The organism is Micromonospora kangleipakensis (genome assembly GCF_004217615.1).
GTDB lineage: Bacteria > Actinomycetota > Actinomycetes > Mycobacteriales > Micromonosporaceae > Micromonospora > Micromonospora kangleipakensis.
This window is the reverse complement of the sequence record NZ_SHLD01000001.1, coordinates 5268597-5324336: the sequence shown is the minus strand read 5'-3', so window position 1 is coordinate 5324336 and position 55740 is coordinate 5268597. Positions and strand designations below refer to the sequence as shown.

The following is a 55740-nucleotide window of genomic DNA, read 5'->3' as shown; positions in this document are numbered from 1 at the left end:
GCTGGCCCTGCTGGAGGAGCTGGCCGGGGACCCGGCCGGCCCGCCGGCCTGCGCCCTGCACATCCGGCGGGCCCGCTACCTGGCCGCCGCCGGCCGCTCCGCCCCGGCGGAGGCGGAGTACCGCCGGGCGCTGGCGGCGGCCGACTGCACCGCGCGGGAGCGGGCTACCGCCGCCGCCCACCTGGCCGAGCTGCTGCTGCACCTCGGCCGGTACGCCGAGGCCGGCGAGCAGGCCCGGGAGGCGTTGCAGCTCGCCGCCACGGTCGAGGGCTCCACCTCGGAGGTGGTGCTGGCCAGCGCCGCGCTCGGCTTCAGCGAGGCCTTCCTGGAGGATCCCGACGCGGGGCTGGCGGTGATGCGGGAGGCGGTGGAGATCGCCGAGCGGTCCGGCCGGCCGGAGGACGTCGCCTGCGCGTACCTGCACCTGGCGGAGCTGCTGACCGGCCCGCTGAACATCCTCGAGGAGGGCGTGGTGGTGGCCCGCCGGGGCGCGGAGCGGGTCGCCGAGCTCGGGCTGGGCCGCACCTGGGAGACCCGGCTGCTGGCCATCGCCACCAACGGCCTGTTCCGGGTGGGGCAGTGGTCGGAGGCGGAGAAGGTGGTCGCCGCGGCGCTGCGGCACCGCCCGTCCGGCGCGGACGCGGTCGAGCTGCTGCTGGCCCGCTGCCGGCTCTCGGTCGGGTACGGCGACATCGAGGCGTCCGACCGGGACCTGGAGGCGGTGGCCACCGTGCTGGCCGGCGGCGGCGCCCGGCACGTGCTGCCGATGCTGATCCTGCGCGCCGGGCTGGCGATGTGGCAGGGGCGGCACGACCTGGCCCGGCAGGCCGTCCAACGTGGTCTGACCGAGAGCCGCTCCGACGACGTCATCGTGCTGGCCACGCTGGCCTGGCACGGCCTGCGGGCGGAGGCGGAGGCGCACGCCAGCCGCACCGTCGCCGTGGACGAGATGGCGGTCCGCCGGCTGCGCGAGGTGGTCGACCGGGTGGCCCGCAAGAGCGAGCACGCCGGCCGCCCGGTGCGCTACATCGTCGACGGCTTCCTCGCGCTCTGCGCGGCGGAGCTGAGCCGGCTCGACGGCCGGGGCGACCCGGAGCTGTGGGCCCGGTCGGCGGCCGAGTGGGACCGGCGGAACCACCCGTACCCGGCTGCGTACTCGCGGCTGCGGCAGGCCGAGGCGCTGCTGGCCCGGCGCAGCCGGGTGGCGACCGCCGGCAAGCTGCTGCGCCAGGCGTACCAGATGGCGCAGGGCCTCGGCGCGTTGCCGTTGAGCTCGGAGATCCGTACCCTGGCCGGCCGGGCCCGGGTGACGCTGGAGGAGCGCCCGGCACCCGCCGGTGGCCCGCCGGTGCCGGCCCCCCGCCGGCCCGCCGCGGCGCCTCCCACCGAGCCGACGGTCGACGAGCTGGCCGTGCTGACCGCCCGGGAACGGGAGGTGCTGGCCGCGGTCGCCGAGGGGCTGACCAACAAGGAGATCGGCCAGCGGCTGTTCATCAGCGAGCGGACCATCGGGGTACACGTCTCGCACATCTTCGACAAGCTCCAGGTGCGGACCCGGGTGCAGGCGAGCGCGATCTTCCTGCGCAACCGCGGCGAACAGTCGTAGGACCGGCCACCCGACATACGTCGTTCTACTGATCCCGCCGCCCGGCGCGGCTGGAAGGCTGTCCCACGTCACCGGCGGCACGGGGGTGACCGGCCACAGTGGAGGAGCGATGACCGAACCGGTCTGGGGTCCAGTGCACCAGGACATCGTCGGGCTGCTCGCCGACCACCCGGCCGACGTGCCGGCGGTCGTCGACCACCTGACGAAGCTGCAGGACATGCTGGTCCGGCTGCCGCCGCTGGAGGCGAGCTGTCCCCTCGCGGACTTCAACAAGCTCTACCTGACCATCACCACCAGCGTGCTGGACGGCCTCTACGACGACCGCTTCGCCGACCCGGCCTTCCTGGCCCGGCTGGACGTCGAGTTCGCCGCGCGCTACTTCGACGCGCTGCGGTTCTGGACGGAGTCCAGCCCGAGCACGCCGAAGGCCTGGGCCTGCCTGTTCGAACGGATGCGCGGCCCGGACGCCCGGCCGCTGCCGTCGGCCGCCGCCGGGGTGAACGCGCACATCAACTTCGACCTGCCGTTCGCGCTGGTGACCACCCTGGAGAGCCTGGAGTCCGAGCCGGTCGACGAGAGCGACCAGCACCGCGACTACCTGGAGATCAACAAGATCTTCGCCGAGCGGATCCCCGAGCTGCGCCGTGGCTACCTGGACCACTGGCAGCTCATGATCGACATGGTGAACGGCGACATCGACGACTGGTACCAGGGCGAACTGGTGGAGTACACCCGGAACGTCGCCTGGCGCAACGCGCAGAAGATCTGGCGCTGCCGGCACGATCCGGAGGCCCGCGAGTGTGAGCGGACGCGGTTGGACGACAACGCCGCGCTGCTCGGTCGGCTGCTGCTCTCGCCCCTCGGGGCGTTCCTGCAGTAGCCGGGACGGGGGGTCCCCGCGTTCCGCCCTCGCGGCGGGACGCGGGGACATCGTCGTCCCGGGGCCCGGTGCGAGGATGGGCGGATGACGGGGGTCGAGCTGCCGCTGAGGGGCAACGTCACCGCGGGGGTGGTCCGGGTCGGGGACACCGTCCGGCGGCCGGTCGGCCCGTGGACCGAGAGCGTCGACGCGCTGCTGCACCACCTGCACGAGGTCGGCTTCCCCGGCGCGCCGCGGCCGCTCGGCCGGGACGGCCGGGGCCGCCAGGTGCTGGAGTACGTCCCGGGGGAGCCCGGCGACCCCGCCGGCACGTACGCCCCGGCCGAGCTGGCGTCGATCGGGGCCCTCCTGGCGGAGCTGCACCGCGCCACGGCCGGTTTCGTTCCTCCGGCGGCGGCGGTGTGGCAGCGGGTCATCCCGCCCGACGGCGAGGAGCTGGTCTGCCACCACGACGCGGCGCCGTGGAACCTGGTCCGCTCGCCGCGCGGCTGGGTGCTGATCGACTGGGACGGCGCCGGGCCGGGCACCCGGTTGTGGGAGCTGGCGTACGCGGCGCAGAGCATGGCCGGGATGCGACCGGACCGGCCGGTGCGGGAGTCGGCGCGGCGGCTGCGGGTCTTCGTGGAAGGCTACGGCCTGACCGGGGCGGACCGTCCGGCGCTGGCCGGGCTGCTGGGCCGGCGCGCCCGGGCGATGTGCGACCTGCTCCAGCGGGGCGCCCGGGACGGCGTCCAGCCCTGGGCGCGCATCCACGCCGAGGACGGCGCCTACTGGCGGGACACGGCCGCCTACCTCGATGCGCACGTGGCGGCCTGGACCGCCGCGCTCTCCTGACGGGTCAGGGCCGCCGGGTCCGGCTGCGGTACGCCGCCGCGTCCGGGGCCCGGGGGGTGCGGGGCCGACCGGCCCGGGGGGTGTCGGCCGGCCCCGCGTCGCGCCGTCGGCCGGCCGGCCGGGGGAGCGGGCAGCGGGACGGTGTCGGCCGTCGCGCACCGGGTACGCCCGGTCCATGGCGAGCAGCGAACCGGGTCGACCCCCGACCGAACCGACCGGCGGATCCCGGCGCCAGTTCGGGTTCCGCTTCGACCCGCCGTTCCGGCTGCCCCTCGCCCTGCTCGGGGTCCGGCCCGGGACCGCCGTCGTCGAGGTGGACGCCGAGACGCTGACGGTCCGGTTCGGCCCGTGGCGACTGCGCACCGACCGGCGCAACGTCACCGGGGCGGAGCCGGGCGGGCCGTACCGGTGGTGGCGGGCGGTGGGGCCGCGCCTCTCGCTGGCCGACCGCGGCGTCACCTTCGGCACCGGCGCCACGGCGGGTGTCTGCGTCCGCTTCGCCAGTCCGGTCCCCGCCCTCGCGCCCGGCCGGTGGCTGCGCCACCCGGCGGTGACGGTGACCGTCGCCGACCCCGACGGGCTGCTCCGCGCCCTGCGCACCCCGGTGGCCGGCTGACCGGCGGGCCGCCGCCCGCGGCGGTACGATCCCTCGCGCCCTGATGATCTTCCTGGCTTGCCGGGTTCGGACGGGTGACGCCGTGGGTACCGCCTACGGTCGGGTCAGGGCCTGAAGGGGTGCAGATGTCGGACGGGCGGGACGGGGCGCAGCCCCGGCGTACGCGGGGGCGGCGCGACCAGACGCGGTCTGGCCCCGGGCGCGCGGCACGCGCGGGACGCGATCCGGAGCGCGGCGAGCGGGCCGGTCGTGGGCCGCTGGCCATCCCTGAGTGCGTGGAGACCCCGGTCCGGCCGGCCGAGCCGGCCAGCCGACTGAGCCGGTGGCTGTTCCAGCACCGGGTGCAGCCGGTCGGCCCGGAGGCCCGGGAGCCGGAGGCGAAGGCGCACCCCTGGTGGCAGGTGATGTGCCTGACCGGCGTGGACTACTTCTCCACCCTCTCCTACCTGCCCGGCATCGCCGCGTTGGCGGCCGGTGCGCTCTCCCCGCTGGCCACCCTGCTGATCGTGGCGCTGACCCTGTTCGGGATGCTGCCGATGTACCGGCGGGTGGCCCGGGAGAGCCCGCACGGGCAGGGCTCGGTGGCCATGCTGGAGCGGCTGCTGCCGTTCTGGCGGGGCAAGATCTTCGTGCTGGTGCTGCTCGGCTTCGTGGCCACCTCGTGGATCATCACGATCACGCTCTCCGCCGCCGACGCCACCGTGCACCTGCTGGAGAACCCGATCCTGCCGGCGTCCTTCCCGCACGGCGCCACGGCCGCGGTCGCGGTGACCGTGGTGCTGCTGCTCATCCTCGGCGGCGTCTTCCTGATGGGCTTCAGCGAGGCGGTGCAGGTCGCCATCCCGCTGGTGGCGGTCTTCCTCGGGCTCAACGCGGTGATCGTGGTCGTCGGGCTGGCCGAGGTGGCCGCCGACCCGGCGGTGCTCAGCGGCTGGACCAGCGCGCTCACCGCCCGGGGCACCGGCCTGGGCGACCTGGTCGGGCCGGCCGTGCTGGCGTTCCCGCTGCTGGTGCTGGGGCTCTCCGGCTTCGAGACCGGGGTCAGCATGATGCCGCTGGTCAAGGGCGGGGGCGCCGACCCGCGGCAGCGGCTCGAGGCGCGGATCCGGAACACCCGCAAGCTGCTCACCGCCGCGGCGCTGATCATGTCGGTCTACCTGATCGCGACCACCTTCGTCACCACCGTGCTGATCCCGGCGGAGCAGTTCCAGCCCGGCGGGGCGGCCAACGGGCGGGCGCTGGCGTTCCTTGCCCACGAGCACCTGGGCGAGGGGTTCGGCACCGTCTACGACATCAGCAGCGTGCTGATCCTCTGGTTCGCCGGCGCCTCGGCGATGGCCGGCCTGATCAACATCGTGCCCCGCTACCTGCCCTCCTACGGCATGGCGCCGGAGTGGGCCCGGGCGGTCCGGCCCGTGGTGCTCGTCTACACGCTGATCAGTATCGCCATCACCGTCGCGTTCCGGGCCGACGTCAACGCCCAGGCCGGCGCGTACGCGACCGGGATCCTGGCGATGATGGTCTCCGGCGCGATCGCGGTGACCATCTCCGCGTACCGGGCGCGGCACCCGTTCGCCGGGGGCGGCTTCACGGTGCTGACCCTGGTGCTGCTCTACGCCCTCGTCGAGAACGTGATCGAGAAGCCGGACGGCATCACCATCTCCGGCATGTTCATCGCCGGCATCATCGCCGTCTCGCTGATCTCCCGGGTCACCCGGACCACCGAGCTGCGGGCCGAGCGGATCGAGTTCGACGAGGCCGCCCGGCGGTTCATCGCCGACTCGCTGACCCACGACGGCCGGCTGCACCTGATCGCCAACAAGCGGCAGAGCGGCTCGGTGAAGGAGTACCGGGTCAAGGAGCGGGCGCAGCGCGCGATGAACCCGGTGCCCGGCGCGGCCGACGTGCTCTTCCTCGAGATCGACGTGGTCGACCCGTCCGAGTTCAGCCAGGTGCTGCGGGTGCACGGGGTGGAGGTCGACGGGTACCGGGTGCTGCGGGCCGGCAGCCCGGCCGTGCCGAACGCGATCGCGGCGGTCCTGCTGGCGCTGCGCGACGGCACCGGGGTCCGCCCGCACGCCCACTTCGAGTGGTCCGAGGGGAACCCGCTCGCGCACCTGCTGCGCTACCTGATCCTCGGCCGCGGCGACACCCCGCCGGTGGTCCGGGAGATCATCCGCAAGTCCGAACCCGACCCCATTCGCCGTCCCGGCATCCACGTCGGCGGCTGAGGCCCGCCCCGGGCCGCCGGCCTCCACCGCGGTCCGGCCGGCCCGCCGGTACGCGCACCCCGGCGTCGACCGGGCTGCGCCCGGCTACCGCGGCCCGGTTGGCCGCGGGGGCCGCAGCCGGACTCGGCCGGGTGGGCTCAGGCGAGGGCGCGCAGCCGGGCGTTGAGGTCGCCGGCGAAGAAGTCGAGGAAGCCGTCCGGGTCGGGGCCGGCGTTCTGCACCACGATGTGGTCGTAGCCCGCCTCGACGTAGACGCGCGCCCTCGCGACGTGCACCTCCGGGTCCGGGCCGACGGAGAACTGCTGGCGGACGTGGTGGTCCTCCAACCAGGAGGTGGCCGCGTCGAAGTTGACCGGGTTGGGCAGCTCACTCATCACCTTCCACCCGGTGATCGCCCACCGGCTGGTCTCCCGGGCCGCGCGGACCGCCTGCTCCTCGTCGGTGGCCCAGGCGATCGGCACCTCCGCGTAGCGCGGGCCCGGACCGCCGGCCTCCCGGTAGTGATCCACGATCGACGACTTCGGTTCGGTGGCGAAGAGGCCGCCGCCCAGCTCGGCGGCCATCGCGGCCGAGGCCCGGCCGCCGGCCGCCACCGCGATCACCGGCAACGGCTCCGGCAGGTCGGCGATGATCGCCGGGTGGTAGCGGACCGTCGGGCAGGTCACGCCGGTGGCGAGCCCGAGCGTGCTGGTCTTCGCGGCGATCGCGCCGAGCACGCTCCAGGTGAACGGGGAGTGCCCCTGCGTTTCCAGTGGTCGCTCATCTCCACGAAGTCGAAGCCGGCCTGTTCGGCGCGGACCGCCTGGCGGATGAGCTCCTGCGGTCCGAATGCCTCCGAGGCCAGCTTGTAGCCGATCTGCATCGCCGGATCTCCCGTTCCGTCCGCGGTGGATCCTGGCGGTTCCCGGCAGCCCGGTCGGCGAACTTCGACCAGGAACCCAGCCTCCTAGGACGCGCTACGGATGGTGACCCGACCGACCCGGGGCACGAAAGGGCCCGCGCCTCGGGGGAGCGGGCGCGGGCCGGAAGAGCGGGTTGGTTACTTGGACGGCTCAGGGAGCTTGCAGTCGACCTTGGGGTTGGCGCCGATGTAGTTCAGCGGGCCGGCCACGATGGTGACCAGGATGGTGCCCGCCTCCGCGCAGTTGGTGTCGTCGTTGCTGTAGTAGCCGCGCTGACCGGCCGCGATCGCGCCGATGATCAGCCAGATGACGACCAGGACGCCGAGTATCGAGGTGCCGCGCATGGGTTGCCTCCAGGGGTGTGTGGTGGATTCGAGGTGTCACCCCTGTACCCAATCCGCGCTTTCGGCTAACGGTGGCCGGGACCGGGCGGACGGCCGTTTACGACCATGCCCGGACGAGTCGGCTCAGTGCGGCGGTTTCGGGTCCTCCGGGGGGCGGCCCCGGCTGCGCAGGTAGTCGGCGACGGCCACCCCGGCGAGCACCAGCATGGCCCCGGTCGCGGCGACCAGCGGCGGCGTGAAGAGCACGCCCGGGGCAACGGTGAGCAGCGCCAGCAGCCCGCCGGGACGGGACAGCGAGACCCTGCTGAACACCTCGTATTCGAAGAATGCCCGGCCCACCAGGAACAGCGCCGGCCCGCCCAGGATGACCGCCATCCAGGCCGGCGGCGTCCGTCCGGTCGGCTCGTGCAGCACCAGGTCGAAGCCGGCCGCGGTGGTCACCACCCCGGCCACCATCAGCAGATGCGTGTACGGGGCGGTGTTCAGGAAGCGGCTCGGCTGCTTCGAGCTGGAGATGGCGTGCGGCAGCAGCTCCCCGGACTTGTGCACGTAGATCCGCCACAGCAGCAGGCTGGTGCCGAAGGCGACCGCGAAGGCGCCGATGTTCTCCGCCTCCGAGTGGTAGAGGCTGAACATGGTGCCGGTGGTCAGGATGGCGTCGCCCAGGGCGATGATGAAGAACTGCTGGTAGCGCTCGGAAAGATGTTCCGCCGCGACGTTGCGCTGGGAGTCCGGCACCGCGCCGAGGCCGGGCACCGGGTAGGAGAGCCGGAAGCCGAGGTAGTCGATGGCCAGCGCCAACGCCCAGAGCGCCTCCCGGGCTCGGCCTTCGACGAGCCCGCCGGCGATCCACGGCACGGCGGAGACGGCGAACCAGATGAAGATCCGCGCCGCCCGCCGCTGGGTCTGCCGGTGGTGCCGGACCGCCGGCATCAGGAACAGGCCACGACCGAGATGGATCGCCACGTACGTCCCGGCGAAGACCAGCCCTCGTCTGCCGAACGCCTCCGGGATGGCGGTGGTCATCAGCAGCGCCCCGAACATCACCGCGGTGACCAACAGCTTGATCTCGGTGCGCTCGGGGTCGTACATGTCGGTGACCAGGGTGGTGATCGCCCAGGTCCACCAGAGCGCCATCAGGATGAGCAGGGCTTGCAGGGCGCGTTCCCAGCTGAGATCGACGACCATGCCGCGCGAGACGAGCGCCAGCGCGACGATGTAGACCAGGTCGAAGAAGAGCTCGAGCAGCGTCACCCGGCGGGGTGACTCCGGGTCGCGTACCGGGGGCCGGTCCCGTTTCCCGGGCTGGTCCGGCGTGGCGGCGGGCACGGGCTGCTCCTGCGGTCCGGGATCGGCGCGACGGGCCGGCGGTCCTCACCGACGGTAGCGACGACCACTGGGTCGCGTGTCCGTTTCGGGTGATCGGTCCGGTCCGGCCGAGGGAGCGTCGTGGCCGGAAACCGTTTGCGAGGGGGCGGGCGCGCGGGGACGCTGGCCGGGATGACGCCACTGGACGCCGCCCCGCCGCCCCGGGTTCCGTCGATCGACGTGGCGCTGGTGCGCCGGCTGATCGCCACGCAGTTCCCGCGCTGGGCCGACCTTCCGGTCCGACCGGTCGCGGTCGGTGGCTGGGACAACCGCACCTTCCACCTCGGCGACGCGATGACCGTGCGGCTGCCCAGCGCCGCGGGGTACGTGCCGCAGGTCGACAAGGAGCACCGCTGGCTGCCGGTCCTCGCGCCGCGGTTGCCGCTGACCGTGCCGACCCCGCTGGCCCGGGGCGAGCCCGGTGAGGGTTATCCGTTCCCCTGGGCGGTCCACCGCTGGATCGACGGGGAGACCGCGCGCGTCGACCGGATCGGCGACCTGACCGCCTTCGCCCGCACGCTGGCCGACTTCCTGGCCGCCCTGCCCCGGCCCGAGCCCGCGGCCGGTCCGCCGGCCGGGGCGCACAGTAGCTTCCGGGGTGCGTCGCTGATGACGTACGACGCGGAGACCCGGCGGGCGATCGAGGCGCTCGGCGACCGGATCCCGGTCGGCACGGTCACCGAGATCTGGGCGACCGCCCTGCGCTCCACCTGGTCCGGCCCGCCGGTGTGGTTCCACGGTGACGTCGCGTGGGGCAACCTGCTGGTGCGGGGTGGGCGGCTGGCGGCCGTCATCGACTTCGGCTGCTGCGGGGTGGGCGACCCGGCCTGCGACCTGGCGGTCGCCTGGACGCTGCTGTCCGGCCCGAGCCGATCGGCGTTCCGCGCCGCGCTCGCCGTCGACGACGGGATGTGGGCTCGCGGGCGGGGTTGGGTGCTGTGGAAGGGCCTGATCACGCTCGACAATCCGGACCCGGTGCGCGCGGCGGAGGCGAGTCACATGCTCGACGCGGTCTGCACCGAGTACGCGGAGTCCGTCGCCCGGTGACCCCGGGCCGGTGGCGACGACGGATCGTCACCACCGGCCCGGGACGGTACTCAGGCGTCCTCGCCGGTCCCGGCCGGGAGCGCCCGGTCGGCCTCGGCGCCGGCGCCGGCCAGCACCCGGGCCTGCTGCGGCCAGGTGGCCAGGCTGGAGGCGGCGCGCAGGCCGGCGGCGCGGATGGTCTCCCGCAGCGCCGCCTCGTCCAGGTCGCCGAGCTGACGGTAGGTGCGGATCCCCGCGGTCTGCAGGGCGGCGGCCAGCTTCGGCCCAATGCCCTGGATCCGCCGGAAGTCGTCCGTGGTCTCCGCCGGGGCGGTGCCGTTCGTCGCCACGACGGCGGCCGGCTCCGGCTGGGTCGGCGTGGTCACGGCGTCCGACGTGAAGCCGTGCTCCGCGGCGGCCCGGGGCGCCGGGACGGCGACCGGCGCGGCGTCGACCTCGACCGGCTCGGTAGCGGTAACGGCCTCGACCTCGGCCGGCGCGGCCTCGGTGGCCTCGGCCCGCTCGGTGTCGGTGTCGGCCGACGGCAGGGTGCTGGCGTTGGCGGCCAGGGTGGCGGCGGCCGGGGGAGCGTCGTACTCGGCCGCGGCCGGCTCCTCGGTGACCGCGGCGGGCGGGGGAACGTCGTCCACGACGGCCGCCGGCCGCTCGTGGTCGACGGTGGCGGTGGCCGGGGCGCTGACCTCGGCGGCTGGCGCCACCGGGTCACCCTCCACGATGGGCGCCGTCGGGCTGGCGGCCGCCTGGCGGCCGCGCAGCACCCACCCGCCCGCGAGGCCCACCAGCAGGGCCAGGATCAGGATCAGCCATTGCCCGAAAGTCGACGGCACGGCAAACCTCCCTCTTATGTACGTGAACGACAGTCGTGAGAAAAACCGGGGGCAGCTTCGCACACGTACGTCGTGGACGACAGGGAGGTGGGCGGCTTGCGTCCCTGCTGGGACACGCCGTGCCGCCGGGTGGTGGCGGGATGACCGAGCGTGTGCCGTCGGAGGCGGAGGGGCGTCCCGGACCGCGGTGCCGTGCGGGTCCGGGACGCCGGTCTCAGCCCACCGGGTCCGACGCCGGCGCGACGGCGGCGTCCCAGGTGTAGAAGCAGCCGGCGATGGCGTCCCGAGGGGAGCCCCAGGTCGGCAGGTACGGCGACGTGTGCGCGGAGAGGCGCTCGTTGACCTGCCGGTACAGCGGGTGGTTGCGCACGCCGGCCACCACGTCCGGGTCGACGTCCACGGTCTCCATCAGGTGCACGCACAGGTCGTGCAGGCAGTACAGCGACCGGTGCCGGACACCGGTGAGGCCGGGCAGCTCCGTCGCGTCGGACTCGGCGAAGATCTGTGCGACCCGGCCCTCCGCCCCTGGGACGATGCGGCTGACGATCAGCAGACGACTCATCGGGACCCCTCTCGCCGGTGGTGCCCCTGATCCAGCCCGAGGACGTCGGACACCGTGTCGGGCCACCATGCCCGGCGGCTGTCACCTCCCCGTCACGTCGCGAGACCGGGCGGTGACGCCGGGGCGGGGCGAGGGCGGGCGGGTGGCGTGCCGGATCGGGGCGAGGGTCTCGTCGAGCAGCGCGCCCATCGCCGGGGAGGGCTCCAGGCGCAGCTCTCGCAGCAGCAGGTCGCGGTAGACGTAGAAGGCGTGCACCGCCTCGAAGGCGTTCCCCTCGGCCAGGTGGATCCGGACGACCAGGCGGTGCGGGGTCTCGCGGAGCGGCTCGGCGGCCATCGCCTCCAGCGCCGCCTCCAGCGCCTCGCCGTGCCGGCCCGCCGCGAGATGGTTGCAGGCGAGCTGTTCGAGCATGTGCAGCCGGAGCTGGCGCAGCCGTTCGCGTTCCAGCAGGACCCAGTCGTCGTACCAGCCGGGGAGGAGGTCGTGGCGGCCGGCGACGCGGACGGCGTCCGGCACCTCCCCGTCGCGGACCCGGGCCGCGACGTCGACCAGTTCGTCGGTGTCGAGGTGGACGGTCGGGTCGAGCCGGACGGTGTCCCCGTCGGTCAGCAGCGGACAGCACGGGTCCTGGCGCAGCCGCCACAGCGCGGTACGCAGTGACGACAGTGCCCGCTCCTCGGACGTCTCCGGCCAGAGCAGCCCGGCCAGGTGGCTGCGCGTCGCGGCCGGCCGCAGGCCGATCAGCGCGATGACCCGTTGCAGCCCCCGGGGCACCACCACCGGCACGTCGTCGTGCAGCAGCCGGAAACCGCCGAGCAGCTGTAACGACACCCGCGGCGCGGGTCCGGCGCCGGCCGTCGGCATTTCGGAATGACCGGTCACCGGCGCACCCCCCGACCCGGAATCCTCGTCCCGACCGTCCTTGTTGCCCTGGTGCGCGGCTGCCCGCGACGCCGGTGTCGGAACGGCTCGCGGCGGCGGCGTCGGATATCGGCGCCGTCCGGGCTGGCCAAGACGGAGATTATCAATCACGATTACACTGAGTCAACCTATTCGTCGTTAATGTGACCCTCCAGTACGGTCAGTAACAACAGCTCTGAACTGCGAATATTTATCGCTATGCGACGGGAGCCGCAAGCGGGCGCATAGCCCGTGCACAGTTTGCGTCAACGCAGCGTCACGACTTGTCTACGCGGGGCGCTGGCAGTGCGTGACGCCGCGGTGACGTCCCCAGCGGGATCGTGTCGGCAGTCGTCCGGCCGCACCGGAACTCGCCCGAGGGGGAGACGCTTCATGGACCGTTCGCTCATCGTCGCGAAGGTGGTGCCCACCGCCGAGGACCAGGTCGCCGAGATCTTCGCCGAGTCCGACGCGACGGAGCTGCCGCATCTGGTCGGCGTCCGGCACCGCTCGCTGTACCGGCTGCACGACCTCTACGTCCACCTGCTGGAGACGGAGCTGCCGGGCGAGGGGGCGGTGGAGGACGCCCGCGGGCATCCCGAGTTCGTCCGGGTCAGCGCGCGGTTGCGGCCGTTCATCTCGCCATACCTGCCGGACTGGCGGTCACCCCGGGACGCGATGGCCCACTGCTTCTACCGGTACGACGCGCCCGGGCGGCGGCCGTGACCACCACCGCGCCGCGCGACGAGCAGCTCTGGTCCCGCTGCGCCGGCTGCGCCTCGCTGCTGTACCGCAAACGGCTGCGCCGCAACCTCGACGTCTGCCCGGAGTGCGGCACGCACTCCCGACTGGACGCCCCGGCGCGGGTGACGCAGCTGGTCGACCGGGACTCGTTCGCCGCGCTGCCCGACCGGGCGGTGCAGGTGGACCCGATCGGCTTCGTCGACGCGCTGCCGTACCCGCACCGGCTGACCGCCGCCCGCGCCGGCACCGGACTGGACGAGGCGGTGGTCTGCGGCACCGCCGCCGTCGGCGGGCACCGGATCGCGCTGGCGGTGATGGACTTCCGCTTCCTCGGCGGCAGCCTCGGCTGCGCGGTCGGCGAGCTGATCACCCGGACCGCCGAGCGGGCCCTCGCGGACGAGGTGCCCCTGGTGCTGATCACCGCCTCCGGCGGGGCCCGGATGCAGGAGGGCGCGCTGTCGCTGATGCAGATGGCCACGGTCAGCCAGGCCGTCGCCGGGCTGCGCGAGGCGGGGCTGCTCACGGTCAGTGTGATCACCGATCCGACGTACGGCGGGGTGGCGGCCTCGTTCGCGACCAACACCGACGTGGTGCTCGCGGAGAGCGGCGCGCGGATGGGCTTCGCCGGGCCGCGGGTGATCCGGCAGGTCACCGGCGCCGCGCTGCCGGAGGGCTTCCAGACGGCCGAGTTCCTGCTGCGGCACGGGCAGGTCGACATGGTGGTGCCCCGGCACGCGCTGCGCGGGCGGCTGACCGCGCTGCTCGCCGCCGCCCGGGAGGGCCGCGGGATCCGCCGGCGCCCGCCCGTACCCCGGCAGGAGCCGACGCCGCGACCACCGGCGCCGGCCGGCGGGCCGTCCCCGGAGACGGCGGACGGCTCCGGGCGGGACGCCTGGGAGACCGTGCGCACGGCCCGCAACCCGGGCCGGCCCACCACCCTGGACTACCTGGAGAGCGCCTTCGACGGCTTCGTCGAACTGCACGGCGACCGGCTCGGGGCGGACTGCCCGGCGATCGTCGGTGGGCTGGCCCGGCTCGACGGCCGACCAGTGATGGTGATCGGTCACCAGAAGGGACACACCACCGGCGAGCTGGTGGCCCGCAACTTCGGCATGGCCAGCCCGGCCGGGCACCGCAAGGCGCTGCGGCTGATGCGGCTGGCCGCCCGGCTCGGCCTGCCCGTGGTGACCCTGGTGGACACCCCGGGGGCGGACCCGGGGGTGGGCGCGGAGGAGCAGGGCCAGGCGGCGTCGATCGCCGAGAACATCCTGGCGCTCAGCGTGCTGCCCACCCCGGTCGTCGCGGTGGTCACCGGGGAGGGCGGCAGCGGCGGCGCGCTGGCGCTGGCCGTCGCCGACCGGGTGCTGATGCTCGAACACGCCGTCTACTCGGTGATCAGCCCGGAGGGCTGTGCCGCGATCCTCTGGCCGGACAGCTCCGCCGCGCCGCAGGCCGCCCGCGCGCTCCGGCTCACCGCGCCGGACCTGTGCCGGCTCGGCGTGGTCGACGAGGTGGTGCCCGAGCCGGCGCCCGCCGCCGACCACGACCCGGCGGGCGCCGCCGAGCTGCTGGCCCGGTCGGTGGCGGCGAACCTCGCCCCGCTGCTCGATGTGCCACCGGCCACCCTGGTCCGCCGTCGGCGGCAACGCTTCCGCCGGTTCGGCGCGGCCCGCGCCGGAGCTCCGGCGGTGCGGCGATGAGCGTTCCGCAGAGCCCGGACGCGGTCCTCGACGGCCTGCGCCGGCTCGCCCACCGGCTCGTCGCCGAGCTGGCCGGCCCGGTGCGCCGGGTCCGGCTGCGCAGCGGCGAGACCGTCCTCGAGGTGGAGTGGCACGTCCCGGCCCAGGCCGCGCCGGGAGCCGCGCCCGCGCCCGCGCCGTCCGCCGGCCCGCCACCGCCCGAGCCCGGCCGGCTCGCCGTGCGGGCGCCTGTTGTCGGCACCTTCTACCGGGCTCCGGAACCCGGCGCGGCGCCCTTCGTCGCCGTCGGCGACCTGATCCGTTCCGGCCAGGTGGTCGGCATCGTCGAGGCGATGAAGCTGATGAACGAGGTGACCGCCGACCAGGCCGGGCGGGTCGTCGAGGTGCTCGTGCACGACGGCCAGCCGGTCGAGTACGACCAGCCGCTGATCGCCCTGGAGCCGGCCGGGCAGCGGAGTGGATGATGTTCGAGAAGGTGCTGATCGCCAACCGGGGCGAGATCGCGCTGCGGGTGCTGCGGGCCTGCCGGGAACTGGGCGTGCGCACGGTGGTGGTGCACTCCAGCGCCGACGTTGACTCGCTGCCGGTGCGGCTGGCCGACGAGACCGTCCGGATCGGACCGGCGCCGAGCCGGCAGAGCTACCTCAACGCGGCGGCGATCGTCGAGGCGGCCCGGCAGACCGGCGCGCAGGCCGTCCACCCCGGCTACGGCTTCCTCTCCGAGGACGCCGACTTCGCCGAGATCTGCGTGGAGAACGGCCTCGTCTTCGTCGGGCCGCCGCCGCAGGTGATGTCCGCGCTGGCCGACAAGTCCACCGCGCGGGCGCTGATGAGCCGGGCCGGGCTGCCGCTGCCGCCGGGCAGCGTACGGACCCTGCCGACCGTCGCCGAGGCCCTCGACGTGGCCGCCGAGGTGGGGTACCCGGTGATCGTGAAGGCCGCCGCCGGCGGTGGCGGGCGCGGGATGACCGTGGTCCGCTCCGCCGCCGCGCTGCCCCGGGCGTACGGCCGCACCCGGGCCGCCGCCCAGGCCGCGTTCGGCGACGACCGGGTGTACGTCGAGCGGTACCTGACCGACGCCCGGCACGTCGAGGTGCAGGTGCTCTGCGACGGCCACGGCAACGGGGTGCACCTGGGCACCCGGGACTGCTCGGTGCAGCGCCGGCACCAGAAGCTGGTCGAGGAGGCACCCGCCCCGGCGCTCTCCGCGGCCACCCTGGACACGCTGGCGGAGACCGCGCTGCGCGGCGCCCTCGCGGTCGGCTTCACCGGCGCGGGCACCGTGGAGTTCCTCGTCGACGAGGCGGAGCGGTGCCACTTCCTGGAGATCAACTGCCGGATCCAGGTGGAGCACCCGGTCACCGAGATGGTCACCGGCATCGACCTGGTCCACGAGCAGCTGCACATCGCCGCCGGGGTGCCGCTGCGCTGGCGGCAGGAGGAGATCCGGCTGCACGGGGTGTCGGTCGAGTGCCGGGTCAACGTGGAGGACCCGGACCGCGACTTCGCACCCACGCCGGGGCGGCTGGAGCGGTTCCGGCCGCCGGGCGGGCCGTTCACCCGGGTCGACACCCACGGCCACGCCGGGTACCTGGTCAGCCCGCACTACGACTCCCTGCTGGCCAAGGTGGCGGTCTGGGCGCCGGACCGGCCGTCCGCCCTGGACCGGCTGGAACGCGCGCTCGGCGAGTTCGACGTCGCCGGCCCCGGCGTGCGGACCACCATCCCCTTCGTCCGGCGGGTGCTCGACGACGCCGCCTTCCGCAAGGCCCGTCACACCACGGGTCTGGTCGACCGGCTGCTCGCCGACCGCGCCCCCGTACCGGCGCAGCCCGCCCCGGCCGCCAACCCCGGCACATCCGTCAGGAGGACCCGATGACCGTCGCCCCCGACCGACCGCTCACCACGGAGATCACCGACATCCTGGTCACGCACTGCGGCCTGGACGCCGAGACCGCCGCCCGCAGCCCCGCCGCCAGCCTGGAGGAGCTGGGCATGGACTCGCTGGCCCTGCTCGAACTCTCCGCGGTCGTCGCCGACCGGTGGCGGGTGCGCATCCCGGAACAGGCCGGCCAGCTCAGCATCGCGGGCGTCGCCGGCCTGGTGGCCCGCCGGGCCGACCCGCCGGGGCACACCGAGAACAGCGTGGTCATCGACGCGCCGCTGCCGCTGCTCTGGCGGGTCACCAACGACGTCGCCCGGTGGACCGAGCTGTTCACCGAGTACGCCGTGGTGGAGATCCTGGAACAGGCCGGTGACAGCGTCCGGTTCCGGCTCACCATGCACCCCGACGAGAACGGGGTCTCCTGGAGCTGGGTCAGCGAACGCACCGCCGACCTGGCGACCCGGCAGGTGCGGGCGCACCGGGTGGAGACCGGCCCGTTCGAGTACATGCGCATCCACTGGCGCTACGACGAGGTACCCGACGGCACCCGGATGACCTGGGTGCAGGACTTCGCGATGAAGCCCACCGCGCCGGTCGACAACGCCGGGATGACCGACCGGATCAACGCCAACAGCCGGGTCCAGCTCGCCGTCATCAAGGAGCGCATCGAGCGGCTGCATCAGGGAGGCGACGATGAGTGAGACCGTCACCGGCGTCATCGCCGCCCGCGACGTCGCCGCCGACCGGCGGCGCGGCGGGGAACTGCGGGTGCTGCTCGGGCCCAAGACAGTCGGCAGCACGTCGGGCTTCATGGGGGTGGCCGCGCTCGCGCCGGGGGAGCGGATCGCCGAGCACTACCACCCCTACAGCGAGGAGTTCCTGTACGTCGCACGCGGCGCCGTCACCGTGGACCTCGACGACGAACCGGTGCCGCTGGCGGCCGGGGAGGCGCTGTTCGTGCCGCGACTCGTGCGGCACCGGCTGCGCAACACCGGCGACGAGCCCGCCGAGGTGGTCTTCCACCTCGGCCCCCTCGCGCCCCGCCCGGAGCTCGGCCACGTCGATACCGAGGTCGCCCAGCAGCGGGGCCCGTCGTGACCGGCCGGCGCTCCGTCGTCACCGGCGTCGGGGTGGTCGCCCCGGGCGGCGCCACCCGGGACCGGTTCTGGAAGGCCATCACCGAGGGGCGCACGGCGACCCGGCGGATCACCTTCTTCGACCCGGCGCCGTTCCGCTCCCGGATCGCCGCCGAGTGCGACTTCGACCCCGACGCCGCCGGGATCACCCTGGCCGAGCGGCAGCGCGCCGACCGGTACGTGCAGTTCGCCCTGGCCTGCTCGGCGGAGGCGCTCGCCGACAGCGGCCTGGCCCTCACCGACGCCGAACGGGAGCGCGCCGGGGTGGTGCTCGGCACCGCCGTGGGCGGGACGATGGCGCTCGAGCGCGAGTACGTCCGGGTCAGCGACGCCGGCCGGCGCTGGCTGGTCGACCACAGCCTCGGCGGGCCGTACCTCTACCAGGCGCTGGTCCCGAGCAGCCTGGCCGCCGACGTGGCCTGCCGGCACGGCCTGCACGGCCCGGCCCAGGTGGTCTCCACTGGCTGCACCTCCGGCATCGACGCCATCGGGTACGCCCACCAGCTCATCGCCGACGGCGAGGCCGACGTGCTGCTCGCCGGGGCCGCCGACTCGCCCATCTCGCCGGTCACCGTCGCCTCGTTCGACGCCATCGGGGCGACCAGCCCGGACAACGACGACCCGGAGCACGCCTCCCGCCCGTTCGACGCCGACCGGCACGGTTTCGTCCTGGCCGAGGGCGCTGCGGTGCTGGTGCTGGAGGAGGCCGGGCACGCCCGCCGCCGGGGCGCGCACGTCTACTGCGAGGTGGCCGGCTACGCCAGCCGCAGCAACGGTTTCCACATGACCGGGCTGCGCCCCGACGGGGTGGAGATGGCCCTCGCCATCGGCGACGCGCTGCGGCAGGCTCGGCTCGCCCCGCGCGACGTGTCATACATCAGCGCGCACGGCTCCGGTACCCGGCAGAACGACCGGCACGAGACCGCGGCGTTCAAGCGGGCGCTCGGCCCGGCCGCGTACCGGGTGCCGATCAGCTCGATCAAGTCGATGGTGGGGCACTCGCTCGGCGCCATCGGCTCGATCGAGATGGCCGCCTGCGCCCTGGCCATCGAGTACGGCGTGGTGCCGCCGACGGCGAACTGGACCACCCGCGACCCGGAGTGCGACCTGGACTACGTGCCCAACGAGGCCCGCGAGCTGCCGGTGGACGTGGCGCTCTCGGTCGGCAGCGGCTTCGGCGGCTTCCAGTCCGCGATGGTCCTCCGCCGCCTGGCGGTGATGGCGTGAGCGCGAGGAGTGAGCCGGGCTTGCGAGCCCCGCAGTCGCGAACCGGGGTGGCGTCGTGAGCGCGAGGAGTGAGCCGGGCTTGCGAGCCCCGCAGTCGCGAACCGGGGTGGCGTCGTGAGCGCGAGGAGTGAGCCGGGCTTGCGAGCCCCGCAGTCGCGAACCGGGGTGGCGTCGTGAGCGCGAGGAGTGAGCCGATTTTGCGAGCCCCGCAGTCGCGAACTGGGTTGGCGTCGTGACCGCGCGGGCGGTGGTGACCGGGGTCGGGGTGGTGGCGCCGAGCGGCGTCGGCGCCGACGCGCACTGGGCGACCGTGCTCGCCGGCACCCGGCGCATCGGGCCGATCAGTCTCTTCGACCCGACCGGTTATCCCACCCGGCTCGGCGGGGAGGTGCCCGACTTCGACGCCGCCGGGTACGCCGACGGCCGGCAGCGGGTGCAGACCGACCGGTGGACGCATCTCGGGTTCGCCGCCACCCGGCTCGCGCTGGCCGACGCCGGCCTGCCCGAGCAGGCCCCCGACCCGTACGGCTGGGCGGTCACCCTGGCCAGCTCGTCCGGGGGGAACCTGTTCGGGCAGCGGGAGCTGCAACGGCTCTGGGGCGGGCCGACCCGGACGGTGGGTGCGTACCAGTCGATCGCCTGGTTCTACGCGGCCAGCGTCGGGCAGCTCTCCATCCACCACCAGTTCAAGGGGCCGTGCGGGGTGCTGGTCGCCGAGTCCGCCGGCGGGCTGGACAGCCTCGCCCACGCCGTCCGGACCATCCGTCGGGGCACCCCGGTGGTGATCGCCGGGGCGACCGAATGCCCGCTGAGCCCGTACGCGCTGGCCTGCCAGCTCCGCTCCGGCCTGCTCAGCGACGTGGCCGACCCGGAGCGGGCGTACCGGCCGTTCGACGTGGGGGCCGCCGGGTACGTACCCGCCGAGGGCGGCGCGGTCTTCGTGGTGGAGGAACTGAGGCACGCGCTGTCCCGGGGCGCCCGGATCTACGGCGAGGTGACCGGTTGGGCGGCCACCCACGACGCCGCCCCCACGGACCCGGAGGCCGGCCCCGACCCGACGCACTACGCCCGGGCGCTGCGGCTGGCCCTGGACCGAGCCGGCGTCCGCCCGCACGACGTGGACGTGGTCTGGCCGGACGCGCTCGGCGTGCCTGCCCACGACCGGGCCGAGGCGGCCGCGTTGCGCGCCGTGTTCGGCTTCCGGAACCCGTCGGTGACCACGCAGAAGCCGCTGACCGGCCGCGCCCACCAGGGCGGATCCGCCCTGGACGCGGCGACCGCGCTGCTCGCCTTCCGGCACGACCTGCTGCCCGCCTCCGCCGGGCCGGAGCAGCCCGCGGAGGGCTGCGAGCTGAACTTCCTGCGGGCGCCCCGCCGGCCGCGCAGCCGCATCGCGCTGGTCGGCGCGCGCGGGTTCGACGGCTTCAACAGCGCGCTGGTGCTGCGTGGCGCCGCGCCGCCACCACCGACGGCAGAGGGGACCTGACCGGGCCGCGGTGTGAGCGTGGCGGGCGTGGTCAGTGCCCGGTGGCGCCGTCGATCGCCTCGCGGATGACGTCCGCGTGGCCGTTGTGCCGGGCGGTCTCCTCGATCATGTGCACCAGGATCGAGCGCAGGTTGACCGGCGCGCCCCAGCCATGCGGACCACCTCGTCCAGGCCTCCGGCGGCCACCGCCGCCCGCGCCTGGGCACAGACGTCCAGAAAGGACGCGACCAGCGCGTCGGTTGTCTCGTCCGAGCCCACGCTGAACTCCGCGTCCGGGTCGATCGGACCAGCCGGCCGGCCCGCGTACGTCTCCAGGAACCAGCCGTGCTCGGTGGCGGTCAGGTGCTTGACCAGGCCGAGCAGGCTCAGCCCGGAAGCGATCAGCTCCCTGTCGACCGCGTCCGGGTCGTAGCCCGGGCGGAAGGCGTCGTTGCCGCGGACCACCAGCGCCAGGTCGGGGTCGTAGGCCAGTGCCGGGGCCAGTTGCGTGCCGCGGACCTCGTGCGCCCGCAGCCCGCGCAGCCCCAGGTTCCGGGTCCGGCCAGGGTGCGAAGACGTTGCCACCTGGCGTCCGTCCAGGGCGTGGGCGGCGATAACCTCGGCGGCGGAGGTGGGCCGGTGAGATTCCAGGTGGCGGTGTGCGGGCCGGCGGAGGCGACGGAGAGGGAGCTGACCCACGCCCGACGGGTGGGGGAGCTGCTGGCCGAGCGGGGCGTCACCGTCCTCTGCGGAGGCGGTGGCGGGGTGATGGCCGCGGTCGCCGCCGGCGCCCGCTCCCGCAACGGCCTGGTCATCGCCGTACGCCCCGACGACGGCGCCGATCCCGGCCCGGCCGACGTGTCCGCGTCCGTAGTGACGAACATGGGGCAGGCGCGCAACGCGATCCTGGTGTGGAGCGCGGACGCGGTGATCGCCGTCGGCGGCTCCTGGGGGACGCTCAGCGAGGTGGCCCTGGCGATGCGGCGGGGCACCGTTCCGGTGGTGCTTCTCGGCGGCTGGCGGATCCTCGGTCCCGCCGGCGAGCCGGTGCCCGGGCCGCGTCCCGTCCACACCCCGGAGCAGGCGGTGCAGGCGGTGCTCCGGTCCGGGGGGTGATTCGCGCTCAGCCGAGCAGCGCCAGCAGATCACGAGGATGGCCGGCGGTAAGGTCCGCCGGCTCACCCGGGTCGTACTGATGGCCCCAGCCGGCGGCCACCGCCAGTGCGCCGCTGCGTCGCGCCGCCCGCAGGTCGAGCGGCGAGTCACCGACGTAGGCGGTTCGGGTGGGATGGACGCCCAGCAGCCGGCAGGCCAGCTCGACGCCGTCGGGCTCGGGTTTGGGTCGCGCGACCTCGTCCCCGCCGACGACGACCTGGAAGTGCCCGAGCAGACCGACCCGGTCGAGCAGGATCTCGGCCGCCCGGTGGCTGGCGCCGGTGAAGAGACCGACCGCCCCCCGTTCGGCGACGCCGGCGAGCAGGTCGGCCACCCCGGGATAGACGGTGACCTGCGTCGCGAGGGCGGTCAGGTGGGCGTGGTAGCGGGCGAGGTCGCGGTCGGTGGCCGACCGTCGGAGCAGGTGCGTCAGCAGCGCGGCCGGTGGCCCGAGCGGGTACCCGGCGATGATCTCGGCGTCGGAGAGCAGCGGTCCGCCGGCGTCCATGATGGCGGCGCGGTAGGCCGCGGGCACCACCGCGTGGGATTCGATCAGTGTGCCGTCCATGTCGAAGACGATCGCGTCCACCCGCTCGTGTGCCGCCCGCATGGACAGAGGCTATGGCAGCCAGTACGGTCCCGTCGGACCCGAACGGTGGGGGAAATCTCAGCCTGCCGTCGTCCTGAACTGGGCGGCGAGGCGCTTCGGGGCGCGGGCGTACCAGGCCTCGGTGACCAGCTCGGTCAGCTCCTCGACACCTATCCGGTCGAGCCGGACCAGCACCGCCGGGTACCCGTCGAAGTGCGGCGTGGTGAGGTAGACCGCCGGGTCCTCGGCGAGCAGTGCCTCCTTGGCGCCCAGGTCGGGCACCCGCGCGCCGAGGATCGGCCCGTCCGGCGCGGCGTCGCCCAGCGCCGCCAGGTCACCGCGGCGCAGCGGTCGCTCCCAGACGAAGAGCTTGTCCCGGACCCGCCACGCGGGCAGGTCGTCGTGCGAGCCGCGCTCGGTGGTCTCCGGCAGGGCGAGCGCGATGCGTCGTACGTCGTCCCAGGTCGCCATGGCCCGACCGTACCCCCGCCCACCGACACCTCGGGCCGGCCGGGCATGGTGGCTAGTGCGCCCGCAGCAGGGCGATGTCGTGGTGGTCGACCTCCCGCGGCGGGTAGCCCTCCCGGAAGCGGAGCTGCTGGTCCACCGACAGGCAGGGCACTGGGCGGCCGTCGATGACGCCCCCGGCGAAGCCGTCCGCGGCGTACGCGAACGTCGCGCCGTCGAGTCCGGACTGGACCCCGCTGCCGTCCGGGCGGAACGCCACCGGGTGGATGTCGACCTTGCGGCCGTCCGGCGCGGTCAGCTCGGCGCGGACCGGCAGCCAGTCCACGGTGGTCACGAAGCCGAGCCGGTCGAGCAGCGCGAGCAGCTCCGCCTGCCGGCTCGCGTCGAACGCCAGGTCGAGATCGGCGTGCGGCCGGGTCTGCCGGCCCACCACCGCGTCCGTCGCCCAGCCGCCGGCCACCCAGACCCGCAGGCCGTGCGCGGCGAACTCGGCCAACAGCGCGGTCACCTGGTCCCCGTTCATCCGGCGATCTTGGCAGAATGGCCCTTTGCCGGCAAACGGGAAAGGACCGTGATGCGCAGGATCATCGTGTGGATGTCCGTCTCCCTCGACGGCTTCATCGAGGGACCGGATCGGGAGCTCGACTGGCACCGGGTCGACGAGGAGCTGCACCGGCACTTCAACGACGAGCTGCGCACCAAGGGCGCCTTCCTGGACGGCCGCCGCACCTACGAGCTGATGGCCGGCTTCTGGCCGACCGCCGACCAGGACCCGGCGGCCAGCGCGCCGACCCGTGAGTTCGCCGCGATCTGGCGGGACATGCCCAAGATCGTCTACTCCCGGACGCTGGCGCGTGCCGACTGGAACGCCACGGTCGTCCGGGAGGTCGTCCCCGAGGAGGTCATGGCGCTCAAGGCCCAGCCCGGCGGTGACCTGGTGGTCGGCGGCGCGGACCTCGCGTCCGCCTTCCGGCGCCACGGGCTGGTCGACGAGTACCGGATCTACCTCCACCCGGTCGCAATCGGCCGGGGCAAGCCGCTCTTCCCGCCCTCGGACACGCCGGTCGACCTACGGCTGGTCGAATCCCGGCCGTTCGGCAACGGGGTCGTGCTGCTGCGCTATCGCTGACCGCGCCGAGTGGCGATCAGCCGGACCCCGAGCTACAGCGGCAGCCTCTTCCTGCGCGGCATCGACAAGCTCTTCGTCACCACCGGCAGTTAGGAGAATCAGCATGGCCCTCGACCCGCAGGTGGTCGCGTACCGGGCCGCGCGCGCGGCCGCCGGCGCCGCACCGCTCTACGCCCGGACCCTGGCGGAGGCCCGCGCCGCGGACCTCGCCGCGATCCGCGCCGGCGGCGGCGCGGTCGAGCCGGTCCATCAGGTACGCGACACGCACGTCCCCGGCCCGGCCGGGCCGCTGCCGGTGCGGATCCACCGGCCGGCCGGCGACGGCCCGCTGGCCACCCTGGTCTACTTCTTCGGCGGTGGCTGGACGCTCGGCAGCGTCGACACCGCCGACAGTATCTGCCGCCGGCTGGCCAATGCGACGCCCTGTCAGGTGGTGACCGTCGGCTACCGGCTCGCCCCCGAGCACCGCTTCCCGGCCGCCGTGGAGGACTGTTACGTGGCCACCCGGTGGATCGCCGGGCACGCCGACGAGTTCGGGGCCGACCCGGGGCGGCTGGCGGTCGGCGGGGACAGCGCCGGCGGCAACCTGGCGGCGGCGGTCACCCTGCTCGCCCGGGTCGACGGCGGCCCCCGGCTCGCCGCGCAGCTGCTCGTCTACCCGAACACCGACCAGCGGGCAGGACCCGGGCCGACCGACGACGAGGATCCGCTGCTGTTCAACCGGCACTCCGTCGACTGGTACCGAGGGCACTACCTGGCCGACCCGGCCGACGCCGCCCACCCGCTCGCCTCGCCCCTGCTCGCCGAGGAGCTCACCGGGTTGCCCCCGGCCCTGGTGATCACCGCCGAGCACGATCCGCTGCGCGACGAGGGGGAGCGGTACGCCGTCCGGCTGCGCGACGCCGGCGTCCCCACCGAGCTGACCCGCTACCCCGGCATGACCCACGGCTTCTTCGCGATGCCCGGCGCCATCGACGCGGGGAAGCGGGCGCAGGACCAGGCCGCCGCGTTCCTGCGGCACCGGTTCGGGCTGGACCCGGTCGCGTCGGCGGCCGGTGCGACGGACGGTGGGCGCGTCGATGGCTGAGCCGCTGCTGGCCAACGTGCCGCCGGACGAGTCCGGTGTCGGCCGGGGCGCCCTCGCGGTCCCGGCGCCCTGCGGGTCCGCCGCGCCGCCCGGGGCTCCGGCCACGGCAGCCGGCACGGATCGGTCCGCACCGGCGGGCGCCACGGCCGACGCGTCGGTGCCCGGGGCCGGCGGCGGGTTCGCCGGGCCGGCGAGCCTGGCCGACTTCGCGGGGCTGGCCCGGGCCGCGCTGCCGCCGGAGGTGTGGGACTTCGTCGACGGCGGCAGCGGGACGGAGACCACGCTGACCGCCAACCGGGCCGCGCTGGACCGGGTCGCGGTGCTGCCCCGGGTGCTGACCGGGGTGGACCGGCCGCGGACCGAGGCGCCGCTGCTCGGCCGGCCGCAGGCGATGCCGGTGGCGGTCGCGCCGATGGCGTACCAGCGGCTGGTGCATCCGGACGGCGAGCCGGCGCTGGCGGCCGCCGCCCGCGCGGCCGGGGTGCCGTACGTGGCCAGCACATTGAGCAGCACCCGGATCGAGGAGATCGCTGCGGTCGGCGGAGAGGTCTGGTTCCAGCTCTACTGGCTGCGCGACCGGGGCATGGTCGCCGACCTGCTGGACCGGGCGCACGCCGCCGGCTGCGCCGCGCTGATGGTCACCGTCGACGTGCCGATCCTCGGCCGGCGGCTGCGCGACGTCCGCAACGGCTTCGCCCTGCCGCCGCACGTCACCGCGGCGAACCTGCCGGGCGGGCGGGACGACCTGGCCCACCAGGGCACCCCCGGGGTCTCCGCGGTCGCGGTGCACACTGGCGCGGTCTTCGCCCCGGCGCTGAGCTGGGCGGACCTGGCCTGGCTGCGCGGCCGTACCCCATTGCCCCTGCTGGTCAAGGGCATCCTCGACCCCCGCGACGCGGCCCGCGCGGCGGAGACCGGGGCGGACGCTGTGGTGGTCTCCAACCACGGTGGCCGGCAGCTCGACGGCGCGCCGGCCACCGCGACGGCGCTGCCCGAGGTGGTGGCCGCGGTGGGGAAGCGGTGCGAGGTGCTGCTGGACAGCGGCGTGCGCGGCGGGGTCGACGTGCTGCGGGCGCTGGCGCTCGGCGCGACCGGGGTGCTGGTCGGCCGCCCGCTGCTCTGGGCGCTCGCGGCGGGTGGCCGGGCCGGTGCCGAGGCGGCCCTGGCGCTGCTCGCCGCCGAGCTGCGCGACGCGCTCACCCTGACCGGCTGCGCCGACCCGGCCGCCGCCCGACACCTGCACACGACGACCGGAGGCTGATCGAGGAGCCGGTGGACCTGGACGTCGGCGGGCTGCACCCGTCCTCCGACGAGCTCGGCGCCGCCGGGGCGACCGGCACCGGGGCACCGGCACGCTCGTCAGCCGCGGTGCGGGCCCCTGATCTCGCCCGAGCCGCGGGGGATCAGCCGGGTCGCCACCAGGTGGGTCCGCGGGCGCCACTGCTCGCCGTCCAGCCGCCGGAAGATCAGCGACGCGGCGACCCGGCCCATCTCGGACGGGTCCTGCGCGACCACTGTGACGGCCGGCTGGAGGAGGTCGGCGAGGGGGAAGTCGTCGAAGCCCACGAGCGCGACGTCGTGCTGCCGGCCGAGCTGCTGCAGGGCCCGGATGGCCCCGATGGTGACGAGGTTCTGCGAGGTGAAGAGCGCGGTGGGCGGGGACTCGGCGGAGAGCAGGCGGCGGACCGCCTCCTCCGACTCCCGCTCGGTGTGCAGGTCGTGGACGGCGGTGGCGGCGGACGGTCGGATGCCGTGGTCGGCGAGGGCCTCCCGGAAACCCTGGAACCGCTGTCGGGCCGTGGGGATCGTCTGCAGATCGCCGAGGTAGGCGATGTCCCGGTGGCCGTGGGCGACGAGGTGGTGGACGGCGGACGCGGCGCCGTCGTGGTTGTCGGCGAGGACGGCGTCGACCGGCAGTCCGACCGGCGGCCGGTCGACGAAGACCACCGGGGTGCCGGCGTTGACCTCGCCGGCCAGGTAGCTCTGGTCGTCGCTGGCGGGCACGACGACCAGGGCGTCGGCCTGCCGCATGGTGAAGGCGTGGATGAGGTCCCGTTCCCGTTCCGGGTTCTCGTCCACGCTGCCGGCGAAGATGAGCACGCCCCGGTCCCGCGCGGCGTCCTCGAGAGCCCGGTGCAGGGCGGCCGAGAACGGGTTGGCCAGGTCCTCCAGGACCGCCGCGATCGCCGCGCTGCGGCCGCTGGACCGCCGGAGGCTGCTCGCGGTGAAGTTGGGCCGGTAGTCGAGCTGGGCGATCGCCCGCTGCACGGCGGCGGTCTTCGGGGCGGAGACCCCCGCCTCGCCGTTGACCACCCGGGAGACGGTCTTCGGGCTCACGCCGGCGAGCAGTGCGACGTCCCGGAGCGTGGGTCGGGCCTTGGCGGCGGTCGACGTAGCGGGGGCGGCAGCGTGCATGGGCGCTCCTACCGGGCGGGGTGCTGCGGTGGCGGTCGGGGGCCACGGCGTACGTGGCCCCCGACCGATGGTGATCGACGGTCAGGTTATCGCCACACCGACCGCAGCGGCCGGATGGTGAGCGACCGCACCATCACGTCACCGCCCTCGGCGAAGAGGCGCGTCTGGTCGCTGGTGGGCGTGGGGAAGATCTGGTCGGTGATGGTGGTCTGTCCCGACCCGCCGAAGACCTCGACCGAGGAGCGGTCCACGTACACCGTCATCCGCACCCGGTTGCCGTCCACGGAGAGCGGGCCGGAGTGCACGCCGGGGAAGAGCGGACCGACGTCGATCTGGCCGGATCGCGTCCGGTCGACGTAGAGGCGGCGCGCCCCGGCGTCGTACCCGATCACCGTCCGTTCGTCGTCGCCGCCGCGGACCTGGAGGCCGAAGCGGTCGGCGTCGCGGAGTTCGAACTCCGCCTGGATCTCCAGCACGGTGCCGTCCGCCGCCGCGGGCAGGTCGCGCACCCCGGGCCGCACGGTGGCGTCGTGCAGGGTGAACACCTCGCCGTCGCCCCGCAGCGAGGTGAGCTGATCGGTCGGCCGCTGGACCAGGCGCAGCTCGCCGTCGATCGTCTTCAGCGCGAACTCCCGGGGCAGGGCCATCGCGCCGCGCCACGGCGCGGTCGGGACGCTGCCGGCGTACTGCCAGTTGTTCATCCAGCCGACCGCGACGCGCTCGCCGCCGGGGGCGTCGTTGTAGGTGACCGCCGCGTAGTAGTCCTTGCCGTGGTCGAGCCAGTCGTAGCGTTCCAGCTCGCTCGGCGCCGGCCGGTCGGCGAACATGATGTGGTCGACGAGGATGTGCCCCCAGCCGCCGGAGTTGAAGTCGTTGATCTCCAGGTGGGCCCGCCGCCCGGCGAACTCGCGGACGTCCCAGCCCACCCAGTCCAGGCGTTCGCTGTCCTTGCCGGTGGCGGTCCGCACCACCTGGCCGTCCACCACGAGGTTGACCGCGGTCTCCACGGACCGGGGCAGCACCGGATCGTCGGTGGCGACGAGGTGGTCGACCAGCAGGTGCCCCCACCCGCCGGTGTTCTCGTCGACGATCCGCAGCTGGGCGGTGCGCCCCCGGAGCTCGGTCACGTCCCAGCTGCGCCAGTTCATGAAGCCGGAGAAGTTGCCGGTGGCGGTCCGCACCACCCGGCCGTCCACCAGCAGCTCGACCACCGTACGGCCGGTGCCGTCGGCCAGGTGGCCGCCGGCGCCGAGGAGCAGGCTCAGGTGGTTCCGGTCGATCGTGAAGCCGGGCGAGGTCAGGGTGCCCGTCGTCGAGTCGGCCTCGAAGAACGTTGTGAGCAGCTTGTCGCCGACGTGGCCGCGCTCGGACCGGGCGGGACCGACCACCTGCGCGCGGTCGCGCAGCCCGCCGGTCGCCGTCCAGCCCGCCTGCTCGTACGTCTGGCCGTCGGGCAGCTCGAAGTCGATGACCGGCTCGGCCCCGTCGGGCAGGAAGTCGGTCGTCGTGCCGGGCAGGTGCGGGTGGGCGCCCCCGCCGACGAGGAGGTTCAGGTAGTCCCGGTCGGGGGTGAAGTCGGGGGAGACCAGTCGCCCCTTCGGCGCGTCGAAGCCGAGGAAGCTGTTGACCAGGGATCTGCCCCGGAACCCGCTGACCTGCTGCTGCCCGGGCACCGTCCCCGGGTACGGGCCGGCGCCGAAGGGCCCCGGTCCCAGCGTCGGGTCGTTCTCGACCGTCCAGCCGGCGTAGTCCTGCTCGAAGTCGGCGAAGAGCGTCCCGGCCGCCGGCTCGGGGTCGCCGGTGACGATGTTGTCGGCGGTGAAGCGGGTGCCGTCCCAGTCGCCGACGAAGTACTGCGCGCCCGATCCGCCGGCCACCGCCCCGGGGTTCAGGTTGACCACCAGGACCCACTTCGTGTGTTGGGGGTCGCCGTCGACCGGCAGTTCGAACAGGTCCGGCACCTCCCAGACACCGCCGACGGCGTTGGCCGGCCCGAAGTCGCTCAGGTGGGTCCAGGACCGCAGGTCGGCGGAGCCGTAGAAGCTCACCTTGTGCTCGGTGGCCAGCACGACCGCCATGGTCCACCGGCCGGACTTCGCGTCCCAGAAGACCTTCGGGTCACGGAACTCCCGGGAGCCGAGGTCCAGCACCGGGTTCCCGGCGTACTTCGTCCAGGTGCGCCCCCGGTCGGTGCTGTACGCCAGCGACTGCGCCTGGATGCCGGTGGCCGGATACCAGCTGGTGTAGACGGCGACCATGGCCGGCGCTCCCGGGCGGCCGAAGCCGGAGGTGTTCCGCTCGTCGACGACGACGGACCCGGAGAAGATGTGCTCGTCGGCCGAGTACGGGATCGCGACCGGCAGCTCCGTCCAGTGCAGCAGGTCGCGGCTGACCGCGTGCCCCCACGACATGTTGCCCCACTGCGCGCCCTCGGGGTTGTACTGGAAGAACAGGTGCCACTCGCCCTGGTACCACACCAGCCCGTTCGGATCGTTCATCCAGTTCCGGTCGGGGCTGAAGTGGAGCTGTGGACGGTAGTCCTCGTCCCTGGTCGTGGTCGGCGCCGCGTGCGCGCCGGCGCCCGGCGTCGTCGCCACGAGAGTCACGGCCGCGCAGGCGGCCAGCCATCGGCGGATCCTCATCCACATCCTCCGTCCATCGGGGACCTCCGCGTCGCCCGGTCCGGGTCCGGGCGTCCGACCGTCGGCGAATCCTCCGCGCGCCTGACATCGATGTCAAGGTTACCTACGAGTTACATCCTGATTATGGAAAACCACTTGCCCAGCCATTGACATCTCTCCGGCACTGCCCCGAAACTGCGCTGACATCGTTGTCATCACGGCCCCGGTCCGGCCGGGGGAGTCGTTGAGGGAGAATCCATGATCCAGCACATCGGCCGCCGTCGCGCGGCCCTGCTGGTCGCCGCCGCGGCGGCGACCGGCATGGTCGTCAGCGGGTGCGGCGACAGCTCGGGCGACGGCGCCGGCGACGGTGACAAGAGCGTCGCCGTCTCGCTGATCACCAAGAACTCCACGAACCCGTTCTTCGTCACCATGCAGCAGGGCGCGAAGAAGGCCGCCGAGGCGGAGGGCGTGAAGCTGACCGTCGCCGCCGGCAAGGAGGACGGCGACGAGGCCGGCCAGGTGCAGGCCATCGAGGACGCGATCGCGCGCGGCGACGCGGGCATCCTGATCACCCCGAACGGTCCGGGCGTCAATCCCGCGATCAAGAAGGCCCGGGACGCCGGCCTCTACGTCATCGCGCTGGACACCCCGCCCGACCCGGCCAACACCGTGGACATCACCTTCGCCACCGACAACTTCAAGGCCGGTGAGCTGATCGGCAAGTGGACGGCGACCCAGCTCGCCGGCAAGCCGGCGACCATCGCCCTGCTGGACCTCTTCAACGACAAGGTCGTCTCCGTCGACTACAACCGCGACCAGGGCTTCCTGACCGGCATGGGCATCGACACCGCCGACAAGAAGAAGAACGGCGACGAGGCGAAGACCGGCAGCTACTCCGGCGGCAGCTACACCATCGCCTGCAACGAGCCGACCAACGGCGCCGAGGACGGCGGTCGGACGGCGATGGAGAACTGCCTGACCAAGAACCCCGACATCAACGTCGTCTACACCATCAACGAGCCGGCCGCCGTCGGCGCGCACAAGGCGCTGCAGGCGGCGGGGAAGACGCAGGGCGTCCTGGTCGTCTCCGTCGACGGCGGGTGCGACGGCGTACGGCAGGTCAAGGACGGCGTCATCGGCGCCACCTCCCAGCAGTACCCGCTGAAGATGGCCGAGCTGGGCGTACAGGCGATCAAGAAGATCGCGAACGACGGGGAGAAGCCCAAGGTCTCCGAGGGCCTCGACTTCTTCGACACCGGCGTCACCCTGGTCAGCGACAAGGCCGCCACCGGGGTCGAGAGCATCACCAGCGCCGACGGCGCCCAGCGCTGCTGGGGCTGAGCCACCGCCGCCACGGTCGAGGGCCCGAGGCGTCCTCCGCCCCGCGCCCTCGACCGGGCAGTTCGTTAGCCACCGCCGACATCGGCAGGGAGCCCGCCGTGACCACCACGACACCACCGACCACCGCCGCGCAGCAGTTCGCCCTACGCCGGCACTCGCCACTGCAACGCGTCCAGCACCTGCTGCACGCGCACCCCGCGATCAGCCCGTTCCTCGTGCTGGTCATCTCGTTCGTCGTCTTCTCCACCCTCAACCCGCGCTTCGCCTCGCCGAACTCGCTGTCGCTCGTCCTGCAGCAGGTGGCGGTCATCGGCGCGCTCGCCGTCGGGCAGACACTGATCATCCTGACCGCCGGCATCGACCTGTCGGTCGGCGCCATCGCGATCCTGGCCATGATGCTCGCGGCCAAGCTGGCCGAGGGCCAGGGGCTGCCGGGCGCCCTCGCCATCGTGCTGGCCATCGCCGTCGGCGCCGCCGCGGGCGCGCTCAACGGCGCGCTGGTGACCCGGCTGAAGCTGCCGCCCTTCATCGTCACCCTCGGCACGCTCAGCGTCTTCACCGCGATCGGACTCCTCTACTCCGAGGGCCAGAGCGTCCAGGCCACCGACCTGCCCGCGGTGCTCAGCTGGACCGGCGAGTCCTTCCCGGTGGGCCGGTTCCGGATCACCGTGGGCGTGGTCGCCGTCGTCCTGCTCTACCTCGCGCTGGGCTTCGCCCTGGCCAAGACCGCCTGGGGCCGACACGTCTACGCGGTCGGCGACGACAAGGAGGCCGCCCGGCTCGCCGGCATCCGGGTCGACCGGGTCCTGCTGAGCGTGTACGTCGTCGCCGGCGCCATCTACGGCATCACCGCCTGGATCCTGATCGGACGCGCCGGCGCGGCCAGCCCGAACGCCATCACCGACGCCAACCTGGAGAGCATCACCGCCGTTGTCATCGGCGGCACCAGCCTCTTCGGCGGCCGCGGCGCGGTGCTCGGCACCCTGCTCGGCGCGCTGATCGTCGGCTTCTTCCGCAGCGGCCTCTCCCTCGCCGGGGTCGACGACCAGTACCGCGTACTCGCCGTCGGCCTGCTGGTGATCCTCGCCGTGGCCGTGGACCAGTGGATCAGGAAGGTGAGGTCATGACCGCCACCAGCACACAGACCCCCGCCGGCCGTTCCGGCGCCCTGCAGAGCGGGCAGCGTTCGCCGGTGCTCTCGGCCCGCGGCCTGGTCAAGACGTTCGGCAAGGTCGTCGGGCTCGACGGGGTGGATCTCGACCTGTACCCGGGCGAGGTGCTCGCCGTCATCGGGGACAACGGCGCCGGGAAGTCCACGCTGATCAAGTGCCTGACCGGCGCGCTGGCGCCGGACGCCGGGGAGCTCTTCCTGGAGGGCAGGCCGGCGCAGTTCAAGCGGCCGCAGGACGCCCGGGACGCCGGTATCGAGACCGTCTACCAGACGTTGGCCGTGGCGCCGGCGTTGGACATCGCGAGCAACCTCTTTCTGGGCCGGGAGAAGCGCCGGCGCGGCGTGCTCGGTTCGGTGTTCCGGATGCTCGACCAGAAGGGCATGCGCCGGGAGGCCGCGCAGGCCCTCGCCGACCTCGGCATCGGCACGCTGCAGAACGTGGCGCAGGCGGTCGAGACGCTCTCCGGCGGACAGCGTCAGGCCGTGTCGGTCGCCCGGGCCGCGGCCTTCGGCAGCAAGGTGCTCGTGCTCGACGAGCCCACCGCGGCGCTCGGCGTCAAGGAGTCCAACCAGGTGCTCCGGATGATCGAGGAGGTCCGGTCGCGTGGCCTGCCGGTGATCCTGATCAGCCACAACATGCCGCACGTGTTCGAGGTCGCCGACCGCATCCACATCCAGCGGCTCGGTCGCTGTGCGGGCGTGGTGACGCCGGCGTCGCACACGATGCCGGAGGCGGTGGCCATCATGACCGGCGCGACCACCCTCGAGGAGACCCCGGGCCGGACGGCGGGCTGAGTCCGTCGCGGACGTGACCGGGCGATCCAGGCCCGGGAGAGGAAGACTGTGATCACGGTTGTCGGCGAGAGCCTGGTGGATCTGATCGAGGATCCGTCGGGCGGGGCGGTCGCCCACCCGGGGGGCAGCCCGGCGAACGTCGCCGTGGCGCTCGCCCGCCTCGGTCAGCCCACCACCCTGCTCACCCAGCTCGGTGACGACGCGCACGGGCGGCTGCTCCGCGCCCACCTGGCCGGCAGCGGCGTACGGCTGGATCCGACGTCGGTGCCGGACCTGCCGCGCACGAGCGTGGCCCGGACCCGGGTGGGCGCGGACGGACAGGCCCGGTACGACTTCGACATCGCCTGGCGGTCCTTTCCGGACCGGGCGCTGGCCAGTGGGTCGGGGAGCCGGTGCCTGCACACCGGCTCGCTCGCCACGGTGCTCGAACCGGGCGCCGGTGACGTGCTGGCGCTGGTCCGGGACCGGCGGGCGACCACGATGATCAGCTACGACCCGAACTGCCGCCCCGCCCTGATGGGCGACCGGACCACGGCCCGGCGCCGGGTCGAGGAGCTGGTGGCGGTCAGCGACGTCGTCAAGGTCAGCCTGGAGGACCTGGCCTGGCTCCACCCGGGCCGTGGGTACGAGGAGCTGGGGCGGGCATGGCTGGAGCTGGGCGCCGTCCTCGTGGTGGTCACCCGCGGCGACGGCGGGGCCTGGGCGGTCAACCGCGGCGGTGCGGTGCAGGTGGACGCCCGACCGGTGCGGGTGGTGGACACCGTCGGCGCCGGTGACGCGTTCACGGCCGGGCTGCTGGCCGCGCTGAGCGAGCGGAACCTGCTCGGCGCCGCGCGGCGGACGGCGCTCGGCGACGTCGGCCGGGACGCGCTCGCCGCGGTCCTGGCGGAGGCGGCCCACGTCGCCGCCCGTACCTGCGCCCGGCGGGGGGCGGATCCGCCCACCCGCGCCGAGCTGGCCGTCGACCGGCCCGCGGTGGTGGGATCCGGCGGCGGCGCCTGATCCCGCCCGGGCGGCCCGGCCACGATTCCCCGCCGTGCGCCAGGCCACCATAATGGACCGATGGTTGCCTGGGAGTACGCGTTGCTTGTCCGTCGCTATCAGGGGCAGGGCCGCAATTTCCACGTCTCGTTCGTCTGGTACGGCCCCGACGGCTCACGCACCGACATCACCGCGTACGGTGACACCGCGATCGCGCACCTCAACCGCGCCGGCCGGGAGGGCTGGGAGCTGGTCTCCGCCGGCGAGGACGTCAACAACGTGCAGGGCAGCACCGAGGTGCACCGCTACCACCTGAAGCGCCCGCTCGCCTGACCCGTTACCGTCTTCTCCCACCGCCGCGGAGCCGACGGTGGTGGGAGGAGGAACGGTGGGCCGGTACGTCGTCGGCGTGGACTTCGGCACGCTCTCCGGCCGGGCCGTGGTGGTCGACGTGGCCGACGGCGCCGAGCGGGGCAGCGCGGTGCACGCGTACCGGCGCGGGGTGCTCACCGACCGGCTGCCGGACGGGCCGGCGCTCCCCCCGGACTGGGCGCTGCAGGACCCGGCAGACCACCGCGAGGTGCTGCGGACGGCCGTGCCCGCCGCCGTCCGCGCGGCCGGCATCGACCCGGCCGAGGTGATCGGCATCGGGCTGGACGCCACCTCCTGCACGGTGCTGCCCACCCTGGCCGACGGCACCCCGCTCGCCGAGCTGCCCGAGCTGCGCGACCGGCCGCACGCCTGGCCGAAGCTCTGGAAGCACCACGCCGCGCAACGGCAGGCCGACCGGATCAACGCCCTCGCCGCCGAGCGCGCCGAACCCTGGCTGGCCCGCTACGGCGGCCGGGTCTCCGCCGAGTGGCAGCTCGCCAAGGCGCTGGAGGTGCTGGAGGACGACCCGGCGGTGTTCCGCCGCGCGGAGCGCTGGATCGAGACGGCCGACTGGCTGGTCTGGCAGCTCTGCGGCCGCCCGACCCGCAACGTCTCCGCCGCCGGCTTCAAGGGACTACGGCAGGACGGCCGCTACCCGGCCACCGATTTCCTCGCCGCGCTCCACCCCGAGCTACCCGACCTGCTGTCGAAGGTCGACGGGCCGCTGGTGGAGGCCGGTGCCCGGGCCGGCGTACTGACGGCCGAGGCGGCCCGGTGGACCGGCCTACCGGCCGGCGTCGCGGTGGCCGCCGGCACGATCGACGCGCACGTCACCGCCGCCGCGGCGCGTTCGGTCGAGCCGGGCCGGATGCTCGCCGTCCTCGGTACCTCCACCTGCCTGATCATGAATGCGGACGCCTGCCACGAGGTGCCCGGGGTCTGCGGTGTCGTCGCGGGCGGGGTCACCGCTCGCGGCTGGGGCTACGAGGCCGGGCAGAGCGGCGTGGGTGACATCTTCGCCTGGTACGTCGAGCGGGCCCTGCCCGCGTCGTACGCCGACGAGGCGCGGCGGCGCGGGGTCTCGCCGTACGAGCTGCTGGACGCCCTCGCCGCCGACCAGCCGGTGGGCGGGCACGGGCTGCTGGCGCTGGACTGGCACAGCGGCAACCGCTCGGTGCTGATGGACCACGAGCTGAGCGGGGTGCTGGTCGGGCTGACCCTGGCCACCCGGCCGGAGGAGATCTGGCGGGCGCTGCTGGAGGCCACCGCGTTCGGGGCGCGGACGGTCGTCGAGGCGTTCACCGCGGCCGGGGTGCCGGTGGACGAGTTGACCGCCGCCGGTGGGCTGACCGCCAACCGGCTGCTGCTGCGGATCTACGCCGACGTGCTGCGCCGGCCGCTGCACGTGCTCGACGCCCCGCATCCGGCCGCCCTCGGCGCGGCGATCCACGCGGCGGTGGCGGCCGGGGCGTACCCGGACGTGGAGACCGCCTCGGCGGCGATGGGCGCGCGGCACCGCGAGACCTGGCGCCCCGATCCGGCCCGCGCCGCCGCCTACGACGACCTCTACGCCGAGTACCGCGCCCTGCACGACCACTTCGGCCGCGGTGGCACCGACGTTCTGCACCGCCTCCGCACCCTCCGCAACCGCGCCCGCTCCCACCCCTGACCCCCCGGCCTCGCCTCGGCGGGGGCGGGCGGCGGGTGGGGCGGGAACGGCGACGCCCCGCGCGGCCGAGGGCCGGGCGGGGCGTCGGGGTGGTGCGGGTCAGCCGAGGTCGACGGCCGGGTAGAGGGGGAAGCCGGCGAGCAGGTCGCTGGCCTGCTTGCTGACCTTGTCGGCCAGGGCCGGGTCGAGGACGTACTTGGCCTTGGACTCGCCCGACGTGGTCTGGCTGAGCACGGTGTGGATCAGCTCGGCGGTCTGGTCCATCTCGGCGGTGCCGAGACCGCGGCTGGTCAGCGCCGGGGTGCCGATCCGGATGCCCGAGGTGTACCAGGCGCCGTTCGGGTCCCGCGGGACCGCGTTGCGGTTGGTGACGATGCCCGAGTCGAGCAGCGCCTGCTCGGCCTGCCGGCCGGTGAGGCCGTAGCCGGTGACGTCGATGAGCACCAGGTGGTTGTCGGTGCCGCCGGTGACCAGCTTCGCGCCGCGGCGCGCCAGGCCCTCGGCGAGCGCCTGGGCGTTGTCGACGATCCGCTGGGCGTAGTCGGCGAAGTCGGGGCGGCGAGCCTCGGCCAGGGCGACCGCCTTGGCGGCCATCACGTGCGGCAGCGGGCCGCCGAGCACCATCGGGCAGCCCCGGTCGACCTGGTCGGCCAGCTCCGGCCCGCAGAGCACCATGCCGCCGCGCGGGCCGCGCAGCGACTTGTGGGTGGTGGTGGTGACGATGTGCGCGTGCGGCACCGGGTCGAAGTCGCCGGTGAAGACCTTGCCGGCGACCAGGCCGGCGAAGTGCGCCATGTCGACCATGAAGGTCGCGCCCACCGAGTCGGCGATCTCCCGCATGATCCGGAAGTTGACCTTCCGCGGGTACGCCGAGTAGCCGGCCACCAGGATCAGCGGCTTGAACTCGCGAGCCGCCTCGGCGACCTTGTCGTAGTCGATCAGGCCGGTCGCCGGGTCGGTGCCGTAGCTGCGCTGGTCGAACATCTTGCCGGAGATGTTCGGCCGGAAGCCGTGGGTGAGGTGACCGCCGGCGTCCAGCGACATGCCCAGCATCCGCTGGTTGCCCAGCTCGCGGCGCAGCGCGAACCAGTCCGCCTCGGTGAGGTCGTTGACCTGGCGTACCTGGGCCTTCTTCAGCGCGGGGGACTCGACCCGGTCGGCCAGGATCGCCCAGAACGCGACCAGGTTCGCGTCGATGCCGGAGTGCGGCTGCGCGTACGCGTGGGCGGCGCCGAACAGCTCCCGGGCGTGCTCGGCGGCGAGCGCCTCGACGGTGTCGACGTTCTGGCAGCCGGCGTAGAAGCGACGGCCGACGGTGCCCTCGGCGTACTTGTCGCTGAACCAGTTGCCCATGGCCAGCAGGGTGGCCGGGGAGGCGTAGTTCTCGCTCGCGATGAGCTTGAGGGACTCGCGCTGGTCGACCAGCTCCGCCCCGATGGCGTCGGCCACCCGCGGCTCGACGGCCCGGATCACCTCGAGCGCGCTGCGGAAGGCGGTGGATTCGGCGTTCAGCGACATGCGACCTCCTGGTGACGTGCGGAAGGCCCAGGCGCTCGGCAGGCGTCCTCATGACGGGACCGCTTCCCGATGGTTCTCCATCCCCACGCGCCAGTCACGGCCCGCGCCGATCCTACCGGGTCGACCCCGGCCTGCTCTCGTAGGATCGGCTGGTGGGGGAGGACGGGGCGCTGCTCGCCATCAGCGACCTGCACGTCGGGCACGCCGACAACCGTGCGATCGTCGAGGCGCTGCGCCCGGAGTCGCCGCGGGACTGGCTGCTGGTGGCCGGCGACGTCGGCGACACCGTGGCCCAGGTGGAGTGGGCGCTCGACCTGCTCAGCCGGCGCTTCGCCACGGTGGTCTGGGCCCCGGGCAACCACGAGCTCTGGACGCCGCCGGCCGACCCGGTCCAGCTCCGCGGTGTCGCGCGCTACCGCCATCTGGTCGACCGCTGCCGAGGGCTCGGCGTGCTCACCCCGGAGGACCCGTACCCGGTGTGGCGCGGTCCGGGCGGGCCCGCGCTGGTGGCACCGCTCTTCCTGCTCTACGACCACAGCTGGCGCCCGGACGGCCTGGACACCCCGGAGGCGGCGCTGGCCGAGGCGTACCGGACCGGGGTGGTCTGCACCGACGAGTTCCTGCTGCATCCCGACCCGTACCCGAGCCGGGCGGCCTGGTGCGCGGACCGGGTGGCGACGACGGCGGCCCGCCTCGCCGCGCGCGACCCGGCGCTGCCGACGGTGCTGGTCAACCACTTCCCGCTGGTCCGCGACCCGACCCGGATCCTGCGCCACCCGATCTTCGCGCAGTGGTGCGGCACCGAGGCCACCGCCGACTGGCACCGGCGCTTCGCCGCCGCCGCGGTGGTCTACGGCCACCTGCACATCCCCCGGACGACCTGGCACGACGGGGTGCGGTTCGAGGAGGTGTCGGTGGGCTACCCGCGTGAGTGGCGGCAGCGGTCGGCGCCGGCGGGCACCCTGCGCCGCATTCTGCCCGCGCCGGCGGGGACGCCGCCGACGGCCTGGTGACACACGCCGGGGCCCGACCGGTGGCCGGGCCCCGGGGAGGTCGCGGGGGTCAGGCGGTGGCGGCGTCGACCTGGCTCTTGCGGGCCTTCGGGTCGTCGAGGGTGCGCGGGGCGTCCTTGCGCATCGCGATCATCCGCTCGCCGATCTCCTGGAGCTGGTTGCGGCCGAGCGCCTCCCGCACCTTGGGGAACCACTGCTGCTCCTCCTCCTCGACGTGGTGCTCGACGTTCTCGATCAGCACCGTGGTCTTGGCGACGAAGCGCTCGTCGGAGGCGTCCATGGCGGCCAGCTCGGCGCAGAGCAGGTCGGCGACGTGGTGCTCCTCGTACGACTCGAGGATGTCGTCCTCCAGGTCCGGCAGGAGCTTGCGGACCTCGGGGTACATCACCTCGTTCTCCAGGTAGGTGTGCACCGTCAGGGCCTCGAGGATCTGGTTCACCAGCTCCTGGCGCCGGCTCGCCGGGCCCTCCTCGGCCTTCTGGAACTCCCGGAAGAGGCGGCGCATCTCCTTGTGGTCCTCTTTGAGCAGCACGATGGCGTCGGTGGACACCGGTACCTCCTAGGGCGTTGGGCTGACGCTGATCCCCTACCCCGGGCATGAGCTGCGGAAACGGATGGGGCCCGGCGACATCGCGCCGGGCCCCACCACTGGTCGTGCGTGGTGCTACTTCACCGCGTTGTACGCGTCCACCATGCCGGCTCCGTAGAACCCGTTACGCTCGCCGCCGGAGCAGGTCGCGTCGTAGGCGTGCGGGCCGGTCGAGATCAACGGCACCGGGTTGTAAACGCCCTCCGGGCAGGACTGGGCCACCGAGGTGGTCTCGAGGAACGCCGCCAGCTGGCCGGGGGTCATCCCCGGGTGCGCCGACGCCGCCAGCGCCGCGACGCCGGTGGCGTGCGGGCCGGACATCGAGGTGCCCTGCTTGTACCCCCACCCGTTAGTACGGGTGACGGTGTTGAAGGTCGTCGACAGGATGCCGTCGGTGAGGGTTGACCTCACGCCCTGCGTACGGAACCGGGTGTCACCACCCGGGGCCGTCACGTCGATGACGCCCTGGCCGTACGAGGAGTAGTAGCTCTTCGCACCGGTCGGGCCGACCGCCGACACGGTCACCACGCCCGGCGCCTCCGCGGGGAGGTCCATGCAGGCGTTGGTGAGGTTCTCCCGCGCCTCCGGCGTCCCGTCGTCCGGGCTGCCGTAGTCGGAGAGCTTGTGGGCCAGGTCGTAGTTCGAGTTGCCGGCGGACGCCACGTTGAGCACGCCCCGGCTGTTCGAGTAGCGGATGGCCCGCTGCACGGCCTGCCACACCGGGCGCTGACGCGCGTCGTTGCGGCAGTTGAGCTCCCACGGGTCGATGTAGTAGCTGTTGTTGGTCAGCTGCATGCCGTGGGTGGCGGCCCACATGAACCCGCAGACCGCAGCCTCCGGGTAGATGAAGCCGTCGTCGTTGACCACCTTGACGGCGGCGACCTTGACGCCCGGCGCGATGCCGGTCACGCCGACGCCGTTGACCGCGGCGGCGATGGTGCCCGCCACGTGGGTGCCGTGGTCGCTGGTGGTCGGGTTCCACGCCGTCTCGGAGGTGTCGACGACACCGCCGAGGCAGGACGTGGACTTGTCCTTGGCGATCTGGGTCGCCAGGTCGGGGTGGGTGCTGGAGATGCCGCTGTCCAGCACGCCGACGACGACGTTCGAGCTGCCGCTGTTGATCGCGTGGGCCTGCGGGAGGTGGATCATGTCCATGTCCCACTGCTTGGCGTACTCGGGCTCCTTGGTCGGGTCGCCGGTGGCGCTGGCGACGTCGGCCGCGGAGACCTCGACGGTCTCGCCCTCGTCGAGGGCGGTGCCCAGCCCGGCGGTGGACGCGACCGACTCGACGCCCGCCCCCGCCACCGCGGTGGCGAAGCCCGGGTTGGTCGACCGGACGACGAGCACGCCGATCTGGTCGTAGGTGGACACCACGGTGCCCTTGGCGGCCGCCACGCGGGCGGCGGCCTGGTCGGTGTTGGCGCCCTGCGGGGCGAGGACCAGGAAGGTGGTGTCCGGTCCGGTGGCCACCGCCGGTGCCAGCCCGCCGGTGACGGCGAGACCGACGCCGAGCGTCACGGCGGACGCGGCGGCCAGTGTCTTGCGACGGAGGTTCTTCACACAGACTCCCAGGGGGCCGTTCCGGCCGGGTCGCACTCCCTGGCGGGGAGCGGACCGGCGGGAAACGGGCAGGTTGCCCGCTTCCGAGGGTTCAGCGTAGGGAGGAGGTGTGTTGTTACACACACCCGAACGGGCGAACAACAACCGTCAGACGGTGGCCAACGTGTAGGGGATCTCGTCGAGCAGCTCACGGGCGAGGAAGCCGATCCGACCGTAGCGGGGGACCAGCCGTTGGCCGCTGACGGCGTGCGCGAACGCGGCCCAGCAGGCGGCCTGCGCCGGTGCCGCGCCCCGGGAGAGCAGGCCGGCGAGCAGCCCCGCGCGGACGTCGCCGCTGCCCGAGGTGCCCAGCCCGGCGTCGCCGCTCTCCTCCCGCCAGCCCTGCCCGTCCGGGGTGGCGATGTGCCCGTACAGGGAGACCACCGCGTCGTAGCGGCGGGCCACCTCGGCCGCCTCGGCGTCCAGGTCGTCGCCCAGGTCCCGGTCGAGCAGGTGCCGGGCCTCGGTGAGGTTCGGGGTGAGCACCACCGGGCGGCCCGAGCCGACCAGCAGGTCCGGGGCGTGGCTGAGCGCGCCGAGGGCGTACGCGTCGAGCACCAGGGACGTCTCCGGTCCGGCGGCGCCCAGGACCAGGTCGAGCAGCGAACGGGTGTGCTCGATGTCGTTGAGCCCCGGGCCGACCGTGACCACGTCGGCCTGCCCGACCAGCTCGGCGAGCCGGTCCCCGCGGTCGCCGGCGACCGCCCCGTCGGGGGTCTCCGGCAACCCCACCACCAGCGCCTCCGGCACCTGGATGCTCAGCGCGGTGGCGGTGGACTCGGCGGCGGCGAGCTGGAGCACGCCGGCGCCGGCGCGCAACGCGGCCACCCCGGCCAGCAGCACCGCGCCCGGCGTGAACCGGGAGCCGCCGACCACCAGCACGGTGCCGCGGTTCTCCTTGCCGCCGGTCGGCACCGGCAGCGCCCAGTCCCGCAGCAGCGCGGGGGTGATGACCGGGGTGTCAGACCGGTTCGGCATGGATCTCGTCCTCCCTGGTCGGCCGCGCGCCCTGCTGGTGCAGGTGGGCGACGTCGTTGAACCCGTCCGGGACCAGCCGGCCGTCGGCGTCCGCCGACCAGCCGGTCACCGAGCAGTTGGCGATGACGTGCTCCCGGGTGAGCGCCATCAGCTCCGTCTCGGTGAGCCCCTCCACCAGGTAGCGCAGCAGGAAGACCAGCGCGTCGTGGCCGAAGAGCAGCACCCGCCGGTCCTCGTGGTCGCGGCGCAGGTCGCCGAGGAGGGTACGCAGTCGCAGCGCCACGTCCGTCCACGACTCGCCGCCGGGCGGGCGGTAGTAGAACTTGCCGAGCCGGGCCCGGCGGTCCGCCTCGGCCGGGAACCGTTGGCGCACGCCGCGCCCGGTCAGCCCGTCGAGGATGCCCAGCTCCCGGTCGCGCAGCCGCTCGTCGCGGCTGACCGGGATCCCGGTGCCGGCGAGGGCCAGCTCGGCGGTCCGCACCGCCCGCAGGTACGGCGACACCACCGCGACGTCGGGGCGGCGCGCCTCGGGCAGGCCGGCCAGCCAGCGGCCGGTGGCCCGGGCCTGCTCCTCCCCGGTGGCCGACAGCGGCACGTCCGCGTCCCGGTGGGTCAGGTCGATCAGCTCGGCCCCGGACGCCTCCGCCGCGGTCGCCGCGACGTTCGCCGTGCTCTCGCCGTGCCGCACGATCCAGAGCGTTGCCAGTTCCGCCATGCGCCCTCCGGTACCCGGGGCTCGTGCCGGGTAACCGTGCGCTCCGGGCCGCCGAGGGCGTGAAGGGGGCGGTGGCGGGTAAGCGCGGTGCTCCACCGGAAGCCGACACATGGGGAGGTGCGCCGTGGCGACCATGGTCAAGGAACCGGCCAGCCCGGTCAAGGACAAGAACTACGACCTGATCCACACGATCCAGCTCTCGCTGGAACACATTTGGCGGATGGAGACGTACATCGCCGACGCGGAGAACCAGGGCGACACCGAGCTCGCCAACTGGTTCCGAAAGATGCAGGAGAACAACCGCAAGGCCGGTGAGCAGGGCAAGCAGATGCTGATGCAGCGGATGCAGCAGGAAAAGGGATAACCCGTGCGCGGTGACCGGGCGGGCGTGGCGCCCGCCCGGTCGCGCCGCCGCGCTCAGGAGACCTGGACGGCGTAGCTGCCCCGGCCGAAGGTACCGGCCACCAGCCGGTGGTTCGTCCCGTCGTACTCGATGTCGTCGACCGGTACCAGCGGCAGCCCGCGACCCTGCCGGAGCCAGACGCCACCGCCGGAGGGGCTGACGAAGACGCCCTGGTCGGTGGCGACGTAGAGGGTCAGGCCGCGGCCGATCGCCAGGTCGTTCACCGGCGCCCTGGGCAGGGTGCCGCTCAGGTCGACGAAGTGTCGGCCGCCGTCGAGCGAGCCGAGGACGTACGGTCGGTCCGACCCCGTCCGGTACGCCGACAGCGTCACGTACACCCGGTCCGCCCGCTGCGGGTCGACCATCACCCGGGCTGCCCGGAGAGCAGCAGCTGCCAGGAGGCGCCCAGGTCACGGGTGACCCAGACCCGCCCGTCGTCGGTGCCCAGGTAGACCGTCCGGCCGTCGCCGGCCGGCGCGATCGTGGAGATCCTGCCGTAGTTGGGGTAGACGCGGTGCTCAGGTCCGCGAGGGCCTGGAGCACGACCGCGGACACCTCGCCCAGCCACTCCCGCTCGGGTGTGCGCTTGGCCTGCGTGATGACCCGCTTCGACAGCTCGCCGTCCGACAGGTACGCCTCGCCCGCCTCGCGGGGCCTGCTGGCGTGCGCGCAGCCCGTCGTTGAACACTACCCGCGCGCACCCGAACGCCCGGGCCAGCGACTGCTGCTGACACGGCGTCGGGTAGACGCGAAAGTTGTACCGGAGCTGCACATCGGACGGTCTGCCACCGGCCTATGACTGAAATTGAGGGCATCCGGACCGGCAGGCACTGCGTCTTCGCCCTGCACGCCCATTTGGTCTTCGTGGAGTTGACGATGGCGTACAGCCGGTCGGGGTCCGAGGCGGACTGGCCGAGCCCGATCCGGCCCACGTCCGGCCCGCGGCGGGGAGGCCGCCGCCGCGGCGCAGCCACGTCGCGCCGCCGTCGGTGGAGCGATAGACGCCCCGGTCGCCGCCGCCGTTGTACAGCGAACCGGCCGCCGCCACGAAGGCCCGCTTCGGGTCGGCCGGGTCGACGGTGATCGCGCCGATCCCCCCGAGTCCCGCAGCCTGAGCGACCGCCAGGTCCTCCCGCCGTCGCGAGAGGCGTACACCCGGGTCCCCTCGTAGGTGACGCTGCCGCCACCAGGTCGGCCAGCCGGTCCTCGATGGTCAACCCTTCCGATCGAGAGAGGTGGCCCCCGTGAGGAGGCAGCACTTGGGGCACCTGACCGAAACCGGGCAGCGGCGCGGGCATCGACTCGGCAGAATGTGCCGTGCCGGCCGGTGGCCGCTGGTGGGTCGGCCGCTGACGGTCTCGGTCGAGAATTGGGGAGCGGATGACGGTCATCAGGGGGTTGCGGGAAGCACTCGTGCTCTTCGTCATCGCGGTGGTGCTGATCGCGGCCGGCGTGGGTGTCTGGGTGGCGGTGAGCGGCGGCGACTTCACCCACCGGCTCGGCGTGGCGTGCCTGGTCGTCGGCGCGCTGATCGGTATGACGGGCGACCTGACGCTGAGTCGGATTGAGACGATGCCCGCGCGTTCCGTGTTCGGGCTCGCACCCGAGCGGGAGGGGGCCGGTGGCGGACGAGTGCTCACCGGGGTCGGCATCTTCCTGTTCGTCGCGGTGCCGCTGATCGCCGTGGGCATCCTGCTCGTCGGCTGACAAGTCCCCGGCGAGCGGGCCGGCGTCGTACGGTGTGAGGCGTGGCGACCACGGCGGCCGAGGAGATCCGGGTGGGGGAGCGGCTGGTCCGCGTCTCCAGCCCCGACAAGCCGTACTTCCCGGAGCGCGGACTGACCAAGCTGGACGTGGTCCGTTACTTCCTCGCGGTCGGCGACGGCATCCTGCGCGCGCTGCGGGACCGTCCGACCATGCTGGAGCGCTGGCCGCGCGGCGTCTTCGAGGGGGCGAAGATCGCCACCCGGCAGACCAACCGGGGCGACGCCTTCTACCAGAAGCGGCTGCCGGCTGGCGCGCCCGACTGGGTGCGTACCGCGCACCTCACCTTCCCGAGCGGGCGGACCGCCGACGAGGTGGCCCCGAGCGAGCTGGCGGTGGTGATCTGGGCGGCGAACCTCGGCACGCTCCGGTTCCACCCGTGGCCGGTCTCGGCGACCGACGTCGACCACCCCGACCAGCTCCGCATCGACCTCGACCCGATGCCGGGCGTCGACTTCGCGCAGGTGGTGCCGGTCGCGCACGAGGTGCGGGCGTTCCTCGACGAGCTGGGGCTGGTCGGCTACCCGAAGACCACCGGCGGGCGCGGCCTGCACGTCTACCTGTCGATCGAACCGAGGTGGAGCTTCGGCGAGTGCCGGCGGGCGGTGCTGGCGCTGGGCCGCGAGATGCAGCGCCGGCTGCCGGACCTGGTCACCACCACCTGGTGGCGGGAGCAGCGGGACCGGCCGGTCTTCGTGGACTACAACCAGATGGCCCGCGATCACACCATTACCTCGGCGTACTCGATCCGGCCCACCCCGGCGGCGCTGGTCTCCGCGCCGCTGGACTGGTCGGAGCTGGACGACGCGCGGCCCGAGGACTTCGACGTGCTCAGCATGCCGGGCCGGTTCGCCGAGCGGGGTGACCCGCACGCGGGCCTGGACGGGCGCCGCTTCTCGCTGGCGCCGCTGCTGGAACTGGCCGACCGGGAGGGGCTGGCGGCCCCGCCGGAGCGCTGACCGCTCACTGCCAGGGGCTCTGCGCCCCGCTGAACTCCTCGAAGACCAGCCAGGTCCGGGTCGACAGCACCCCGGCGATGCTCTGCACCCGCTCCAGTACCACGTCCCGCAGGGTGGCGTTGTCCGGCGCCCGGACCAGCGCGAGGACGTCGTGCTCGCCGCTGAGCAGCGCGACGTGTTCGACGTAGCGGACCTGCGCCAGCTCGGCGGAGACCTCCCGCCAGGTGTTCTGCTCGATGGTCAGCGCGATGTACGCCGACGTGCCCAGCCCGGCCGGCTCCGGCGCCACCAGGGCCCGGAACCCGGTGACCACCCCGTCCCGCAGCAGCCGCTCCACCCGGGCGTACGCGTTGGTCCGCGAGACGTGCACCCGTTCGGCCAGCGTACGGATGGAGACGCGCCCGTCCCGGACCAGCTCGTCGAGGATCCGCCGGTCCACCTCGTCGAGCGGCCCGGCCGAACGTCCCGTTCCACCCGCCTCGCCCGGTGTCGGGGTGGTCTCCTGGCTCATGAATCGCTCCTCGGCTCGCCATTCGTCCCACGTTCGCTGGGGATCTTGAGTCAATCATCCAACAGCAGGAGCATAGGGCCACCACACGTCCAGGAGGTCCCCGCCGTGACGACCACACCCCAGGCGGTCCGCAGGGCATCCCCGCGCACCCGCCGGCCGGCCACCCCGGCCGCCCCCGACCCGACGGCCGGCCTGCTGCCGACGACCGAGCCGGTCCGCCTGCTGAACCCGGACGGCACCCCGCTGCCGCCCCGCGCCGACTACCCCGAGCCGCCGGTCGAGGCGCTGCGCGAGATGTACCGCCGGATGATCATCGGCCGCCGCTTCGACGTCCAGGCCACCGCGCTGACCAAGCAGGGCCGGCTCGCCGTCTACCCGTCCTCGCGCGGCCAGGAGGCCTGCCAGGTCGGCGGGGTGCTCGCCGTCCGCGACACCGACTGGGTCTTCCCCACCTACCGCGAGTCGATGGCGCTGACCGCCCGGGGCATCGACCCGGTCGAGGTGCTCACCCTGCTGCGCGGCGACTGGCACTGCGGGTACGACCCGACGCGGGTGCACACCGCGCCGCAGTGCACCCCGCTGGCGACCCAGTGCGTGCACGCCGCCGGGCTCGCCTACGGCGAGTCCTACCAGGGCCGGGACACCGTCGCGCTGGCCTTCATCGGCGACGGCGCGACCAGCGAGGGCGACTTCCACGAGGGGGTCAACTTCGCCGCCGTGTTCAAGGCCCCCGTCGTCTACTTCGTCCAGAACAACAAGTACGCGATCAGCGTCCCGCTGTCCCGGCAGACCGCCGCGCCGAGCCTGGCGTACAAGGGTGTCGGCTACGGCGTGCCCAGCGAGCAGGTCGACGGCAACGACCCGGTGGCCGTCCTGGCGGTGCTCACCCGCGCGGTGGAGCACGCCCGCTCCGGCAAGGGGCCGTTCCTGGTGGAGGCGCACACCTACCGGATGGAGGCGCACACCAACGCCGACGACGCCAGCCGTTACCGGGACCCGGACGAGGTGGAGGCGTGGCGCGACCGGGACCCGGTGGCCCGGCTGGAGACGTACCTGCGGGCCCGCGGCGTGCTCGACGACGCCGCCGTCGCGGCGATCGCCGAGGAGGCCGAGGCGTACGCGGCGGAGCTGCGCGAGCGGATGAACGCCCAGCCCGCCGTCGACCCGCTCAGCCTCTTCGAGCACGTCTACGCCGAGCCGACCCCGCAGCTGGTCGAGCAGCGCGAGCAGGTCCGTGCCGAGCTGGCCGCCGCCCGCGACGAGGAGGGGGACGCCTGATGGCCACCATGACCATGGCGAAGGCGCTCAACGCCGCGCTCGCCGACGCGATGCTCGATGACGACCGGGTGGTCGTCTTCGGCGAGGACGTCGGCCAGCTCGGCGGCGTCTTCCGGATCACCGACGGGCTCCAGGCCCGCTTCGGCGACAAGCGTTGCTTCGACACCCCGCTCGCCGAGGCCGGCATCGTCGGCTTCGCCGTCGGCCTGGCCATGTCCGGCCTGCGGCCGGTGGTCGAGATGCAGTTCGACGCGTTCGCCTACCCGGCGTTCGAGCAGATCGCCTCGCACGTGGCGAAGCTGCGCAACCGCACCCGCGGCGCGCTCAGCGTGCCGATCGTGATCCGGGTGCCGTACGCCGGCGGCATCGGCGGCGTCGAGCACCACTGCGACTCCTCCGAGGCGTACTACGCGCACACCCCCGGCCTGAAGGTGGTCACCCCGGCCACCGTCGAGGACGCGTACTCGCTGCTGCGGGAGGCGATCGACGACCCGGACCCGGTCGTCTTCATGGAGCCGAAGAAGCTCTACTTCTCCAGCGCCGAGGCGGAGCTGCCGGCGCGCACCGCGCCGTTCGGCAAGGCCGTCGTGCGCCGGGCCGGCACCGACGCCACCCTGGTCGCGTACGGGCCGGCGGTGCCGGTCGCGCTGGAGGCCGCCGAGGCCGCCCGCGAGGAGGGCTGGGACCTGGAGGTCGTCGACGTCCGGACCATCGTGCCGTTCGACGACGCCACGGTCACCGCCTCGGTGCGGAAGACCGGCCGCTGCGTGGTGATCCAGGAGGCGCAGGGCTTCGCCGGGGTCGGCGCAGAGATCGCCGCCCGGGTGCAGGAGCGCTGCTTCCACGCCCTGCACGCCCCGGTGCTGCGGGTGTCCGGCCTGGACATCCCGTACCCGGCGCCGATGCTGGAGCACACCCACCTGCCCTCGGTGGACCGGGTGCTCGACACCGTGGCCCGGCTCCAGTGGGACGACCAGCCCGACCCGCGCTGGCTGTCGCAGGGGAGCGCCGCGTGACCACCGTCGAGCGGACGCAGGTCTTCCTCCTGCCCGACCTGGGCGAGGGGCTGAGCGAGGCGGAGATCGTCGAGTGGCGGGTCGCCGTCGGCGACGTGGTGACGGTCGACCAGAGCGTGGTCGAGGTGGAGACCGCCAAGGCGGTCGTGGACGTGCCCTGTCCGTACGCCGGTCGGGTCGTCGCGCTGCACGGCGCGGCGGGTGAGGTACGCCCGGTCGGCCAGCCGCTGATCACCATCGGACCGCTGGACGGCGCCGGCCCGGACGACGACCGGGAGCCCGCCGGGCACGCCACCTACCGCGAGGAGGAGCGCGCCGGCTCCGGCAACGTGCTGATCGGGTACGGCACCGGCCACGGCGGCTCCGGCCGGCGGCGCCGCCGGCCCCGCCTGGCGCTGGCCCCCGAGTCGACGGCCGCCGCTCCGGCCTCCGCCGTAGCGACCAGCCCGGCGGCTCCGACCAGCCCGGCCGCCTCGGCGGCTCCGACCAGCTCGGCCGGCCCGACCGCCGACTCCTCCGCCGGCTCCCCGCGGGCCGCCCTGGTCATCTCGCCGATCGTCCGGCGGCTGGCCCGGGAGCGCGGCGTGGACCTGGCGACGGTCCGGGGCAGCGGCCCGGGCGGCGTGATCCGCCGGGCCGACGTGGAGGCCGCCCTCGCCGAGGCCAGCACCGACGCCGCCGCCCGGCTCGCCGCGGTCCCGGACGCCCCGGCCGCGCACGTCAGTCTCGCCCCGGCCGGCGAGCAGGACGTGGTGATCCCGCTGACCGGCATCCGCAAGGTCATCGCCGACAAGCTCTCCCGCAGCCGGCGGGAGATCCCCGAGGTGACCATCTGGGTGGACGTGGACGCCACCGCGCTGCTGGCGACCCGCGCCGCGATCAACGCGGCCAGCCCGGACGCCCCGGTCAGCATCCTGGCCCTGCTGGCCCGGATCTGTCTCAGCGGGCTGCGGAGATATCCGCAGCTCAACGCCCACGTCGACACCGAGGGGCAGCGGATCGTCCAGTCCGCCGGGGTGCACCTGGGCATCGCCGCGCAGACCGACCGGGGCCTGCTCGTCCCGGTACTGCGCGACGCCCAGCGGCTGACCACCCGGGAGCTGGCCGCCGAGCTGGCCGCCACCACCGCCGCCGCCCGCGCCGGCACGCTGCCCCCGGCGCGGCTCACCGGCGGCACCTTCACCCTGAACAACTACGGGGTGTTCGGTGTGGACGGTTCCACGCCGATCATCAACCACCCGGAGGCGGCGCTGCTCGGCGTCGGCCGGATCGTCGACAAGCCCTGGGTGGTCGACGGGCAGCTCGCGGTGCGCAAGGTCACCCAGCTCAGCCTCACCTTCGACCACCGGGTCTGTGACGGCGGGGTGGCCGGCGGCTTCCTGCGGCACGTCGCGGACTGCGTCGAGCAGCCCGCGCTGCTGGTCGCGAACGTCTGACGGCGCGGAGCCGGTCGCCCGTCCGGGGCGGCCGGCTCCGCCCGGTACGGGCCGCCGCCGGGGCCGCTTCCCGACCTCGCCGCCGGGCTGACCGGTGCCGCCGGCGTTGGCCGGCCCGCCCCGGGACGGCGGCGGAATCCCCGCCGTCCCGTCTGCCGGATCTGCTCCCCGTGCCCGGCCGGCGGCGTTAGCCGTCCGGGAGCCCGGGAATCCGAGGTCGTCGCCGCTCGGAGCCCGAGAGGAGCAGCCCGTGCCGTACCAGGAACTGCCGCCCACCGTGCGGAACCACCGCCCGGCCGTCGCGGGCGCGCCGCTCTGGTGCGACGCCCGCCAGTACGGCCTGACCGGCGACGGGGTGACCAACGACCAGCCGGCGCTGGCCGCGCTGGTGGACCGGCTCGGCGACGGCTACGCCGCAGACGGGCGGGCGCGGGTGATCCACTGCCCGCCGGGGATCTACTCGATCCGCGACGCCGGGACCGTCTGGCGCAGCGGGGTGTCGCTGGTCGGCGCCGGCCCGGCGGCGACGCGGTTCCTGCTGAGCAACGAGGGCAACCGGGCCGACCCGACGCCGCTGGCCTTCTGGACCACGGTGCAGCACGGCGCGAACCGGGACCGGCACATCGCCGACTGCACCTTCGCCGACTTCGAGATCGACGGCTCGGGAGTGGCGATGGCCGAGTACAACTACCTGGCCAAGGGGCTGGGCCTGCAGTACCTGGTGCGGGGGGTGTTCCGCAACCTCTACATCCACCACACCGCCGCCACCGGGCTGGGCTGCGACTTCCTCCAGGACAGCCTCATCGACGGTGTCGTGGTGGTCGGCTGCGGCCGGCTGGACAACGGCGAGGAGATGGGCGGCGCGGGCATCGGTGTCGGCATCGGCGGCTGGGGGACGGTCGAGCGGCTCGCCATCGCCAACTGCACCGCCGTCGGAAACGGCACCAACGGCATCTTCCTGGAGCTGCAGAAGGACTACTGGCCCCCGCCGCGCGGTTACCGGATCATCGGCTGCCACAGCCAGGGCAACCGGTTCGGCATCTCCGACTGGGGGGCTGACGGCCTGATCGTCACGGCCTGCACGATGACCGGCAACCTGGAGGCCGGCTTCGACGTCTCGGCCAACGGCACCGCCGGGGTGGCCGGCCGGGGCGGGCTGCTGACCGACTGCGTGATCGACGGCAACGTGGCCGACGGCGTCAGCATGGGCAACACACCCGGCCCGTACACCGTCCGGGGCAACCGGGTCACCGGCAACGGCAGGTACGGCTTCCACGAGCACAACCTCGGCCACGGATACCAGGACCCGGCGATGGACGTGGTGATCGAGAGCAACGAGTTCTGGGGCAACGGCCTGGACGCGATCCGGGTCGACCGCCCGATGACCGACACCGTCCTGCTCAACAACCGCATCCGCAACAACGGCCGACAGTGCGCCGGGGCGTACACGGGCGGCGGTGAGACCGTCCGCTACGGCGACAGGAAGCTGGTCGACCGGTCGGCGGACTGGCCGCACGACGGCCACCGGGGCAAGGTGCTCCGGGTCGGCAAGCGCACCGCCGTGGTGGCCGCGAACACCGCAACCGAACTCTCCCTCGCCCCGGTACGCCCCGACGCCTCCACCGCGTGGAGCGGCGACACCCCGCTGCCCGGCACCCCGTACGAGCTGCCGGCCGCGCCGGAGATCCGGGCCGGCATCACCATCAACGCGGCGTTCGACTCGGCGACCATCCGGGGGAACCGGGCCTGGGACAACCACGACGTCCGGACGCAGACCCACGGGCTGTGGATCACGGAGCGGGGCAGCTGGATCGACTGTCGGGTGGAGGAGAACGACTTCGCCGGCAACGGCGCGGCGGCCGCCCGGCTGGACACCCCGCCGCTCGGCGGGCGGTGGGAACGCAACCACGGCGACGAGGACTGGGACTGACCGGCCGTGTCCGGCACGACCGGTGCGCCGGCCGCCCAGGATTGCCGATCCCGGACGTCGTGGCCCGCCCGTCACCTACCGGGCACACCCGACATCAAATGGCCGCCCCGTCGCCCACCATTTCCCCCAAAAGCGCGACCCGGCCGGAGAAACGCCGTACAGAATGGGGCCAACGGGGACTGGAAATGGGGTGCGCATATGGATGTGAGACGGCGACTGAGGCTGTTCGCGGTAACCATCGCAGTCACACCATTGGTGATCGGCGGCTGCACCGCCGGTCAGCGGGAGGCCGCGAAGCCGGGGCACAAGAAGGCGGCCGCGCCGGCGGTTACCGTGACACCGGCGGACCGGACCAAGGATGTGCCGATCAGCGCCGAGGTGGGCGCGAAGGTCGCGCACGGGAAGATCACCGCGGTGCGGCTCACCGACGACAAGGGCGCGCAGGTGCCGGCCGAACCGCGGGAGGACGGGTCGAGCTGGGTGCCCACCAAGCCGTTGCAGAATTCGCGGACGTACACCGCGGAGGTGACCGCGACCGGCGGTTCCGGACGTACCACCACGCAGAAGACGACGTTCACCACGATGGCGAAATCGACCAAGCCGGCCATCACCACCGAGCTCTATTTCACCAGTAAGCAGACGTACGGGACGGCTCTGCCGGTAACCGTCGCGTTCGATCCGCCAATTCCCAAAGAAGCCCGGGCGGACGTGCAACGGCGATTGTTCGTGAAGACTGACCCGCCGCAGCCGGGCACCTGGTCGTGGGTGGCGGACGGGAAGCAGGTCGAATACCGGGCACCTGATTTCTGGCAGCCCGGCACGAAGATCAGCGTACGGAGCGCCCTGCAGGGGCTGCCGATCGGCAAGAACGCCATCGGCGACGCCGATCACAGCGCGACCTCGAAGATCGGCCGGCAGGTCTCGCTCGACATCGACAACGCCACCAAGCAGATGTCGGTCTATCAGGACGGCAAGCTGCTCCGCAAGATCCCGGTGAGCCTCGGCAAGTCGAGCACCCCGACCTCCAGCGGCACGATGGTGATCATGGAGAAGTTCGACCGGACCACCTTCGACACGCGGGGCGACCCGAACGGCGGCTACGTGGTCGACGTTGACGACGCGCAGCGGCTGACCTGGGGCGGCGAGTTCATCCACTCCGCGCCATGGTCGGAGGGGGACCAGGGCAACATCAACGTCTCGCACGGCTGCACCAATGTCTCGGCCGATGCGGCGCACTGGCTGATGGGAGTCACACAGGTCGGCGACCTGGTGACCGTCAAGGGCACCGAGGTGAAGTTGGACCAGGGCAACGGCTGGACCGCCTGGAACGTCAGCTGGGACGAGTTCGCCAAGGGCAGCGCCCTGCCCGTCCCGGCCGGGCTGAAGCCCACCCCCAGCAGCACGCCGCACCCGGGCGCGGTGGCCGGCGGTTCGGCGCCCGCACCGACCCCGTCGGCCAGCGGCGGCTGATCGACCGGGGAGGAACGACCGGGCCGGCCCGCCACCTCACCGGTGGCGGGCCGGCCGCCCGTCACGGCCGCTCAGCCGAGGCGCACCCGGGCCACACCCGTCGCGGTCAGGCTGCCCAGCCAGAGCAGGTCCCCGTGCTGCCGCACGCCGGTGATCATCGAGTACGCGCCGGTCGGGCCGTGCAGCGTCCGGAGCACCCGCCCCTCGCCGTCGACCAGCGCGACCAGGCCGTACCGGCGGGGCTGCGGCTGCACCGCGCCCGGCAGCAGGGCCACCAGCTGTCGGACCCGCGGATGCGGCAGCAGCCGCTCCATGATCGGCAGGCGGGGGCTGGGCAGGGCGATCCAGTACGTCCCGTCGCCCACCGCGGCAACGTTGTCCGGGTACGCCGGCAGGTCGGTCAGCACGGTGGCCCGGCCGTCCGGCAGGTCGATCCGGAGCAGCCGGTGGGTGGCCGTCTCCACCAGCATCAGCGCCGACTCGTCCGGGGTGAGGGCGACGCCGTTGGGGAAGTAGAGCCCGCTCGTCACCACCTCCGTACGCCCCGTCCGCCGGTCGTACGCCAGCACCCGGCCGTTGGGCCGGTGCTCCAGCAGGTCCCGTTTCCAGTGCGAGAGCGGGAACCGGTCGGACGAGTCGGTGAAGTAGATCGTGCCGTCCCGGGCGACCGTGGCGTTGTCGGCGAGGTGCACCGGCGGCGCGCTGCCGGTCAGCTCGTGGACCACGCCGTCCGGGGTGACCCGCAGCAGCCCCCGGTACGCGTCGCAGACGACCAGCGCACCGTCGACCGGGTCGAGCTCGATGCCCAGCGGCCGGCCGCCGGTCTCGGCGAGCAGCCGGGGTCGGGTGCCCGCCGGCGCGTCCGCCGGCCACCACCACAACCGGCCGTCCTCGTCCCCGCTGATCACCCGGCCGTCCGGGTCGATCAGCACGTCCTCCGGCCCGTGCGCGCCGTCCGGCAGCGGCAGCAGATCGGCGTGGTCGAGCCGGAGGTCGGTGGGGGCCCACGGCCCCTCCAGCGGCGGGGGCACGGTGGCCGGCTCGCGAACGGGCCGGATGAGTCGGGGCGGGCGCTGACGGGGAACGGCCATCCGCTCATTGTCACCCGCCGATGCGCCGCCGCGCGCGCCCGTTGCGTGTCGGGGCGACGGCGGCGGGGCGACCCGGGCCGTCCCGGAGGAGGGGTACCGCATCATGGGGAGCACCTGAGCGCGACCCTGACGTCCTCGGGGTCGGACCCGGGCCGTACCCGGATCCCGGGTTCCGCCGGGCCGGAACTGTCGGTCCCGGCCGATAGGTTCGTCGGCATGGGGCAGCACAGCGACCGGTTCCACCTGGAGATCAGCGTCGGCGACCACGTGGTGGACGTCCGGGCGGTCGGCGAGATCGACATCGCGACCGTCGGGTCGTTCCGGGCCGCGCTGTGGGCGGCCCCGGCCCGCCCGGTGCTCCGGCTGGATCTCTCCGGCGTGCGGGTGCTCTCCGCGACCGCGGTGCGCGCACTGTTCGCCGCCCACCTGCGGATCCGCGCGCGGGGCGGCGAGCTGGTGCTGGTCGACCCGGATCCGGTGGTGGCCCGGGTGCTGCGCGCCACCGGCCTGCACCGGGTGCTGCCGGTGCGGGAGTCGGCGACCGTGGGCCCGGCGGCGGTGGCGGAGCTGGTGCCGGCCTGACCGCGCCGGTCGGGCCCGGGCCGATCGCGCCGGGGCGGCGGGAGAGACGCGACCGGGCCGGGTGCCGGCCCGGGCAGCGCGCCGGGGCCGTCGGCGCGTTGCCGGCGGCCCCTGGCGTGCATCAGTGCTGGGTCAGCGGACGCCGAGCAGGTCGACCACGAAGACCAGGGTCTCGTTCGGCTTGATGACCCCGCCGGCGCCCCGGCTGCCGTAGCCCAGGTGCGGCGGGATGGTCAGCCGACGACGGCCGCCGACCTTCATGCCCACCACGCCCTGGTCCCAGCCGGCGATGACCTGGCCGCCGCCGAGCGGGAACTCGAAGGTCTCACCCCGGTTCCACGACGCGTCGAACTCGCGGCCGGTCGAGTGGGCCACCCCGACGTAGTGCACGCTGGCCAGCTGACCCGGCTGGGCCTCCGGGCCCTCGCCGACGGTGATGTCCTCGATGACGAGATCGGCGGGCGGCGCGCCCTCGATCGGGCCTACCTCGGGCTTGTCCATTCGCAGGTCTCCTACCTCGGTATGGATCCGGTCCCCGTCGATCCTGCCCGATAGCGGCCCGCCTATTCGCGTCAGTCCCCGCCGGGTGACCCGGGCGGGGACCGTGGGCGTACGAAGCGGGCATCACCACCGGTGACGCCCGCCCTGTGGGTACTGCCAGATCCGTCACGTCACTTCAGCCAGGAGAGCCGCTGGACGATGGGGAGCTTCGCCCAGGCCCGGCCGAGCCCGAGGGTGTTGCCGGCGCCGACCAGGGCCAGCGCGGCCAGCAGACCGGCGTAGATCAGGTGGTCGTCCATGAACGGGTTGTTCTCGGG

56 protein-coding genes, 3 pseudogenes and 1 riboswitch (2 of these 60 running past the window's edge) are annotated in these 55740 nt (G+C 74.0%); of the genes and pseudogenes, 34 read left to right on the top strand and 25 right to left on the bottom strand.

The window, feature by feature from the left end:
* The 5 genes from EV384_RS25685 to EV384_RS25665 form a co-directional block, all read left to right on the top strand.
* Window positions 1-1606, top strand: the 3' portion of a protein-coding gene (locus EV384_RS25685) for an ATP-binding protein (RefSeq protein ID WP_130337231.1). It extends 1361 nt beyond the left edge of the window; only the last 1606 of its 2967 coding nucleotides appear in the window; its start codon lies off the left edge, out of view; it ends in the stop codon at window positions 1604-1606.
* A 109-nt stretch (window positions 1607-1715) separates the two neighbouring features.
* Complete coding sequence (locus tag EV384_RS25680; protein ID WP_130337229.1) at window positions 1716-2486, top strand: DUF5995 family protein; 771 nt, start codon at window positions 1716-1718, stop codon at window positions 2484-2486.
* Between the two features lie 84 nt (window positions 2487-2570).
* The gene (locus tag EV384_RS25675) at window positions 2571-3320 is read left to right on the top strand and encodes a phosphotransferase enzyme family protein (protein ID WP_130337227.1); all 750 of its coding nucleotides are present in this window, start codon (window positions 2571-2573) and stop codon (window positions 3318-3320) included.
* Between the two features lie 175 nt (window positions 3321-3495).
* Window positions 3496-3936 carry a hypothetical protein gene (locus tag EV384_RS25670; protein ID WP_130337225.1) on the top strand — a complete coding sequence of 147 codons (441 nt, stop codon included), beginning with the start codon at window positions 3496-3498 and terminating at the stop codon, window positions 3934-3936.
* Window positions 3937-4061: 125 nt separating this feature from the next.
* Entirely contained in the window at window positions 4062-6167 is a 2106-nt protein-coding gene (locus EV384_RS25665) for an APC family permease (protein ID WP_207232461.1), read from the top strand.
* A 137-nt stretch (window positions 6168-6304) separates the two neighbouring features.
* On the opposite strand, the gene EV384_RS25660 is transcribed toward EV384_RS25665, so the two are convergent.
* From EV384_RS25660 to EV384_RS25650, 3 genes are all read right to left on the bottom strand, one after another.
* On the bottom strand, window positions 6305-6883 hold the full coding sequence (locus EV384_RS25660) for an LLM class flavin-dependent oxidoreductase (protein WP_242624286.1): 579 nt from the start codon (window positions 6881-6883) through the stop codon (window positions 6305-6307).
* A gap of 323 nt (window positions 6884-7206) precedes the next feature.
* Window positions 7207-7413 (bottom strand): hypothetical protein, encoded by a 207-nt coding sequence (locus EV384_RS25655; RefSeq protein ID WP_046564384.1) that lies wholly within the window; start codon window positions 7411-7413, stop codon window positions 7207-7209.
* Between the two features lie 123 nt (window positions 7414-7536).
* Window positions 7537-8742, bottom strand: a complete 1206-nt coding sequence (locus EV384_RS25650) for a low temperature requirement protein A (RefSeq protein ID WP_130337223.1) — start codon at window positions 8740-8742, stop codon at window positions 7537-7539.
* 171 nt (window positions 8743-8913) lie between these two features.
* Here EV384_RS25650 and EV384_RS25645 point away from each other — a divergent pair, with 171 nt between their 5' ends.
* Entirely contained in the window at window positions 8914-9828 is a 915-nt protein-coding gene (locus EV384_RS25645; RefSeq protein WP_130337221.1) for an aminoglycoside phosphotransferase family protein, read from the top strand.
* A 50-nt stretch (window positions 9829-9878) separates the two neighbouring features.
* Here the strand turns inward: EV384_RS25645 and EV384_RS25640 are convergent, their stop codons facing one another.
* The 3 genes from EV384_RS25640 to EV384_RS25630 form a co-directional block, all read right to left on the bottom strand.
* Window positions 9879-10655, bottom strand: coding sequence for a hypothetical protein (locus tag EV384_RS25640; RefSeq protein WP_130337219.1), 777 nt, complete (start codon window positions 10653-10655; stop codon window positions 9879-9881).
* Window positions 10656-10869: 214 nt separating this feature from the next.
* Entirely contained in the window at window positions 10870-11217 is a 348-nt protein-coding gene (locus EV384_RS25635) for a TcmI family type II polyketide cyclase (protein WP_130337217.1), read from the bottom strand.
* 81 nt (window positions 11218-11298) lie between these two features.
* Window positions 11299-12099, bottom strand: coding sequence for an AfsR/SARP family transcriptional regulator (locus EV384_RS25630; protein ID WP_423202917.1), 801 nt, complete (start codon window positions 12097-12099; stop codon window positions 11299-11301).
* Between the two features lie 411 nt (window positions 12100-12510).
* Between EV384_RS25630 and EV384_RS25625 the strand changes: the two genes are divergently transcribed.
* The 8 genes from EV384_RS25625 to EV384_RS25590 all read left to right on the top strand — a co-directional run bounded on the left by EV384_RS25625 (window position 12511) and on the right by EV384_RS25590 (window position 20295).
* Window positions 12511-12843 (top strand): TcmI family type II polyketide cyclase, encoded by a 333-nt coding sequence (locus EV384_RS25625; protein WP_130337215.1) that lies wholly within the window; start codon window positions 12511-12513, stop codon window positions 12841-12843.
* Complete coding sequence (locus EV384_RS25620) at window positions 12840-14561, top strand: acetyl-CoA carboxylase carboxyltransferase subunit alpha (protein ID WP_130337213.1); 1722 nt, start codon at window positions 12840-12842, stop codon at window positions 14559-14561. Before EV384_RS25625 ends, EV384_RS25620 begins: the two co-directional genes overlap by 4 nt.
* Window positions 14558-15025, top strand: a complete 468-nt coding sequence (accB, locus tag EV384_RS25615) for an acetyl-CoA carboxylase biotin carboxyl carrier protein (protein ID WP_130337211.1) — start codon at window positions 14558-14560, stop codon at window positions 15023-15025. The genes EV384_RS25620 and accB overlap by 4 nt, the downstream gene beginning before the upstream one ends.
* Window positions 15025-16440 carry an acetyl-CoA carboxylase biotin carboxylase subunit gene (locus EV384_RS25610; protein ID WP_130337209.1) on the top strand — a complete coding sequence of 472 codons (1416 nt, stop codon included), beginning with the start codon at window positions 15025-15027 and terminating at the stop codon, window positions 16438-16440. Before accB ends, EV384_RS25610 begins: the two co-directional genes overlap by 1 nt.
* Complete coding sequence (locus EV384_RS25605; RefSeq protein WP_130337207.1) at window positions 16437-17147, top strand: SRPBCC family protein; 711 nt, start codon at window positions 16437-16439, stop codon at window positions 17145-17147. Before EV384_RS25610 ends, EV384_RS25605 begins: the two co-directional genes overlap by 4 nt.
* Complete coding sequence (locus tag EV384_RS25600; RefSeq protein WP_130337205.1) at window positions 17140-17544, top strand: cupin domain-containing protein; 405 nt, start codon at window positions 17140-17142, stop codon at window positions 17542-17544. The genes EV384_RS25605 and EV384_RS25600 overlap by 8 nt, the downstream gene beginning before the upstream one ends.
* Entirely contained in the window at window positions 17541-18809 is a 1269-nt protein-coding gene (locus EV384_RS25595; protein WP_130337203.1) for a beta-ketoacyl-[acyl-carrier-protein] synthase family protein, read from the top strand. The genes EV384_RS25600 and EV384_RS25595 overlap by 4 nt, the downstream gene beginning before the upstream one ends.
* 232 nt (window positions 18810-19041) lie before the next feature.
* On the top strand, window positions 19042-20295 hold the full coding sequence (locus EV384_RS25590; protein ID WP_130337201.1) for a beta-ketoacyl synthase N-terminal-like domain-containing protein: 1254 nt from the start codon (window positions 19042-19044) through the stop codon (window positions 20293-20295).
* 31 nt (window positions 20296-20326) lie between these two features.
* Here the strand turns inward: EV384_RS25590 and EV384_RS35570 are convergent.
* Together EV384_RS35570 and EV384_RS35565 are read right to left on the bottom strand one after the other, a co-directional pair.
* Window positions 20327-20649 (bottom strand): annotated as a pseudogene (locus tag EV384_RS35570) (mycothiol transferase).
* Between the two features lie 21 nt (window positions 20650-20670).
* A pseudogene (locus EV384_RS35565) lies at window positions 20671-20826 on the bottom strand (SGNH/GDSL hydrolase family protein); the annotation flags it as partial.
* A gap of 87 nt (window positions 20827-20913) precedes the next feature.
* Here EV384_RS35565 and EV384_RS25575 point away from each other — a divergent pair.
* On the top strand, window positions 20914-21390 hold the full coding sequence (locus EV384_RS25575; RefSeq protein ID WP_165440072.1) for an SLOG cluster 4 domain-containing protein: 477 nt from the start codon (window positions 20914-20916) through the stop codon (window positions 21388-21390).
* Between the two features lie 7 nt (window positions 21391-21397).
* On the opposite strand, the gene EV384_RS25570 is transcribed toward EV384_RS25575, so the two are convergent.
* From EV384_RS25570 to EV384_RS25560, 3 genes are read right to left on the bottom strand one after another with little or no spacing between them, the layout of a single operon-like run.
* A complete protein-coding gene (locus EV384_RS25570; RefSeq protein WP_130337199.1) occupies window positions 21398-22039 on the bottom strand; it encodes an HAD family hydrolase in 642 nt (213 codons plus the stop codon).
* A 57-nt stretch (window positions 22040-22096) separates the two neighbouring features.
* On the bottom strand, window positions 22097-22489 hold the full coding sequence (locus EV384_RS25565) for an MmcQ/YjbR family DNA-binding protein (protein ID WP_130337197.1): 393 nt from the start codon (window positions 22487-22489) through the stop codon (window positions 22097-22099).
* A 52-nt stretch (window positions 22490-22541) separates the two neighbouring features.
* A complete protein-coding gene (locus tag EV384_RS25560) occupies window positions 22542-23009 on the bottom strand; it encodes a nucleotidyltransferase domain-containing protein (RefSeq protein ID WP_130337195.1) in 468 nt (155 codons plus the stop codon).
* A 72-nt stretch (window positions 23010-23081) separates the two neighbouring features.
* On the opposite strand from EV384_RS25560, the gene EV384_RS25555 reads away from it, so the two are divergent.
* The 3 genes from EV384_RS25555 to EV384_RS25545 all read left to right on the top strand — a co-directional run bounded on the left by EV384_RS25555 (window position 23082) and on the right by EV384_RS25545 (window position 25963).
* Window positions 23082-23615, top strand: a complete 534-nt coding sequence (locus tag EV384_RS25555; RefSeq protein WP_207232460.1) for a dihydrofolate reductase family protein — start codon at window positions 23082-23084, stop codon at window positions 23613-23615.
* A 103-nt stretch (window positions 23616-23718) separates the two neighbouring features.
* Window positions 23719-24702, top strand: a complete 984-nt coding sequence (locus EV384_RS25550) for an alpha/beta hydrolase (RefSeq protein ID WP_130337191.1) — start codon at window positions 23719-23721, stop codon at window positions 24700-24702.
* A complete protein-coding gene (locus EV384_RS25545) occupies window positions 24695-25963 on the top strand; it encodes an alpha-hydroxy acid oxidase (RefSeq protein ID WP_242624285.1) in 1269 nt (422 codons plus the stop codon). The genes EV384_RS25550 and EV384_RS25545 overlap by 8 nt, the downstream gene beginning before the upstream one ends.
* Before the next feature lie 98 nt (window positions 25964-26061).
* Here the strand turns inward: EV384_RS25545 and EV384_RS25540 are convergent, their stop codons facing one another.
* Window positions 26062-27117, bottom strand: coding sequence for a LacI family DNA-binding transcriptional regulator (locus tag EV384_RS25540; protein WP_130337189.1), 1056 nt, complete (start codon window positions 27115-27117; stop codon window positions 26062-26064).
* A gap of 86 nt (window positions 27118-27203) precedes the next feature.
* Complete coding sequence (locus EV384_RS25535) at window positions 27204-29759, bottom strand: GH32 C-terminal domain-containing protein (RefSeq protein WP_130337187.1); 2556 nt, start codon at window positions 29757-29759, stop codon at window positions 27204-27206.
* A gap of 237 nt (window positions 29760-29996) precedes the next feature.
* Here EV384_RS25535 and EV384_RS25530 point away from each other — a divergent pair, with 237 nt between their 5' ends.
* From EV384_RS25530 to EV384_RS25505, 6 genes are all read left to right on the top strand, one after another.
* Window positions 29997-31082, top strand: coding sequence for a substrate-binding domain-containing protein (locus EV384_RS25530; RefSeq protein ID WP_130337185.1), 1086 nt, complete (start codon window positions 29997-29999; stop codon window positions 31080-31082).
* A 98-nt stretch (window positions 31083-31180) separates the two neighbouring features.
* Window positions 31181-32209: an ABC transporter permease gene (locus EV384_RS25525; protein ID WP_130337183.1), complete on the top strand. Its 1029-nt coding sequence runs from the start codon at window positions 31181-31183 to the stop codon at window positions 32207-32209.
* On the top strand, window positions 32206-33048 hold the full coding sequence (locus EV384_RS25520) for an ATP-binding cassette domain-containing protein (RefSeq protein WP_130337181.1): 843 nt from the start codon (window positions 32206-32208) through the stop codon (window positions 33046-33048). The genes EV384_RS25525 and EV384_RS25520 overlap by 4 nt, the downstream gene beginning before the upstream one ends.
* Before the next feature lie 48 nt (window positions 33049-33096).
* On the top strand, window positions 33097-34050 hold the full coding sequence (locus tag EV384_RS25515) for a carbohydrate kinase family protein (protein WP_130337179.1): 954 nt from the start codon (window positions 33097-33099) through the stop codon (window positions 34048-34050).
* 60 nt (window positions 34051-34110) lie between these two features.
* Window positions 34111-34362: a hypothetical protein gene (locus EV384_RS25510; RefSeq protein ID WP_130337177.1), complete on the top strand. Its 252-nt coding sequence runs from the start codon at window positions 34111-34113 to the stop codon at window positions 34360-34362.
* A gap of 55 nt (window positions 34363-34417) precedes the next feature.
* The gene (locus EV384_RS25505; protein WP_242624284.1) at window positions 34418-36070 is read left to right on the top strand and encodes a ribulokinase; all 1653 of its coding nucleotides are present in this window, start codon (window positions 34418-34420) and stop codon (window positions 36068-36070) included.
* A 99-nt stretch (window positions 36071-36169) separates the two neighbouring features.
* Here EV384_RS25505 and EV384_RS25500 read toward each other — a convergent pair whose 3' ends face one another.
* Complete coding sequence (locus EV384_RS25500) at window positions 36170-37588, bottom strand: glycine hydroxymethyltransferase (RefSeq protein ID WP_130337173.1); 1419 nt, start codon at window positions 37586-37588, stop codon at window positions 36170-36172.
* A gap of 18 nt (window positions 37589-37606) precedes the next feature.
* A riboswitch (ZMP/ZTP riboswitch) is annotated at window positions 37607-37696 on the bottom strand.
* Window positions 37697-37737: 41 nt separating this feature from the next.
* Here EV384_RS25500 and EV384_RS25495 point away from each other — a divergent pair.
* A complete protein-coding gene (locus EV384_RS25495) occupies window positions 37738-38601 on the top strand; it encodes a metallophosphoesterase family protein (RefSeq protein WP_130337171.1) in 864 nt (287 codons plus the stop codon).
* A gap of 49 nt (window positions 38602-38650) precedes the next feature.
* Here the strand turns inward: EV384_RS25495 and EV384_RS25490 are convergent, their stop codons facing one another.
* The 4 genes from EV384_RS25490 to EV384_RS25475 form a co-directional block, all read right to left on the bottom strand.
* On the bottom strand, window positions 38651-39151 hold the full coding sequence (locus EV384_RS25490) for a hemerythrin domain-containing protein (RefSeq protein ID WP_130337169.1): 501 nt from the start codon (window positions 39149-39151) through the stop codon (window positions 38651-38653).
* 114 nt (window positions 39152-39265) lie between these two features.
* Window positions 39266-40750 carry a S8 family peptidase gene (locus EV384_RS25485; RefSeq protein ID WP_130337167.1) on the bottom strand — a complete coding sequence of 495 codons (1485 nt, stop codon included), beginning with the start codon at window positions 40748-40750 and terminating at the stop codon, window positions 39266-39268.
* Between the two features lie 147 nt (window positions 40751-40897).
* On the bottom strand, window positions 40898-41767 hold the full coding sequence (locus tag EV384_RS25480; RefSeq protein WP_130337165.1) for an NAD(P)H-hydrate dehydratase: 870 nt from the start codon (window positions 41765-41767) through the stop codon (window positions 40898-40900).
* The gene (locus tag EV384_RS25475; RefSeq protein WP_130337163.1) at window positions 41751-42482 is read right to left on the bottom strand and encodes a histidine phosphatase family protein; all 732 of its coding nucleotides are present in this window, start codon (window positions 42480-42482) and stop codon (window positions 41751-41753) included. Before EV384_RS25475 ends, EV384_RS25480 begins: the two co-directional genes overlap by 17 nt.
* 133 nt (window positions 42483-42615) lie before the next feature.
* Between EV384_RS25475 and EV384_RS25470 the strand changes: the two genes are divergently transcribed.
* The gene (locus EV384_RS25470; RefSeq protein WP_130340809.1) at window positions 42616-42846 is read left to right on the top strand and encodes a hypothetical protein; all 231 of its coding nucleotides are present in this window, start codon (window positions 42616-42618) and stop codon (window positions 42844-42846) included.
* Window positions 42847-42899: 53 nt separating this feature from the next.
* Here EV384_RS25470 and EV384_RS25465 read toward each other — a convergent pair whose 3' ends face one another.
* The 3 genes and pseudogenes from EV384_RS25465 to EV384_RS37395 all read right to left on the bottom strand — a co-directional run.
* Window positions 42900-43253, bottom strand: a complete 354-nt coding sequence (locus tag EV384_RS25465; RefSeq protein ID WP_130337161.1) for a beta propeller repeat protein — start codon at window positions 43251-43253, stop codon at window positions 42900-42902.
* Window positions 43250-43453, bottom strand: a complete 204-nt coding sequence (locus tag EV384_RS36415; protein WP_130337159.1) for a beta propeller repeat protein — start codon at window positions 43451-43453, stop codon at window positions 43250-43252. Before EV384_RS36415 ends, EV384_RS25465 begins: the two co-directional genes overlap by 4 nt.
* A 141-nt stretch (window positions 43454-43594) precedes the next feature.
* Window positions 43595-43657: pseudogene (locus EV384_RS37395) on the bottom strand (helix-turn-helix domain-containing protein); the annotation flags it as partial.
* A gap of 608 nt (window positions 43658-44265) precedes the next feature.
* Here EV384_RS37395 and EV384_RS25440 point away from each other — a divergent pair.
* Together EV384_RS25440 and EV384_RS25435 are read left to right on the top strand one after the other, a co-directional pair.
* Window positions 44266-44592 carry a hypothetical protein gene (locus tag EV384_RS25440; RefSeq protein WP_130337157.1) on the top strand — a complete coding sequence of 109 codons (327 nt, stop codon included), beginning with the start codon at window positions 44266-44268 and terminating at the stop codon, window positions 44590-44592.
* A gap of 41 nt (window positions 44593-44633) precedes the next feature.
* Window positions 44634-45608 (top strand): DNA polymerase domain-containing protein, encoded by a 975-nt coding sequence (locus tag EV384_RS25435; RefSeq protein WP_130337155.1) that lies wholly within the window; start codon window positions 44634-44636, stop codon window positions 45606-45608.
* Window positions 45609-45612: 4 nt separating this feature from the next.
* On the opposite strand, the gene EV384_RS25430 is transcribed toward EV384_RS25435, so the two are convergent.
* Window positions 45613-46119, bottom strand: a complete 507-nt coding sequence (locus tag EV384_RS25430; RefSeq protein ID WP_130337153.1) for an Lrp/AsnC family transcriptional regulator — start codon at window positions 46117-46119, stop codon at window positions 45613-45615.
* A 72-nt stretch (window positions 46120-46191) separates the two neighbouring features.
* On the opposite strand from EV384_RS25430, the gene pdhA reads away from it, so the two are divergent.
* The 5 genes from pdhA (at window position 46192) to EV384_RS25405 (ending at window position 53249) form a co-directional block, all read left to right on the top strand.
* Window positions 46192-47397 carry a pyruvate dehydrogenase (acetyl-transferring) E1 component subunit alpha gene (gene pdhA, locus EV384_RS25425; RefSeq protein WP_207232653.1) on the top strand — a complete coding sequence of 402 codons (1206 nt, stop codon included), beginning with the start codon at window positions 46192-46194 and terminating at the stop codon, window positions 47395-47397.
* Complete coding sequence (locus EV384_RS25420; RefSeq protein ID WP_130337149.1) at window positions 47397-48413, top strand: alpha-ketoacid dehydrogenase subunit beta; 1017 nt, start codon at window positions 47397-47399, stop codon at window positions 48411-48413. Before pdhA ends, EV384_RS25420 begins: the two co-directional genes overlap by 1 nt.
* The gene (locus EV384_RS25415; protein WP_130337147.1) at window positions 48410-49849 is read left to right on the top strand and encodes a dihydrolipoamide acetyltransferase family protein; all 1440 of its coding nucleotides are present in this window, start codon (window positions 48410-48412) and stop codon (window positions 49847-49849) included. Before EV384_RS25420 ends, EV384_RS25415 begins: the two co-directional genes overlap by 4 nt.
* Before the next feature lie 250 nt (window positions 49850-50099).
* Complete coding sequence (locus EV384_RS25410; RefSeq protein ID WP_130337145.1) at window positions 50100-51779, top strand: right-handed parallel beta-helix repeat-containing protein; 1680 nt, start codon at window positions 50100-50102, stop codon at window positions 51777-51779.
* 198 nt (window positions 51780-51977) lie between these two features.
* A complete protein-coding gene (locus EV384_RS25405; protein WP_130340808.1) occupies window positions 51978-53249 on the top strand; it encodes a L,D-transpeptidase in 1272 nt (423 codons plus the stop codon).
* A gap of 71 nt (window positions 53250-53320) precedes the next feature.
* On the opposite strand, the gene EV384_RS25400 is transcribed toward EV384_RS25405, so the two are convergent.
* On the bottom strand, window positions 53321-54340 hold the full coding sequence (locus EV384_RS25400; protein ID WP_130337143.1) for an SMP-30/gluconolactonase/LRE family protein: 1020 nt from the start codon (window positions 54338-54340) through the stop codon (window positions 53321-53323).
* Window positions 54341-54556: 216 nt separating this feature from the next.
* On the opposite strand from EV384_RS25400, the gene EV384_RS25395 reads away from it, so the two are divergent.
* A complete protein-coding gene (locus EV384_RS25395) occupies window positions 54557-54922 on the top strand; it encodes an STAS domain-containing protein (RefSeq protein ID WP_130337141.1) in 366 nt (121 codons plus the stop codon).
* 132 nt (window positions 54923-55054) lie between these two features.
* Here the strand turns inward: EV384_RS25395 and EV384_RS25390 are convergent, their stop codons facing one another.
* Window positions 55055-55423: an FKBP-type peptidyl-prolyl cis-trans isomerase gene (locus tag EV384_RS25390; RefSeq protein ID WP_130337139.1), complete on the bottom strand. Its 369-nt coding sequence runs from the start codon at window positions 55421-55423 to the stop codon at window positions 55055-55057.
* 170 nt (window positions 55424-55593) lie between these two features.
* On the bottom strand, window positions 55594-55740 hold the 3' portion of the coding sequence (locus EV384_RS25385) for a DoxX family membrane protein (protein WP_242624283.1). It continues 429 nt past the right edge of the window; only the last 147 of its 576 coding nucleotides appear in the window; its start codon lies off the right edge, out of view — the gene reads right to left on this strand; its stop codon occupies window positions 55594-55596.

Bases quoted from the DNA above. Each gene is read 5' to 3' on its own strand.
- accB (WP_130337211.1), top strand. From the start codon at position 14,558: ATGAGCGTTCCGCAGAGCCCGGACGCGGTCCTCGACGGCCTGCGCCGG.
- EV384_RS25405 (WP_130340808.1), top strand. From the start codon at position 51,978: ATGGATGTGAGACGGCGACTGAGGCTGTTCGCGGTAACCATCGCAGTC.
- EV384_RS25545 (WP_242624285.1), top strand. From the start codon at position 24,695: ATGGCTGAGCCGCTGCTGGCCAACGTGCCGCCGGACGAGTCCGGTGTC.
- EV384_RS25610 (WP_130337209.1), top strand. From the start codon at position 15,025: ATGTTCGAGAAGGTGCTGATCGCCAACCGGGGCGAGATCGCGCTGCGG.
- EV384_RS25440 (WP_130337157.1), top strand. From the start codon at position 44,266: ATGACGGTCATCAGGGGGTTGCGGGAAGCACTCGTGCTCTTCGTCATC.
- EV384_RS25680 (WP_130337229.1), top strand. From the start codon at position 1,716: ATGACCGAACCGGTCTGGGGTCCAGTGCACCAGGACATCGTCGGGCTG.
- EV384_RS25520 (WP_130337181.1), top strand. From the start codon at position 32,206: ATGACCGCCACCAGCACACAGACCCCCGCCGGCCGTTCCGGCGCCCTG.
- EV384_RS25470 (WP_130340809.1), top strand. From the start codon at position 42,616: ATGGTCAAGGAACCGGCCAGCCCGGTCAAGGACAAGAACTACGACCTG.
- EV384_RS25655 (WP_046564384.1), bottom strand. From the start codon at position 7,413: ATGCGCGGCACCTCGATACTCGGCGTCCTGGTCGTCATCTGGCTGATC.
- EV384_RS25635 (WP_130337217.1), bottom strand. From the start codon at position 11,217: ATGAGTCGTCTGCTGATCGTCAGCCGCATCGTCCCAGGGGCGGAGGGC.
- EV384_RS25530 (WP_130337185.1), top strand. From the start codon at position 29,997: ATGATCCAGCACATCGGCCGCCGTCGCGCGGCCCTGCTGGTCGCCGCC.
- EV384_RS25670 (WP_130337225.1), top strand. From the start codon at position 3,496: ATGGCGAGCAGCGAACCGGGTCGACCCCCGACCGAACCGACCGGCGGA.
- EV384_RS25535 (WP_130337187.1), bottom strand. From the start codon at position 29,759: ATGAGGATCCGCCGATGGCTGGCCGCCTGCGCGGCCGTGACTCTCGTG.
- EV384_RS25475 (WP_130337163.1), bottom strand. From the start codon at position 42,482: ATGGCGGAACTGGCAACGCTCTGGATCGTGCGGCACGGCGAGAGCACG.
- EV384_RS25600 (WP_130337205.1), top strand. From the start codon at position 17,140: ATGAGTGAGACCGTCACCGGCGTCATCGCCGCCCGCGACGTCGCCGCC.
- EV384_RS25510 (WP_130337177.1), top strand. From the start codon at position 34,111: ATGGTTGCCTGGGAGTACGCGTTGCTTGTCCGTCGCTATCAGGGGCAG.
- EV384_RS25675 (WP_130337227.1), top strand. From the start codon at position 2,571: ATGACGGGGGTCGAGCTGCCGCTGAGGGGCAACGTCACCGCGGGGGTG.
- EV384_RS25430 (WP_130337153.1), bottom strand. From the start codon at position 46,119: ATGAGCCAGGAGACCACCCCGACACCGGGCGAGGCGGGTGGAACGGGA.
- EV384_RS25390 (WP_130337139.1), bottom strand. From the start codon at position 55,423: ATGGACAAGCCCGAGGTAGGCCCGATCGAGGGCGCGCCGCCCGCCGAT.
- EV384_RS25420 (WP_130337149.1), top strand. From the start codon at position 47,397: ATGGCCACCATGACCATGGCGAAGGCGCTCAACGCCGCGCTCGCCGAC.
- EV384_RS25665 (WP_207232461.1), top strand. From the start codon at position 4,062: ATGTCGGACGGGCGGGACGGGGCGCAGCCCCGGCGTACGCGGGGGCGG.
- EV384_RS25500 (WP_130337173.1), bottom strand. From the start codon at position 37,588: ATGTCGCTGAACGCCGAATCCACCGCCTTCCGCAGCGCGCTCGAGGTG.
- EV384_RS25480 (WP_130337165.1), bottom strand. From the start codon at position 41,767: ATGCCGAACCGGTCTGACACCCCGGTCATCACCCCCGCGCTGCTGCGG.
- EV384_RS25400 (WP_130337143.1), bottom strand. From the start codon at position 54,340: ATGGCCGTTCCCCGTCAGCGCCCGCCCCGACTCATCCGGCCCGTTCGC.
- EV384_RS25540 (WP_130337189.1), bottom strand. From the start codon at position 27,117: ATGCACGCTGCCGCCCCCGCTACGTCGACCGCCGCCAAGGCCCGACCC.
- EV384_RS25605 (WP_130337207.1), top strand. From the start codon at position 16,437: ATGACCGTCGCCCCCGACCGACCGCTCACCACGGAGATCACCGACATC.
- EV384_RS25560 (WP_130337195.1), bottom strand. From the start codon at position 23,009: ATGAACGGGGACCAGGTGACCGCGCTGTTGGCCGAGTTCGCCGCGCAC.
- EV384_RS25625 (WP_130337215.1), top strand. From the start codon at position 12,511: ATGGACCGTTCGCTCATCGTCGCGAAGGTGGTGCCCACCGCCGAGGAC.
- EV384_RS25645 (WP_130337221.1), top strand. From the start codon at position 8,914: ATGACGCCACTGGACGCCGCCCCGCCGCCCCGGGTTCCGTCGATCGAC.
- EV384_RS25395 (WP_130337141.1), top strand. From the start codon at position 54,557: ATGGGGCAGCACAGCGACCGGTTCCACCTGGAGATCAGCGTCGGCGAC.
- EV384_RS25570 (WP_130337199.1), bottom strand. From the start codon at position 22,039: ATGCGGGCGGCACACGAGCGGGTGGACGCGATCGTCTTCGACATGGAC.
- EV384_RS25550 (WP_130337191.1), top strand. From the start codon at position 23,719: ATGGCCCTCGACCCGCAGGTGGTCGCGTACCGGGCCGCGCGCGCGGCC.
- EV384_RS25555 (WP_207232460.1), top strand. From the start codon at position 23,082: ATGTCCGTCTCCCTCGACGGCTTCATCGAGGGACCGGATCGGGAGCTC.
- EV384_RS25565 (WP_130337197.1), bottom strand. From the start codon at position 22,489: ATGGCGACCTGGGACGACGTACGACGCATCGCGCTCGCCCTGCCGGAG.